Annotated in this window: 74 protein-coding genes, 2 tRNA genes and 1 pseudogene (2 of these 77 running past the window's edge); 36 read left to right on the top strand and 41 right to left on the bottom strand. The window is 58.8% G+C overall.

Annotation, left to right across the window (positions count from 1 at the left end; translation table 11 throughout):
• The 13 genes from NRB16_RS08125 to NRB16_RS08065 all read right to left on the bottom strand — a co-directional run.
• Positions 1–65, bottom strand: the beginning of a protein-coding gene (locus NRB16_RS08125; RefSeq protein ID WP_257105941.1) for a carbohydrate-binding protein. Its footprint begins 856 nt before the window's first position; the window shows 65 of its 921 coding nt (coding positions 1–65); the start codon lies at positions 63–65; the stop codon falls past the left edge of the window.
• Positions 62–5,812 carry a tape measure protein gene (locus NRB16_RS08120; protein ID WP_257105940.1) on the bottom strand — a complete coding sequence of 1,917 codons (5,751 nt, stop codon included), beginning with the start codon at positions 5,810–5,812 and terminating at the stop codon, positions 62–64. The genes NRB16_RS08125 and NRB16_RS08120 overlap by 4 nt, the downstream gene beginning before the upstream one ends.
• Positions 5,813–5,874: 62 nt before the next feature.
• The gene (locus tag NRB16_RS08115; protein WP_257105939.1) at positions 5,875–6,360 is read right to left on the bottom strand and encodes a hypothetical protein; all 486 of its coding nucleotides are present in this window, start codon (positions 6,358–6,360) and stop codon (positions 5,875–5,877) included.
• A 70-nt stretch (positions 6,361–6,430) separates the two neighbouring features.
• The gene (locus tag NRB16_RS08110) at positions 6,431–6,652 is read right to left on the bottom strand and encodes a hypothetical protein (protein ID WP_257105938.1); all 222 of its coding nucleotides are present in this window, start codon (positions 6,650–6,652) and stop codon (positions 6,431–6,433) included.
• Between the two features lie 86 nt (positions 6,653–6,738).
• A complete protein-coding gene (locus NRB16_RS08105; protein ID WP_257105937.1) occupies positions 6,739–7,164 on the bottom strand; it encodes a phage tail assembly chaperone in 426 nt (141 codons plus the stop codon).
• Between the two features lie 64 nt (positions 7,165–7,228).
• Positions 7,229–8,131, bottom strand: coding sequence for a phage tail tube protein (locus NRB16_RS08100; RefSeq protein WP_257105936.1), 903 nt, complete (start codon positions 8,129–8,131; stop codon positions 7,229–7,231).
• 64 nt (positions 8,132–8,195) lie between these two features.
• Entirely contained in the window at positions 8,196–8,615 is a 420-nt protein-coding gene (locus tag NRB16_RS08095; protein ID WP_257105935.1) for a DUF4128 domain-containing protein, read from the bottom strand.
• Complete coding sequence (locus NRB16_RS08090; RefSeq protein WP_257105934.1) at positions 8,612–9,043, bottom strand: hypothetical protein; 432 nt, start codon at positions 9,041–9,043, stop codon at positions 8,612–8,614. The genes NRB16_RS08095 and NRB16_RS08090 overlap by 4 nt, the downstream gene beginning before the upstream one ends.
• The gene (locus tag NRB16_RS08085; protein ID WP_257105933.1) at positions 9,043–9,414 is read right to left on the bottom strand and encodes a hypothetical protein; all 372 of its coding nucleotides are present in this window, start codon (positions 9,412–9,414) and stop codon (positions 9,043–9,045) included. The genes NRB16_RS08090 and NRB16_RS08085 overlap by 1 nt, the downstream gene beginning before the upstream one ends.
• Positions 9,415–9,429: 15 nt before the next feature.
• On the bottom strand, positions 9,430–9,930 hold the full coding sequence (locus tag NRB16_RS08080) for a DnaT-like ssDNA-binding protein (RefSeq protein WP_257105932.1): 501 nt from the start codon (positions 9,928–9,930) through the stop codon (positions 9,430–9,432).
• A gap of 3 nt (positions 9,931–9,933) precedes the next feature.
• Entirely contained in the window at positions 9,934–10,287 is a 354-nt protein-coding gene (locus NRB16_RS08075) for a hypothetical protein (RefSeq protein WP_257105931.1), read from the bottom strand.
• Positions 10,288–10,333: 46 nt separating this feature from the next.
• Positions 10,334–11,275 (bottom strand): major capsid protein, encoded by a 942-nt coding sequence (locus tag NRB16_RS08070; RefSeq protein ID WP_257105930.1) that lies wholly within the window; start codon positions 11,273–11,275, stop codon positions 10,334–10,336.
• Positions 11,276–11,285: 10 nt separating this feature from the next.
• Positions 11,286–11,999, bottom strand: a complete 714-nt coding sequence (locus tag NRB16_RS08065; RefSeq protein ID WP_257105929.1) for a hypothetical protein — start codon at positions 11,997–11,999, stop codon at positions 11,286–11,288.
• 92 nt (positions 12,000–12,091) lie between these two features.
• On the opposite strand from NRB16_RS08065, the gene NRB16_RS08060 reads away from it, so the two are divergent.
• Entirely contained in the window at positions 12,092–12,583 is a 492-nt protein-coding gene (locus tag NRB16_RS08060; protein ID WP_257105928.1) for a hypothetical protein, read from the top strand.
• On the opposite strand, the gene NRB16_RS08055 is transcribed toward NRB16_RS08060, so the two are convergent.
• Genes NRB16_RS08055 through NRB16_RS08035 form a run of 5 tightly spaced genes read right to left on the bottom strand, consistent with a single transcriptional unit; the run spans position 12,570 to position 17,491 of the window.
• Positions 12,570–13,646, bottom strand: a complete 1,077-nt coding sequence (locus NRB16_RS08055; RefSeq protein WP_257105927.1) for a minor capsid protein — start codon at positions 13,644–13,646, stop codon at positions 12,570–12,572. The two genes, NRB16_RS08060 and NRB16_RS08055, sit on opposite strands and share 14 nt — an antisense overlap.
• Positions 13,621–15,075, bottom strand: coding sequence for a DUF4055 domain-containing protein (locus NRB16_RS08050; RefSeq protein ID WP_257105926.1), 1,455 nt, complete (start codon positions 15,073–15,075; stop codon positions 13,621–13,623). Before NRB16_RS08050 ends, NRB16_RS08055 begins: the two co-directional genes overlap by 26 nt.
• Complete coding sequence (locus NRB16_RS08045) at positions 15,075–16,397, bottom strand: terminase large subunit (protein ID WP_257105925.1); 1,323 nt, start codon at positions 16,395–16,397, stop codon at positions 15,075–15,077. Before NRB16_RS08045 ends, NRB16_RS08050 begins: the two co-directional genes overlap by 1 nt.
• Positions 16,372–16,848 carry a DUF2280 domain-containing protein gene (locus NRB16_RS08040; protein WP_257105924.1) on the bottom strand — a complete coding sequence of 159 codons (477 nt, stop codon included), beginning with the start codon at positions 16,846–16,848 and terminating at the stop codon, positions 16,372–16,374. Before NRB16_RS08040 ends, NRB16_RS08045 begins: the two co-directional genes overlap by 26 nt.
• A gap of 31 nt (positions 16,849–16,879) precedes the next feature.
• Positions 16,880–17,491: a putative metallopeptidase gene (locus tag NRB16_RS08035; protein ID WP_257105923.1), complete on the bottom strand. Its 612-nt coding sequence runs from the start codon at positions 17,489–17,491 to the stop codon at positions 16,880–16,882.
• A gap of 59 nt (positions 17,492–17,550) precedes the next feature.
• Here NRB16_RS08035 and NRB16_RS08030 point away from each other — a divergent pair, with 59 nt between their 5' ends.
• Complete coding sequence (locus tag NRB16_RS08030) at positions 17,551–17,757, top strand: hypothetical protein (protein WP_257105922.1); 207 nt, start codon at positions 17,551–17,553, stop codon at positions 17,755–17,757.
• Here NRB16_RS08030 and NRB16_RS08025 read toward each other — a convergent pair.
• Positions 17,754–17,996: a hypothetical protein gene (locus NRB16_RS08025; RefSeq protein WP_257105921.1), complete on the bottom strand. Its 243-nt coding sequence runs from the start codon at positions 17,994–17,996 to the stop codon at positions 17,754–17,756. The genes NRB16_RS08030 and NRB16_RS08025 overlap by 4 nt on opposite strands.
• 546 nt (positions 17,997–18,542) lie before the next feature.
• Positions 18,543–18,845 carry a DUF2829 domain-containing protein gene (locus NRB16_RS08020; protein WP_257105920.1) on the bottom strand — a complete coding sequence of 101 codons (303 nt, stop codon included), beginning with the start codon at positions 18,843–18,845 and terminating at the stop codon, positions 18,543–18,545.
• A 368-nt stretch (positions 18,846–19,213) separates the two neighbouring features.
• Here NRB16_RS08020 and NRB16_RS08015 point away from each other — a divergent pair, with 368 nt between their 5' ends.
• Positions 19,214–19,594, top strand: coding sequence for a hypothetical protein (locus tag NRB16_RS08015; protein WP_253111278.1), 381 nt, complete (start codon positions 19,214–19,216; stop codon positions 19,592–19,594).
• A 20-nt stretch (positions 19,595–19,614) separates the two neighbouring features.
• Here the strand turns inward: NRB16_RS08015 and NRB16_RS08010 are convergent, their stop codons facing one another.
• On the bottom strand, positions 19,615–19,971 hold the full coding sequence (locus tag NRB16_RS08010; protein WP_257105919.1) for a hypothetical protein: 357 nt from the start codon (positions 19,969–19,971) through the stop codon (positions 19,615–19,617).
• Positions 19,968–20,291 carry an MFS transporter gene (locus NRB16_RS08005; protein ID WP_257105918.1) on the bottom strand — a complete coding sequence of 108 codons (324 nt, stop codon included), beginning with the start codon at positions 20,289–20,291 and terminating at the stop codon, positions 19,968–19,970. Before NRB16_RS08005 ends, NRB16_RS08010 begins: the two co-directional genes overlap by 4 nt.
• Before the next feature lie 63 nt (positions 20,292–20,354).
• Between NRB16_RS08005 and NRB16_RS08000 the strand changes: the two genes are divergently transcribed.
• The gene (locus tag NRB16_RS08000; protein WP_257105917.1) at positions 20,355–20,735 is read left to right on the top strand and encodes a hypothetical protein; all 381 of its coding nucleotides are present in this window, start codon (positions 20,355–20,357) and stop codon (positions 20,733–20,735) included.
• Between the two features lie 233 nt (positions 20,736–20,968).
• On the opposite strand, the gene NRB16_RS07995 is transcribed toward NRB16_RS08000, so the two are convergent.
• From NRB16_RS07995 to NRB16_RS07965, 7 genes are all read right to left on the bottom strand, one after another.
• Positions 20,969–21,151 carry a hypothetical protein gene (locus tag NRB16_RS07995; protein ID WP_257105916.1) on the bottom strand — a complete coding sequence of 61 codons (183 nt, stop codon included), beginning with the start codon at positions 21,149–21,151 and terminating at the stop codon, positions 20,969–20,971.
• A 139-nt stretch (positions 21,152–21,290) separates the two neighbouring features.
• A complete protein-coding gene (locus tag NRB16_RS07990) occupies positions 21,291–21,893 on the bottom strand; it encodes a hypothetical protein (RefSeq protein ID WP_257105915.1) in 603 nt (200 codons plus the stop codon).
• Between the two features lie 31 nt (positions 21,894–21,924).
• Positions 21,925–22,368, bottom strand: a complete 444-nt coding sequence (locus NRB16_RS07985; protein ID WP_257105914.1) for a RusA family crossover junction endodeoxyribonuclease — start codon at positions 22,366–22,368, stop codon at positions 21,925–21,927.
• Complete coding sequence (locus NRB16_RS07980; RefSeq protein WP_257105913.1) at positions 22,361–22,936, bottom strand: hypothetical protein; 576 nt, start codon at positions 22,934–22,936, stop codon at positions 22,361–22,363. The genes NRB16_RS07985 and NRB16_RS07980 overlap by 8 nt, the downstream gene beginning before the upstream one ends.
• The gene (locus NRB16_RS29605) at positions 22,878–23,771 is read right to left on the bottom strand and encodes a DnaT-like ssDNA-binding domain-containing protein (RefSeq protein WP_257105912.1); all 894 of its coding nucleotides are present in this window, start codon (positions 23,769–23,771) and stop codon (positions 22,878–22,880) included. Before NRB16_RS29605 ends, NRB16_RS07980 begins: the two co-directional genes overlap by 59 nt.
• Before the next feature lies 1 nt (position 23,772).
• The gene (locus NRB16_RS07970; protein ID WP_257105911.1) at positions 23,773–24,198 is read right to left on the bottom strand and encodes a phage regulatory CII family protein; all 426 of its coding nucleotides are present in this window, start codon (positions 24,196–24,198) and stop codon (positions 23,773–23,775) included.
• 74 nt (positions 24,199–24,272) lie between these two features.
• Positions 24,273–24,512, bottom strand: a complete 240-nt coding sequence (locus NRB16_RS07965) for a helix-turn-helix domain-containing protein (protein ID WP_257105910.1) — start codon at positions 24,510–24,512, stop codon at positions 24,273–24,275.
• 84 nt (positions 24,513–24,596) lie between these two features.
• Between NRB16_RS07965 and NRB16_RS07960 the strand changes: the two genes are divergently transcribed.
• Positions 24,597–25,349, top strand: a complete 753-nt coding sequence (locus NRB16_RS07960; protein ID WP_257105909.1) for a S24 family peptidase — start codon at positions 24,597–24,599, stop codon at positions 25,347–25,349.
• 140 nt (positions 25,350–25,489) lie between these two features.
• Here NRB16_RS07960 and NRB16_RS07955 read toward each other — a convergent pair whose 3' ends face one another.
• Positions 25,490–25,825, bottom strand: a complete 336-nt coding sequence (locus tag NRB16_RS07955) for a hypothetical protein (RefSeq protein ID WP_257105908.1) — start codon at positions 25,823–25,825, stop codon at positions 25,490–25,492.
• Positions 25,826–26,097: 272 nt separating this feature from the next.
• Between NRB16_RS07955 and NRB16_RS07950 the strand changes: the two genes are divergently transcribed.
• Positions 26,098–26,397: a hypothetical protein gene (locus NRB16_RS07950; protein ID WP_257105907.1), complete on the top strand. Its 300-nt coding sequence runs from the start codon at positions 26,098–26,100 to the stop codon at positions 26,395–26,397.
• An 82-nt stretch (positions 26,398–26,479) separates the two neighbouring features.
• Positions 26,480–26,692, top strand: coding sequence for a hypothetical protein (locus tag NRB16_RS07945; RefSeq protein ID WP_257105906.1), 213 nt, complete (start codon positions 26,480–26,482; stop codon positions 26,690–26,692).
• 121 nt (positions 26,693–26,813) lie between these two features.
• Here the strand turns inward: NRB16_RS07945 and NRB16_RS07940 are convergent, their stop codons facing one another.
• Positions 26,814–27,026, bottom strand: coding sequence for a hypothetical protein (locus NRB16_RS07940; protein WP_257105905.1), 213 nt, complete (start codon positions 27,024–27,026; stop codon positions 26,814–26,816).
• A 280-nt stretch (positions 27,027–27,306) separates the two neighbouring features.
• Between NRB16_RS07940 and NRB16_RS07935 the strand changes: the two genes are divergently transcribed.
• Positions 27,307–27,558 (top strand): DUF1654 domain-containing protein, encoded by a 252-nt coding sequence (locus tag NRB16_RS07935; protein WP_257105904.1) that lies wholly within the window; start codon positions 27,307–27,309, stop codon positions 27,556–27,558.
• 101 nt (positions 27,559–27,659) lie between these two features.
• The gene (locus tag NRB16_RS07930) at positions 27,660–28,097 is read left to right on the top strand and encodes a hypothetical protein (RefSeq protein WP_257105903.1); all 438 of its coding nucleotides are present in this window, start codon (positions 27,660–27,662) and stop codon (positions 28,095–28,097) included.
• A gap of 371 nt (positions 28,098–28,468) precedes the next feature.
• On the opposite strand, the gene NRB16_RS07925 is transcribed toward NRB16_RS07930, so the two are convergent.
• Complete coding sequence (locus NRB16_RS07925) at positions 28,469–28,675, bottom strand: hypothetical protein (protein ID WP_257105902.1); 207 nt, start codon at positions 28,673–28,675, stop codon at positions 28,469–28,471.
• Positions 28,676–28,687: 12 nt separating this feature from the next.
• Between NRB16_RS07925 and NRB16_RS07920 the strand changes: the two genes are divergently transcribed.
• From NRB16_RS07920 to NRB16_RS07850, 15 genes and pseudogenes are all read left to right on the top strand, one after another.
• On the top strand, positions 28,688–28,840 hold the full coding sequence (locus tag NRB16_RS07920) for a hypothetical protein (protein WP_257105901.1): 153 nt from the start codon (positions 28,688–28,690) through the stop codon (positions 28,838–28,840).
• 76 nt (positions 28,841–28,916) lie between these two features.
• Positions 28,917–29,489 (top strand): hypothetical protein, encoded by a 573-nt coding sequence (locus tag NRB16_RS07915; protein ID WP_257105900.1) that lies wholly within the window; start codon positions 28,917–28,919, stop codon positions 29,487–29,489.
• A gap of 294 nt (positions 29,490–29,783) precedes the next feature.
• Positions 29,784–30,068 (top strand): hypothetical protein, encoded by a 285-nt coding sequence (locus NRB16_RS07910; protein WP_257105899.1) that lies wholly within the window; start codon positions 29,784–29,786, stop codon positions 30,066–30,068.
• A complete protein-coding gene (locus NRB16_RS07905; RefSeq protein ID WP_257105898.1) occupies positions 30,065–30,322 on the top strand; it encodes a hypothetical protein in 258 nt (85 codons plus the stop codon). Before NRB16_RS07910 ends, NRB16_RS07905 begins: the two co-directional genes overlap by 4 nt.
• Positions 30,319–30,540, top strand: coding sequence for a hypothetical protein (locus tag NRB16_RS07900; RefSeq protein WP_257105897.1), 222 nt, complete (start codon positions 30,319–30,321; stop codon positions 30,538–30,540). The genes NRB16_RS07905 and NRB16_RS07900 overlap by 4 nt, the downstream gene beginning before the upstream one ends.
• Entirely contained in the window at positions 30,537–30,842 is a 306-nt protein-coding gene (locus NRB16_RS07895) for a hypothetical protein (RefSeq protein ID WP_257105896.1), read from the top strand. Before NRB16_RS07900 ends, NRB16_RS07895 begins: the two co-directional genes overlap by 4 nt.
• Before the next feature lie 126 nt (positions 30,843–30,968).
• A complete protein-coding gene (locus NRB16_RS07890) occupies positions 30,969–31,487 on the top strand; it encodes a DUF3268 family zinc-finger domain-containing protein (RefSeq protein ID WP_257105895.1) in 519 nt (172 codons plus the stop codon).
• Positions 31,484–31,750 (top strand): hypothetical protein, encoded by a 267-nt coding sequence (locus tag NRB16_RS07885; RefSeq protein WP_257105894.1) that lies wholly within the window; start codon positions 31,484–31,486, stop codon positions 31,748–31,750. The genes NRB16_RS07890 and NRB16_RS07885 overlap by 4 nt, the downstream gene beginning before the upstream one ends.
• The gene (locus NRB16_RS07880) at positions 31,747–32,550 is read left to right on the top strand and encodes a PD-(D/E)XK nuclease family protein (protein WP_257105893.1); all 804 of its coding nucleotides are present in this window, start codon (positions 31,747–31,749) and stop codon (positions 32,548–32,550) included. Before NRB16_RS07885 ends, NRB16_RS07880 begins: the two co-directional genes overlap by 4 nt.
• A 21-nt stretch (positions 32,551–32,571) precedes the next feature.
• Positions 32,572–32,781 (top strand): hypothetical protein, encoded by a 210-nt coding sequence (locus NRB16_RS07875; protein WP_257105892.1) that lies wholly within the window; start codon positions 32,572–32,574, stop codon positions 32,779–32,781.
• A complete protein-coding gene (locus NRB16_RS07870) occupies positions 32,778–33,266 on the top strand; it encodes a hypothetical protein (RefSeq protein WP_257105891.1) in 489 nt (162 codons plus the stop codon). The genes NRB16_RS07875 and NRB16_RS07870 overlap by 4 nt, the downstream gene beginning before the upstream one ends.
• The gene (locus NRB16_RS07865) at positions 33,206–34,138 is read left to right on the top strand and encodes a recombinase RecT (protein ID WP_257105890.1); all 933 of its coding nucleotides are present in this window, start codon (positions 33,206–33,208) and stop codon (positions 34,136–34,138) included. Before NRB16_RS07870 ends, NRB16_RS07865 begins: the two co-directional genes overlap by 61 nt.
• A 6-nt stretch (positions 34,139–34,144) precedes the next feature.
• Positions 34,145–34,345, top strand: coding sequence for a hypothetical protein (locus tag NRB16_RS07860; protein ID WP_257105889.1), 201 nt, complete (start codon positions 34,145–34,147; stop codon positions 34,343–34,345).
• A gap of 560 nt (positions 34,346–34,905) precedes the next feature.
• Positions 34,906–35,091: pseudogene (locus tag NRB16_RS07855) on the top strand (DNA translocase FtsK); the annotation flags it as partial.
• 357 nt (positions 35,092–35,448) lie between these two features.
• On the top strand, positions 35,449–37,194 hold the full coding sequence (locus NRB16_RS07850; RefSeq protein WP_257105888.1) for an AAA family ATPase: 1,746 nt from the start codon (positions 35,449–35,451) through the stop codon (positions 37,192–37,194).
• Between the two features lie 71 nt (positions 37,195–37,265).
• On the opposite strand, the gene NRB16_RS07845 is transcribed toward NRB16_RS07850, so the two are convergent.
• Both NRB16_RS07845 and NRB16_RS07840 read right to left on the bottom strand, forming a co-directional pair.
• Complete coding sequence (locus NRB16_RS07845) at positions 37,266–37,937, bottom strand: hypothetical protein (protein WP_257105887.1); 672 nt, start codon at positions 37,935–37,937, stop codon at positions 37,266–37,268.
• Between the two features lie 188 nt (positions 37,938–38,125).
• Positions 38,126–38,410, bottom strand: coding sequence for a hypothetical protein (locus NRB16_RS07840; RefSeq protein WP_257105886.1), 285 nt, complete (start codon positions 38,408–38,410; stop codon positions 38,126–38,128).
• Positions 38,411–38,505: 95 nt separating this feature from the next.
• Here NRB16_RS07840 and NRB16_RS07835 point away from each other — a divergent pair, with 95 nt between their 5' ends.
• Positions 38,506–39,363, top strand: coding sequence for a phosphoadenosine phosphosulfate reductase family protein (locus NRB16_RS07835; protein WP_257105885.1), 858 nt, complete (start codon positions 38,506–38,508; stop codon positions 39,361–39,363).
• 31 nt (positions 39,364–39,394) lie between these two features.
• On the opposite strand, the gene NRB16_RS07830 is transcribed toward NRB16_RS07835, so the two are convergent.
• Positions 39,395–40,060: a hypothetical protein gene (locus tag NRB16_RS07830; RefSeq protein ID WP_257105884.1), complete on the bottom strand. Its 666-nt coding sequence runs from the start codon at positions 40,058–40,060 to the stop codon at positions 39,395–39,397.
• Between the two features lie 115 nt (positions 40,061–40,175).
• Here NRB16_RS07830 and NRB16_RS07825 point away from each other — a divergent pair, with 115 nt between their 5' ends.
• The 11 genes from NRB16_RS07825 (at position 40,176) to NRB16_RS07775 (ending at position 47,731) form a co-directional block, all read left to right on the top strand.
• Positions 40,176–42,059, top strand: a complete 1,884-nt coding sequence (locus tag NRB16_RS07825) for a DNA cytosine methyltransferase (RefSeq protein WP_257105883.1) — start codon at positions 40,176–40,178, stop codon at positions 42,057–42,059.
• Between the two features lie 40 nt (positions 42,060–42,099).
• A complete protein-coding gene (locus NRB16_RS07820; RefSeq protein ID WP_257105882.1) occupies positions 42,100–42,507 on the top strand; it encodes a hypothetical protein in 408 nt (135 codons plus the stop codon).
• Between the two features lie 135 nt (positions 42,508–42,642).
• Complete coding sequence (locus tag NRB16_RS07815; RefSeq protein WP_257105881.1) at positions 42,643–43,602, top strand: hypothetical protein; 960 nt, start codon at positions 42,643–42,645, stop codon at positions 43,600–43,602.
• Complete coding sequence (locus tag NRB16_RS07810; RefSeq protein WP_373568441.1) at positions 43,599–43,973, top strand: LytTR family DNA-binding domain-containing protein; 375 nt, start codon at positions 43,599–43,601, stop codon at positions 43,971–43,973. Before NRB16_RS07815 ends, NRB16_RS07810 begins: the two co-directional genes overlap by 4 nt.
• Positions 43,974–43,997: 24 nt before the next feature.
• Positions 43,998–44,807, top strand: coding sequence for a hypothetical protein (locus NRB16_RS07805; protein WP_257105880.1), 810 nt, complete (start codon positions 43,998–44,000; stop codon positions 44,805–44,807).
• Between the two features lie 139 nt (positions 44,808–44,946).
• A complete protein-coding gene (locus tag NRB16_RS07800; protein WP_257105879.1) occupies positions 44,947–45,540 on the top strand; it encodes a hypothetical protein in 594 nt (197 codons plus the stop codon).
• Positions 45,537–45,737, top strand: coding sequence for a hypothetical protein (locus tag NRB16_RS07795; RefSeq protein ID WP_257105878.1), 201 nt, complete (start codon positions 45,537–45,539; stop codon positions 45,735–45,737). Before NRB16_RS07800 ends, NRB16_RS07795 begins: the two co-directional genes overlap by 4 nt.
• A complete protein-coding gene (locus NRB16_RS07790; RefSeq protein WP_257105877.1) occupies positions 45,734–46,042 on the top strand; it encodes a hypothetical protein in 309 nt (102 codons plus the stop codon). Before NRB16_RS07795 ends, NRB16_RS07790 begins: the two co-directional genes overlap by 4 nt.
• A 70-nt stretch (positions 46,043–46,112) precedes the next feature.
• Positions 46,113–46,364 carry an AlpA family transcriptional regulator gene (locus NRB16_RS07785; RefSeq protein WP_257105876.1) on the top strand — a complete coding sequence of 84 codons (252 nt, stop codon included), beginning with the start codon at positions 46,113–46,115 and terminating at the stop codon, positions 46,362–46,364.
• A 50-nt stretch (positions 46,365–46,414) separates the two neighbouring features.
• Entirely contained in the window at positions 46,415–46,651 is a 237-nt protein-coding gene (locus tag NRB16_RS07780) for a DUF4224 domain-containing protein (protein ID WP_257105875.1), read from the top strand.
• A 3-nt stretch (positions 46,652–46,654) separates the two neighbouring features.
• Positions 46,655–47,731 (top strand): integrase, encoded by a 1,077-nt coding sequence (locus tag NRB16_RS07775; protein ID WP_257105874.1) that lies wholly within the window; start codon positions 46,655–46,657, stop codon positions 47,729–47,731.
• A 94-nt stretch (positions 47,732–47,825) separates the two neighbouring features.
• On the opposite strand, the gene NRB16_RS07770 is transcribed toward NRB16_RS07775, so the two are convergent.
• The 6 genes from NRB16_RS07770 to NRB16_RS07745 form a co-directional block, all read right to left on the bottom strand.
• Positions 47,826–47,899, bottom strand: a tRNA-Cys gene (locus NRB16_RS07770).
• Positions 47,900–47,945: 46 nt separating this feature from the next.
• Positions 47,946–48,021: transfer RNA gene (locus tag NRB16_RS07765), tRNA-Gly, on the bottom strand.
• A 64-nt stretch (positions 48,022–48,085) separates the two neighbouring features.
• Positions 48,086–48,646, bottom strand: a complete 561-nt coding sequence (pgsA, locus tag NRB16_RS07760) for a CDP-diacylglycerol--glycerol-3-phosphate 3-phosphatidyltransferase (protein ID WP_045490524.1) — start codon at positions 48,644–48,646, stop codon at positions 48,086–48,088.
• A 32-nt stretch (positions 48,647–48,678) separates the two neighbouring features.
• Positions 48,679–50,502 carry an excinuclease ABC subunit UvrC gene (uvrC, locus tag NRB16_RS07755; RefSeq protein ID WP_257105873.1) on the bottom strand — a complete coding sequence of 608 codons (1,824 nt, stop codon included), beginning with the start codon at positions 50,500–50,502 and terminating at the stop codon, positions 48,679–48,681.
• 2 nt (positions 50,503–50,504) lie between these two features.
• Positions 50,505–51,149, bottom strand: coding sequence for a UvrY/SirA/GacA family response regulator transcription factor (uvrY, locus tag NRB16_RS07750; RefSeq protein WP_045490520.1), 645 nt, complete (start codon positions 51,147–51,149; stop codon positions 50,505–50,507).
• A gap of 334 nt (positions 51,150–51,483) precedes the next feature.
• On the bottom strand, positions 51,484–51,833 hold the 3' portion of the coding sequence (locus tag NRB16_RS07745) for a helix-turn-helix domain-containing protein (RefSeq protein ID WP_045494646.1). 46 nt of this gene lie beyond the right edge of the window; only the last 350 of its 396 coding nucleotides appear in the window; its start codon lies off the right edge, out of view; it ends in the stop codon at positions 51,484–51,486.

Raw genomic sequence — 51,833 nt, 5'->3', positions numbered from 1 at the left:
AAGGTGCTGGAAATCAACCGGGCCGGAGTAACCTCCAACCCGGGTACAACGGTCATCTGATTCATGCGATTACCTTGACTTGAGTGGTGCCAATCGCCTGGACGCCGACCTCTGCAAGCTGGCCGGTGTTATCACTGGTTTTCTTGGCATGGGCGTTCAGTACAGCCAGGCCGGAGCGGATCTCGTCCCGTAGTGCACGCAGCTCTGCCACAGCAGCCGCATCGCCTGCGCCCTGCCCGCCCTGCCCCTGGCCCTGCTGGCCGGCATAGATCTGCGCCGGCCTGGTGATCTGGAGCACCGGACCGGTTTCGCCCACGCCCCCGCCAGTCGAAAACCCTGGCAGCCGGCCAGCGTTCATCTGATCCAGCAGTCCCGTGCCGAACATGCGCACGGCATCAGCGCTCATCACGTACTCGCCGTTTGAAAGGCGAGCCAGGATGCTGTCGCTGGTACCGGTGCCAGGGCCTGCGATCAACCCGCCGGTGGCGTACTTCGGCAACTGTCCGTTTGCCAGCGCTGCGTTGCGCACAGCCTCTTGAAGCTGCGCCGGAGTCAGCGCCCCGGTCGTGAGCTGGGTAGCCCAGTACGCTGCGCCGTCGTTCATCGCGATCCCGGCAGCTTTGTACGCAGCCTCAATCGCAGCAGCGTTCGTGATTGCGCCTGTGATGTTGCCTGCGTTGAGGTTTCCGGACGCAAGCTGGTCCTGCCAGTACGCCTTCCCGCCATCGTCAGCAGGCCGCCCCAATTTGTCCTTGTAGATCGAGTCGATGAGAACCCCGGCGTTCTGCGGCGAGATCTTGCCCGTAATCGAAGCAATCGCGGCGACCACAGATGCGTTCATATCTTTTATCGCATCGGCGACCGACTTGACGCTGTTGTCGACGCCGTTCAGGGCATCGAGCTGCGACTGTGCGAACAGAAGCTGCTCATCCAGCCCCTTGAGCTGATCCTCCAGTGCTTTGATGGTCTTGTCTGAGGCTGTGAGCTGCTTGCCGGTCAGGCCGTTCAGCTCTGCGACCAGATTTGCATTGCGCCCCTGCTCCCGGCTGAAGTCCTCCAGGCTTCCATAGAGCGAGGTGTCGTTGTCGCTGATGACCGAAAGGGCATCCTCAAGCCCCTCAAAGCCACTGAGTGACCCGCCAGCCTTGGCAATTGCAAGAGCAGATACGACGGTCGCCTGTGCCTGGGCGCGAAGCATTTTCACCGCTTCATCGCTGTCGCCGCGCAGGGCCTTCATCGCATTGCCGAGGGCATTGCTGATCGACGTCAGACCCGAAGCGCTTTCACGCGCTGTCGTGATCATGTCGTTGACCGACGTTTTCTGAGCGTTGATCGAGCGCTGAAGTGTTGCGAAAGCGGCGTTCGCGTTATTGACCAATTGACCCTGGAGCGTCTGGTAAGCCGCATCCGCGCTCGTGGCCAGAGCCATCAACGCATCAGCAGTAGCCTTGCCTGTAACCTGCCCCTTCTTCGCAGCTTCAACCATTGCGATAAATGCATCGCGCGTGGCCGGCAGCTCGACGCCGAGCGCTGTGAATGCCGCGCGGGTCGCAGCGATCTGGTCCAGCGACTTCTGGCTATCAGTGGTGAACAGGTCGTAGTAGTTCGACGCACCCTCTTCAAGCGTTGAGAAATAGGCATCCGCAGATGTCGCAAGGCCCATCATCGTTGCGAACATGGATTGCCCGGCTATCGTAGTGACGTCAATGTCCTCAACGATCTTCCGGTACGCTTCCCGGGTGTCTGGAAACTCCATATTGAAGCCGAGGAACGTGCCGCGCAGGGTCTTTTCAAGATCCTGAAACCGCTCGCCCTCGCTGAAAAACACTTGGTAGTAGCCGTTCACCAGCTCGTTCAGCGCATTGACCTTTTCCTTCGCTGACGCAGTGTCAACGTCGAGATCGGAAAACTTCGCGACCATGTCCAGAATCGCATCCGACGCCTGTAGGCCAACGTCGCCGATCTCAAGCACGCCGACGCGGATCTGTTTCAGCGCTGAGTTCACGCCGTTAAACCGTGTGAAAACCCCTTCGATGGCTGCAATCACGTCATCAGCGGTGGACTCCCAGTCGCGAGCGAAGCCCATGAACTGGTTCTTGAAGTAGGCAGGGATACCATCAGAATTGACGATCGCCTGGGCCAGGAATGAGCCCATCACGTACTCATAGTTCTGCTTGATCCCTGCGACAACATCGCCACCGGCGTGCTGCTGAATGCCGGTGATTGTCGTGCCGTTGTTCAGGGTTGCCAGAAACGCGCTGGAGTAATCGCCGGAGGTCTTGCGCTGCCGCATTGTGTTGTCGAGCGAGATACTGGCAGCAGAGTCGCCGAACACGGAATACAGCATGCCCATGGTCGATGTGAATTTCTGAACTGTCGCACCAAGCTCAGCGTTTACCGCATCGCCGAACTTCGGCTGTTTCTCTTTCCAGCCCTCAACCCAGCCGTTATCTGTGAACTTGCCGCCCTGCCAGGTACCGGACGCCGAGCCCGACAACTCCGGAAATTTTTCACCCGAGCCGAACGCAAACGAGCTCGCGATAGAGCCAACAACGGCGCCAATCGCAGCACCAATGGCGGTACCGATCACAGGCACAATCGATCCAATGTACGCGCCGGCCGCAGTGAAGCCAGCAGTCAGAGCAGCCCCCTCAACCCCGTAGTTCTCATACGCGGTAAAGATGCTATACGCGATACCAATCACACTCAGCGCAGTACTCAGTCCTTGAAGAGTATTGGTCAGCGCAGCGTTCGATGCGTTTAGCGCTGTATCGACTGCACCGGCGCTGATCTCCATTTGTACACCGAACTGAGTAGCATACTCGGCAGCGGCTGCGTTGAGCCCGGCGGTTGTGCTTTCAACCGTGAACTGCGCAGCGGATTGTGCCGCGACGGCGGCCGTCTCTGAGCCGACGGTGAAAGCACTGGTCACAGCTTCAGAGACGTAATCGGCGCCAGACTTGAACGCCCCGGTGAGACCGTCCTGAGCGAAGCCGGTGCGCAGCTCAGTCACAAAGCCACTCTTGGCGATATCGACCGCCGTCTTCGCAGTGCTCAGGAAACCCATTACTCCGCTGCCGCTTCCTGACGTGCTGTTAGGGCTACCGAGGATCTTTTCCCAGGTACTGCCCAGCCCTTGGCCGTTGTCGGTGCCCGTCAGCCAGTTTGCGAACGAGTTCAGCAGCGGCTTTGTTGTTAGCATATGGACGATCTCGCCCAAGGTCTGCTTGAAGCCCTTCTTCAGGTTGTCCCACAGCGATTCCGCGCCGTCGCCAATGTTCGCCCAGGCGTCAGCGAAAACTCCATCGATGCGGTCTACGGCAGCCTCAGTCATCTGACCCCAGATCGTGGCTTTGGAGCGGTTGACCTCGTACTCGTTGCCCAGCTTCACCAGCGTCTGCTGGTACAGGTCAATGTTGTCCCGGTCGTTCTCCATCGCCCAGGTCAGCGCCTCCTGGGCCTCCCGGTACTCTTTCAGCGCAGCGACTTCGGGATTCAGCCGGTCGACAAGGTCACGGGCTTTGTTGGCTTGGTCCAGCGCCTTGTTGTTGGCCAGCTGCGCCTTGGTCACCTCCAGCAGTTGCTTGTGCTCTTGCGAGCCGACAGCGATGTTCTTGCCGATCAGCGCCGTCTGCACCTGCTTAGCAACGTTGTAGGCATCAATCGCCGCCTCACCCTGAAGCGTGGCCTTGGCCAGATCCAGGGTCTGGGCGTTCTCGGTGCGCATCTGGGCGACCAATTCGCCGATGGCCAGCCGGTCGCGGGCATCTACTTCGTCGTTGATCGCCTTTGCAACCTTAGTGCGCGCGCCTTCGCCCGTCTTGAGCAGCTCCTCCTCGATCTTCTGCTGGATGGTCAGGGCGCGGACGTTGTCGGCGCCGCCCAAGTACGCGTCGGCCATTGCGTTGGTGGACTTGACGCTGATGGCCGACTGCGCAACCAGATCCTCCAGGGCCTTCTTCTGGCGCTCAGCCAGTGCTTCGGCATCCTTGGCGGCTTTTTTCTGCTCGTCCGTGAGCTCTTTTTCGGCCTCTGACACCTTCTTGAAGCCTGCCAGGCGGTCTTCTGTAGAGCGAGCGGCCAGGGCCTGGCCAGATTCGTACATTTCCCGCTGCATCTTCGCCATGCTGCGCTGTGCAGCGAAAGATTCAACGGCGGCATTTCGCTCATTCATGATGCTGACGATAGAGTCCTCGCGGGCCTGATTGACCACAGCCAGGTCGGCCTCGAGCTGCTGGCCGGCAGCCTCATACGCCGCATCATTGTTGCCAAAGCTCAGTGCAGCCTTGGCTTTTCGAGCAAACCCAACAGCGTAGACATACGCCTTATCCAGGCCAGCAGCGATCTCAACTGTCATAAGCTGGATCAGCGCGCGCACGTTCTCGGGGAAGTCCCGAAATGTCGCAACCATGTTGTCGACGTTGTTGCTTAACAGATCGCTCCAGAACCCCGACTCAAGGGTCAGTGCCTCCGAGACGATGCCGAACGACGCCTTGACGTCAGCAGCCCAACCCTTAAATTTCCCAGCCGAGGCTTCAAGATTGGTTTCTAGCTGACCAGACGCGAGCTGAGCGTTCAATTCCTCAAGCGCATCGTTTACCGCCTGCACCGAGTCTTTCATGATGGCGCCGGTGGCGGCGTTGTTGATCAGCCGGAATGTGGTGTCCCACGTGTCGCCGAGCGCGGCAATTTTCCCGTCGAGAGTGTCGACGCGACGTGCCATTGCGCCAGCGAACTGGTTTTCACCCAAAGCGATCAGGTACTTCTCAATTTCTTTCGCGCTGTTACCAATGGTCGTCTTAACGCCCTGGAAGACCATGGTTACCTTGTCGCCGTCTTGCTTGGCTTTGATGCCAAACTCTTTCAGGCGCTCGAACTCCCCCGTGGTGGCGTCTGCAACGGCCTCGATCATCTGATTGAGGTCTTTCCCCATGGCTGATGCGGTGTTGCCATAAGAAACCATGGCTTTTTCAGACGGGGTAAGGCCCAAGTTAACCAGTTTCGTGAAGCCATCTACCGCCTGGCTCAAGTCGTAGGGTGTCTTGGCTGCGAACTGCTGTAGCGCTCCGAAGGCGCCCGCGGCCTTTTCTGCGGAGCTGGTAGCCGTTACAAGTCCCGCATTCAGCACGTCGAACTGACGCTGAACATCGGATAGCTTCTTTACACCCTCCACGACACTGATAAATGCTGCCACCTGCAGCACCAGGCGCTTAAGGGCCTCGCTCAGATTGTCGACGGCCGAACCGGTTGGCGGAGTGACGTCTTGAACATCATTTGCGCTGTCGCGAAACTTGCCGAAGGCGTCGGCGGCCTCATCAGCGTTGTCTTTGGAGTCCTTTACACTGTCGTTGAATTTAGAGATGTGGTCGTCAACGTCTTGAATGACATCAAGCCCATCAATGGCGCGAGCGACTGTGGATATGCTGGAGCCAGCTTTAGCCATATCGCCACTCAGCGACTGAGACGACGAAGATAGCCGCTCTACAGCAGATCGCGCCTCACTGGCGCTGCGATCAATCCTTTCAAATCCTCCCCCAGCATTGCCTGCCTTTCCTGCGGCGGCGGCCATGCTGCTCAGGCCAAGCGCAGCACTCACTGCCGCCGACTCAACCCTTTCTGCGCCGGCAGCAGCACTTGCCGCCGAAGCCCCAATACTCTTTGCGGCATTGGCTACCGATACGGCGGAGCTGGTAAGCTTATGACTTGCCTGCTCGGCGCCTTGGGCGGACCGCTCCAAGGCTGACAGATCGTTGGCGGCCTTGGCAACCTGAGTGCTATCTACCGTGACTATCAGCCGAGCCGACTCTGTCATGACTTTTCTCCAGGCGAAAAAAAGCCCCGTTCAATGGCGGGGCTGCGTGCGTGCTCTCAAGCCTACTTACATAAGGCTTTTCCAAGCTCTCGAAATTTTCCATCTCTGGCGACATCGACAATATCCACAACCTTGACCAGTTGCGGTTTGACGCCATGGGAAGCGGCGTCGCTGCAGATGTACTCCGCATATCCGTTGCGATTCGTTTTGTCGTCTAACACCCCTACATAAAGCGAGGCGCCAGTCATCCATAGGGCGTCTTTGGCAATTGGCTCGGCTCCACTCTTGAGGTGGTTGGCATATCGATCCTGAGCCTCGGTGATGGTCTTCGTTTCTGCTTGCGGCTCTGGTGCCGCCGAGTTTGAGGGGCTGACAGTCGCCTTGCCCGACAAGACGGAATAGCAGGTTGCCAGCAGCACGCATGCGAAAACCACGGCCAATGCCTTGACCAGGCTGCTGGTTTTCGACATGGCTGCACCGCACATATGGCACTTCTTGGCCTTGGCATCGACTAGCGACCAGCATTTTTTGCACCGATCTGTAGACATTCCTACCCCTCCCTGACAGATGGCGGAAATCTAACACCCTCTGCCGGTATCGCAAACCGCAGACCCTGGCTCAGCCCTCATGAGCAACCTTGCACTGGATGGAATCCATCCGCATCAGCGCCCTGTATTCCTCCGGCTCCAGGTAGCGATCCATCAGTCGAGACCAGGCTTCAAGCTCGCTCCAAAGTAGCGGGTCGCTGGTTCGCTTGCACTCCCAGAACAGCCCCACGAGGTACTCCATGCCCTCAGGCATCGGCGGCACATCCAGTTCGCGAGGTTTATGCCCGGTCATGCGCCAGACCTGCGTCAAGTGATCCCGAAGCGTGGACTTCGAATCCTTGATCGGCTTGGTCAGGCGCAGTTCGGCTTCCCAGAAGGTCAGGAGGTCGTCGAGTCTGCCGCGAAAAAACGAGAACGGTTACCCGCCAGCGATTCGACTTCCTGAGCGAGGCCAGGGTTTTGGGCTAGCAACTCGCTGACGGCCTCGACAGAGAACGGCACATCGAAAGACCAGCCGATCACCAGGGCGCTGCGGTACTTGATGGTGCCGGCCTGGGTGATCTCGAATACTTCATCGGTCGAGAGTTTGGATTCGTCACGGTCGCGGCCTTCGCGACTCAGCTCCAGCAGAGTACGCCGGGCGATTGCCGCGTCGGAGCTGGTTACGACCAGATAATGCGGGGTTTCGGTGCCGTCAGGCAGGGTCAGCGGCAGCTTCTTGCCCTTCTGGATGGCCGGCATGGTGAAAAAGTCGGACAGTTCGAAGTTCTTGACCTGGGCTTCGGCTTTGGCTTTGGTGGTCATGCGGCGTTTCTCCTGGCAAAAGAAAGCCCGCGCAGTGGCGGGCATAAAGAATCAGGGGTGCAGGTCAGGCAGAGCGCTCGATCTGCATGGTGGTGCCCAGCGCGGCGTCGTAGCCCGCGCTGACGGTGTACTGCGGGATGATGGCGCCCGGCCCCGAGGTCTGTTTCTGGCCTTGGGTGTAGCGAACCTTTGGCAGGGTCAAGGTGTAGCTGTCATCGCCCTCCTTGAACTCAATGACGTGCGCGGTGCCGGTTTCATTCAGCACCTTGTCCCACAGCACAGCGTCGACAAGGTAGGCCGACATCGAGCCAGTGACGGTGGCCACGCCGTTGCTGATGTCGAACGCCTCGCGACTGCCCAGCGCGAACAGCGCTTCCATACCGTTATCCAGCGTTACCGACCACTCGGTCGCATACGCCACCGGCACGCCGCCTTCTTGGAGGGCCAGGTTGGTGGTGATCATGATGTCGGTGTCAGTCGGCGGCACGAACGTCGACCCGGCCGGCAAGGTGAATTTCTCGGCCTTGGTGCCCATCATGCTGAACGTCACGCCCACAGGCGCATTCAGCGGGGAACTGATCGCCATCGAGCTTACCGCGCAGCCGAGGTACACGTAATCGATGCCGATGTCGGTGTGGCGCTCCAGAATGGCGAAGGTGCGCTCGACCTTGCCGATTTTCAGCACGTTGGCGGTCCAGCTGCCTTGCATAGCGGCCTGGATCAGGTCGTCGAAGCTGGCGAAAGACAGCTCAACAGCGATATCGCCGGCCACGCTGTAGGTACCACCGCGGCTGGCCGGGCGCTGGCGGGACTGGTTCATCTCGGCAGTGTCGATCTGCTGGATGTTTGGGGTCAGGCCGGCACTGACGAAGCGGATCGGCTTCCAGGCCGGGGTTGCGGGAATGGCGCCGGCCACTTCCTCGATGTAATACGTCTCTACGGCTGAGCCGCTGGCTGCATTGCCCATTTCGGGATCTCCATAACGAAAAAACCCGCAGTGAGCGGGGTGTGGGGTTGTTGATTCGGATGGGTCAGGCGCTTGGGAAGACCCAGGCCGTGTAGTAAACGCGGATGCTGACCGTCATCCAGGGTGAGCCAGTGCGGATCTGCGAGCGGTCGGCCTTGCGGATGTGCACTCTCTGCCCCTGATACTCCAGGCGCTTGCCCGGCACATAGAAGGCCAGGGCTTTGTCCGCATCATTCAGGATCGGCCCTGTGCCGGTATTGGCTGGGTGATTGATGTCGATCTGCAGGTAGCCGGTGCACTCGACCGGATTGGCGCCGCCGAAGGCAGCCGGCTCTCGGTTGGTTGGCAGGTCAGTCAGTGCGGCCCATGCCTGGCCCTGCACTGGCGTGAAGGCTTTGCCCTCCCAGGCCGTCCTGGCTGCCGGGTAGAGGTTCGCCGCGAGATAGGCCGACACAAGCGCGCCATTGATCTTGGTTTCGCTCATGTCGTCTTCCTGGCCTGCTCGTCGATCAGTTTCTGGAACCGGTCAACGTTCTTCTTGACCATGCCCTGCGGTGCTTTCTCGCTATAGCCGTCAGCAGTAACCTTGTCGGTCGGCCCGTTGTAGTCGCCATTCTCGACGACTTCGCAGTAAGGCATGTTGTTCGTGAGGTGGGTTTCGATGCCAACCGCTGAGGGGGTGTTTTTGGTAACTTCAGCCATGGCGGCGGCACCGGCCTTGTCCTCTATGCCGGTATTGCCAGTGGCGGGCTGACCAACTGTTGTTTGCCAGTCGCCCCGTAACCGCCCCTCATCCACCGGCGTGTCCATGATTACGGCATTGAACAGGGCGATGGTGGTTCCACGAACGATCTTTTCATGCTTGGCGTTCGTCTTCAGCTTGAACGCCTTCATATCATCAGCCAGGCCCATCACTTCCTCACTTGCAGCTCATAGAGCAGCGGCGTACCGGCGGGATTGATCTCTTTCAGCGGCGGGATCAGCGACCACGTTTCGCCCTGGATGATCACTGTGTTGAGCAAGTTAGGCATCCACTCCAGCCCCTTCGCGGCGATCTTGAGCTTCTTATCGCCAGACTTGAGCAGGGTGTTGGTTGCGAACTCCTGACCGGTGAAGTCCAACAAGATGCCTTGGGCGACCCGTTCTCGCTCGACTCCTGGCGTTTCGAAACCCGTAACCGGGTCGTAATCGCCCGGCTGCACATCGCGAATCATGACGGGCTGGCCAAACTCGGTAATCAGTTCGAGAGCCGTTGCGGCCATCTCGTCGTAGAAGGTGGCCATGGCGGACTCCTGAAGTTATGAGCGAACTGCGAACAGCCCGCGCCGGGCCAAGTAGTCAGCGAACTGGGTAGCGCTCGGTCGATCTGGCGCAGCGGGCAGGAGATAGCCGCTGTCGTTGGGGATTTCGGCGTATTGAACATCCACAGCGCCCTCCACCCGCTTGCGAGTGACGGCGCCGGTCCGCTTACTGGGTGGGTCGATGTCGTCCGCATGGATCTCCACGGCCAGGGCCATCTGTCCGTATTCAATCCGGGCCGGGATCAGGGTCACCGGCAGGATTTCCCCGTCCAGTTCCACGCCCCGGCGCGGCCAGGGCAATGCTTGGGCGGTCGTCGCCTTGCTGCCTTTCCAGGTCAACGCCATCATCTGGACGGCGGCCCGGCGCAGTAGCGCTTCCTGCGCTGCCTCGTCAGCCGGGATTGTGCGGCCGAACTTGACCGCATAAGCGGCCAGGCTTTCCGCACTAGCGAAACTCTCGGCATCAGGCTTGCCGGTCCCGTCCTCAATGATGAGCATGTTTTACTCCGCTTCGTTCTGGCGCTTGGCTTCCGCCTCGGCCAGTTCCTTGGTGTCGTAGGGCTCGCCAACCTGCGCACCATCAGCGCCGGTTACAAGCCATTTGCCCGCCTCGCCCTCGGCGACAGCGAATACCGGCTTGGCTGCAGGCTTCTGGGTGGACGGCTTTTTGGCTTTGGCCGCCTTGACGACTGACGTCTCGACATTTGCTGCCTTGTACGCATCCACCACGGCGGGCCACTCCCCCACGACAGTCACCTTTGTGACGCCTGGCTCCGGCTTATCGAAATAGATCGGATTGCGGTAGCGCTTCTCGGGATCGAAGTCCGAGGCCTGCGCAGAGTAAGTCAGTTCCATGAAGTCCTCCAGAGCGGCCCGCGCGGACCGCTCGTGATGCCGATAATTAGGAGAGGTCGATCAGCACGCCGGCAGTTGCCTTGTCGCTGGTCGCGTACTTCGCCCAGTTGGCGCCGGTGCCGATGGCGGCCAGGTTCGGGTTGATACCGCCAACCGATTCTTTCCAGCTGTAGCCAAGGATATCCAGGTTGAAGGTACCTTCGGCGCGGTAGCCCATCGCCAAGTTTTCCTGGTTGTCGATGCTGTAAGAGCGGAAGCCCGGCGCTTGGGATTCAGTGACGCGGATCGCGCCAGCCTGCAGGCCGAAGATCAGATCGGCAGGATGGGTATCAGTGACGAGCACCGGCTTGCCCATGGTGCCTGGCAGGCCGCCGTAGATAACGACGCCGGCCTCTTCGTAGACCTTCTCGGTGATAGCCTGATCGACCATATCGAAGTAGGTGTTCGAATCCATCGTCCACAGGGCAATGCGGCTGGCCCGGTCGCCGAACTTGCGCATGCCCTTGGTCAGCACCTTTTTGCCGTCGGTGGCAAAGCTGCCAGCGGCAACCATGTTCGCGTTGGCGCCGATAGACGCCTTGAGCGCCGCCATTGCGTACTGAATGTAGCCCTCCATGACGGCGTCCGCCGAGTCCTGCCCCACCAGCTCGGAGAACTCTTCCGGCGAGCGCGCGCGGCGTTTGAAGGCCTCTTCGGTGGTTTCGTACGGGCCGTACTTGAACGGCACCTTGACGCCAACCATCTCGCCGGCGCCGATCTTGGAGCCAGCGACAGTCGCGCTAGAGTTCACATCACGGTGAGCGATGGAGCCGCCGATCTTGTAGAAGGCGCGCTTGCGCAGATCGCCCTCGATCAGTTCGTTGGTCAGCACGATTGCGCCGTTCGAAGAGGCATTGAATACCTCAATCACATCCTGGACGCGCTCCAGGTAGGCGGTTTGGGCCAGATCGTTGTAGACGATCATGTCCGAGTTGACGGTAGTCGGCATGGGTTACTTCCTATTTTGGCAATTTGAGATAGGCGTCCTGGCCATGCGACTGAATGAATTCGCGCTTCTGGACAGGAGTCATTTCGGATCGTTTTTGCGCGGCCCCGCCGCCTTTGCTTCCTTGGGCCCCGCCCCCGGATGCTTTGCTGCCAGCGATCAACGGCGCAAAGGCCGCATCGTTGGCAATTTCTGCTTTCAGCTCATCCAGCGTGGTCGCCGAGAGCTTGCCCGCCTTATCCAACACCACGACGGTCGGTTTGCCGTCGCGCTGCTCGACGCTCAGGCGGCGTTCGATGTGAGGGAGCAGCACTGCGGCGCTGCCCTGGACCGCCAAGGCGGTGGCCACTTCGGTGGCAGTGCGGCCCACAGTCAGATCCCGGATCTGGCCCAGCAGGCTGCTGTTGGTGGTTTCGAGTTCAGCAGTCAGTTCGGCCTCGCGGCGTGCGTACTTTTCTGACCAGGACTTCTCCAGGCCTTCCACGTCGCCGGCTTTGCGGGCAGCTTCTTCTGCGTCGAGCCGAGCCTTGTCCTCCGCTTCGCGACGAGCCTTGTCTGCGGCCTTCTTCTCCGCCAGCAGCTCTTCGTTCTTGGCCTTCAGGCCGGATACATCTTCCTGCTGCGGCAGACCTGCAATGGCCAGAACAAACTTGCCATCCTTTTCGGCGTACAGGGCTTTAACGGAATTGTCGACGCCTTCAAGGCTGTCCAGTTGGTATTCAAGCATTGCTGTCTCCCAGAGACGTGGTGCAGGCCCGGCCTGCAGTGGTAATGATCCCTGAATGGCGAGATGATTAGATTTCGCTTTCAGGGAGAGAAATGAGAATGTCGAATGGAGGTTCAGATGCGCGCATAGCGATCTTCAGTGCATCAATAGCCCTTTCAGGGGTCGTGATTAGCGCAGTAATTGGCTGGATTTCATCCGCGCAAAGTTCATCTCTGGCTTACAAGCAGGCCTGCGTGGCTCGAATTGACAGTCGAGAAATAGCTATCCGGGACAAGGTGGGGAGCTTCTATGCAGCACAGGGCGCGCTTATGTCTGCTGCTGACCAAAAGAACATCTCGGATGAGGATTTTGACCTCAGAATCGGGGATCTTTACAAAACCGCTTGGACGCTCAGCGCTCATGTCAGTGAGGGGCTGGCGATATCAACGCGGCTTCTTACAGTGGCTACAATTGAAAAGGCCAACCACGATCCTTCCCCGATAGCTCTAGCGACCAGTTCGTATACTGAATTGATGCGCAAATGGGATGAGCGATATGAACAAACCTTGAAGTCACTGGACCATGAGCGAGCTAATTGCCTTTAAGCCCTGCCTTTTCAAAGGCCAGCGGCTCAAGCTTCTTCATCTGCTCCAGATTCAGTGGCTTGAACTTTCGATCAAGCTGCAGTTCGGCGAATCGCTCGATGCTCAGGCCGCCATCGCGAAACAGCTTACCCCTCGCCGGTCCCAGCGCCTGGTCCTGAAACGCAGCCGGTTGCTTGGCCAGCCATTCGTAATAGGTTTCGTCGGCATCGACATAGCCGTCGACACTTGAGCGCGTGGCGCCCTTCTTGAGGAAGTCCAGTTCCGGGTCGAGCTCGGCAACAGTGGTTGACCGGCACCGAACATGCGCCGGTGGCTGCGGCCCCTTGCCCAGCTCGAACACCCGGCCATCCAGAGACCGGCAAAGTTGTGTCGTGCGGCTGTCAAGCGTGGATACCCACTTGTAGCCCTCGACAATGTCATCGTTTGCCTCCCAGGTTTCGAACCGGGCAACATTGGCGACGTGCTGGACTGCGGTTCGCACCACGGCATCAGCGTTTCGCTGGGTGATACCCAGAACCCCGTCCGTGTAGTTCGCAGCCTTCGTGCCACGGATCGCCTGAATGATCTGCTGGTTGGTCTGGCCCTGCGTGTAGCCCAGGCGGACGGCATTAACGATCCGGCCCCGCTCGGTCGCCGTCCAGTCCTTGATGAAAGACTTGAGCAGCTTGCCGCCATCGGCTCCGGCCACCTGCAGCGGCTGGGCGTTTATCGCGGCCCGGAGTGCGGGCAATGTCGGCGTTGCCGCCTGATAGCCGACCAGCACCTGATCCAGGCTGCGCGCCTCAAACCCGGCCTCGTACTCCGCCACCTCTTCCAGGTCGGCAGCCAACTGGCCGGCGTACTGGTCATAGATGGCCAGCAACTGACCGTCCACCTCAGACAGCATCTTCTCCAGACGGACCGAAGCCCATTCTGTGAGGTTGCCGCCGCTCAGCCGGTCGCGAATGACCTTGTCGACCTGGCGCAGGTACTTGGCGACCTTCTCGACCTCTCCTGATTTCAGCTGCTCAAGCAGAACTTGGTGCCGAACAGCAGCATCAACCAGTAGCGGAGCCGTCGCCATCGTCGTCGCCTCCATCCAGGTCAAGGCCGGTAGAGCTGACTTCCAGCTCGTCGCGGATCATGTCGTCGGTTTTCTCGGGGTTGATCACCCCGCGATCGCGCAGGTACTGCCAGAAATCGGACTCAGGCAGCTTGCCGCCCTGCACGGCTGCGAACAGGCCGGCCAGGATCGTCGCGTCGAGGGTGATTTGCGTGAAGTCCTGATTCAGCTTGTAGACCAGCTCGCCAGCGGCACCGACGAACTCGGCAGCCCAGGCCAGGCACTGCATGTAGCCCTCGCTGACGTTGCTCACCACCAGCGACAGGACGCTGTGTTCGGCGGCGCTGTCTGATGCGGCCTGCGTGGCAGTCTTGGTCGCACTGCCGCGCTCGATGAGCCTGGCACCAAGGGCGACCATCTGGGTCTCCTTGCCGTCCATTGCCTCTTTGATCATTGTGTTGGCCTGAGCCTGAAGTATGCCGGCTGTTCCATTCGCAGGAAGCGGCAGGATCGCGCGGGAGCCGAAGTAGATGCCCTTGTCCTCCAGCATCTTGACCCACTGCTCGTTCAGGCCAGCCATGTACACCTGAGGCTGCCCCATCAAATAGGCCGCGTCCTCATAATCGGCGCTGTTCCGATAATGCCCGACGTTGACCACTGCCATGTCGTACAGCGGAGCGTCGTCGATGCTGGTGTCGTTGTTCTCGCTGCCCAGGAACTGGAACGGGATCACTCGCCATGGCTGGCCAAGGCTGTTGAGTGGCGTGAAGGCTGGGGCGTCCAGCGTGGACACGGTCTTGCCTTGCACCCAGACCTCTTGGGTGTAGATGCCCGCCTCACTGAGGCGCAGGACGCGGTACTGGACCACCTTGTCAATCCCAAAGCCGTCCTCGGTATCTGAATCGACCTCTTCCTTGAGCACGACCAGACTGAGCAGCTGCTGCCCGCCGACCTTGCGGGTCTTCCAGTTGATGATCGACTCAGCGGTGTAGCTGCTGATCGTCGCCCGGACGCGGCCTGATTGCTGATCGGCAACACTGACGGCCTGGCCATCGACCTGCGGGTAATCGACCAGCAGCCCGTGTCGGCCGACCTCCAGCAGATTGCCGATCACCGACTGGCTCTGCTGGTAGATGCTGACGCCCTGCCCGTCTACGTCCTGCGCGACGTACTCCAGTGCCCCGGGCACAGTCAGTGTCGGCCAAGTGCGGAACACCGCGCCGGTCAGGCTGTGCTTGGTGCGGCCCGTGGCGTTGTAGAACACGGCGCGCTGCAGGTAGGCGTTGTACCTGGCCTTGTTCTGCTCGCTTTCGTCCTGGGCGTTCGGGCGCGGCAGGTAGGTTTCTTTCGCTGCCTTGATCGTCTCGGAGCCCGAGCAGACATCACGGACCAGTTTCCAGCGGTTCAAGGCTCCGCTGTACTCGGGCCGAGTGAAAGTGACGTCGCTCATCAGTGGGCGAATCCTATGTTGATCGTGGTGGCGATGGCGTTGATCGGGTAGCGCTTGGCAATGAAGTAGCCGGCGGCGTCGTTCATGTGGTCGTGACCCTTTTTCGGGTCTTTGTCCGGTTCGCCCTTGTCGGTGTAGGTCTGGCGTTCCAGGCACTGGGTGAGCTGCGGGCACTGGTCGATGTTGACCTTCAGCCGGCGCTCGCCATAGGTGTTCAGGAACATGGCGTTGACCGCGTTGACCCGGTCCTTGACGCCTGGGTTGGTAGAGTCAACCACCACAGTGAATCCTGCCTTCTGGAGCAATGACAGGTCGGACTCGCTGGCATTCTTGCTGCTGGTGTTCTGGCCGCTGGCGTCCGGGTAGACAGCGATGTTGTGGCCGGGGAACCGCGCCTGGATCTTCTCGATCATCTCCGGCGTATCCCTGACCTTGTGCAGCTCATCCAGAGCCAGCGGCAGCCCGTCGCGGACCACGAACACCACAGCGCTCATCTTCATGACGTTGAAGTCCATGCCGATATGCAGAGCCTCGCCGGGCTTTATTCGCTCGGTAGTGCGGCATTCGGTTCGGCTGAAGGTGTAGTAGACGACGCCCGAGTAGTTCTCGAACCCGGCTTCGTACTCCTGCCGGAACGTCCGGGGGTCCATCTTGCGCCTAGCCGCTTCCAGTTCCTCGGCCGGAACGTTGCCGCCCTGCAGCGATGTGTACTGCCAGCTCTTGTGATCCGGTTCTCCGCCTTCCTGCCCGTCACGGTATGTGTCGTAGCAGTGGTTGAAGCCCTTCGGCGTGCCGATCCGCAGAGCGTGGCCACCCTTGAGCGTGCCGACATCGGGGATCGTGTACTGGCAGGTGGAGAGCATCGGCCGCAGGACCTCTTCCCAAGCGGCGTACTTGCAGTCGGCCCATTCGTCCACCAGGACAAAGAACAGGCCAGAGCCGCGCAGGTCGTCGTAGTTCTCCAAGCCCACGCAACGGATCAGGTGCCCGCTCTTGAGCGTGATCAGCATGTCCGTTTCGTTGGGCTTGCACTCGCGCCACTGCACCGGGATCGCCTGCTTGAGCCTGCGCCAGAACACCCGGCGCGCCTGCTTCTGGGTCGGAGCCGCGTACCAGATCTCGTCCTCGGCGCTAACACCCCACTCTGCCGCCAGCCTGGCCGCCCGGCGCATCTCTGCTTTGCCCAGGAACGTCTTGCCGAACCGGCGACCACACACCGCATCCCTGAACCTGGCATTAGGCTGGAAGCCCCACACGTAGATGTTGGCTTGCTTCGGCGTCAGCTGGACCGGCGCGTCATAGGTGCGGGGTAGCCGGGGCATCTTCGTCAGGCCTCAAGGTGTACTCAGCAACAGCGTGCTGCTGGTCCGCCTGGGCGCCCAGGGGTTTCTCGGATTCAAGTCGGCGATTCACATACACATCCCCGCATTCCTTGGCCGCCTGCTCGATGATCTGCACGGCCAGGGCCATGTTGCGCATCGTTTCGGCCTTCTCAGCCATGCGGCCCAGCGCACGGAGCCGGTAAGCGCGGTTGGCGATGGGGATCTCGGCGGTTTCTTCGCGGAAGCGTTTTCGGGTGTCGTGGAACAGGGTCACCCACTTGGCGGCCAGGTCGCGCCCGGCACGCTTAGTTGGGTCATGCGCCTCACACTTCTGGCGGGTCAGCTCAAGGCCGAATTCCTCTTTGACGGACGCTGCAACCTGGCTGGGCGTATCGAAGCAGGCCAGAGCCTGAACGATGAACGCTCGCACCTCGTTATTCAGGGTCGCCATAGGCATTCTTCCGTCTTGGGTCTGTCAGGGTTCAGGCAGACTTGAGCAGACAGGTCCCGCACGCCCTCGAAATGTTGATTCTTGCCACCTCAGGCGCCTGTTTTGCAGCGTCGATCAGTGCTTGAACGTCTTGACTAGCACCGTAGCGGCGAACCACTCCGAAAAATTCCTCGACGTCATGGCTCCGCATCTCAAGCTTCGGCATGCCCGTATCTTTGTTGAAGGCCGGGGCGCCGTACTTGTCGGGCTTGTGAGCGATATGGAACAGTTCATGCTCGATGAGCGCGCAGAATTCAGCGTCGGAGCACTGCGAGCAGTAATCAGCAGCCAACGTGATGATGAATTCAGGCTCCTCCCCGAACCACTCACGCATCTGCTGCTCCATCCGGGCCTTCTGCCAGCCACCGGCGCGGTGCATGACCTGTTCAGCTTGGCCCAGGACTACCCTTACCTGTTTGGAGAACGACTCGGAAGCCCAGAGGATGCCGATGTTCGCGCCTACCAGATGGGCGTGGTCTTCGTTGTGGATGCTGCCGGTGTCGGCAAGGATCTCGGTCGATATCCATTCCCAGACTTCGGGGGCGGGCTCAAGAGTCAGGAATACCGACTCAAGCAGGCTTGCTGGCGGATGCGGCCTCTCCATTGAGAGTTCCCCGTCTATGCTGATCTCGCAATGAGCCAGGAACCCAAGGAGGTATAGGCATGCGCTTCAGAGTGGTTGACACAAACGTTATCAACGAGCGCGGCGAGGTTACACACAAGCGCTACAGAATAATTGACACAGAGGATCCGGGCGACCCTAGCAAACATGGCGTGTATGAAGACAAGGGCGAAGCCGAGAGCGAGTGCAACAGGCTGAATCTTGAGCATCCAGACAACCTCGTGGAGGAAGCCAGGTTTGTCGACTAGTCAGACCCCATCAGCACATCCACCAGCTTCTGCTTTCCCAGCCTGAACAAGGCGAGCGCTTGGAGGTCATCAGCGGCAGGGCCGAACGCGAAAGCCTCGACTCTGCCGTTTGGTGATCGCAGAGCCAAGACGCCTATCGCGCATGGCTCCAGCTCTCCGGAGTCCAGTTGATCGGCAACCTTGCGCAGCGTCGCGACAGCATCCCGCCACCCTTCCCGCTTGAATTCGACGACATTCATGCCGTTACTCCACTGTGCAGCTCGGCCAGATCGACCAGCAACAGACCATTGCTTCATTGCTTTCTTCGAGCGCGCCAGCAAGAGTGAATAAATCGTCACCGATGCCTTTCTCATCACGCTATTGATTGACGTGGATCAATGCATGCCCAGCCATCAGGAACAAGCTGAAGTCAAGACGACTCCCAAGTGGGTGATGAAGATGCAGCACACTTATGAAATTCATTATCTACTTGGAAAAAACAAGCGGAGCGTAACAGTTCCCGCCCCTAGCATGGATTCCTCTCTGGCCCTGAAGATAGCGATCACTCATGCAGGTGCATGCGCTGGCATTTCTCTTCCGCTATCAGGGCTAAGTGAGATTCTTTGGCTGATCAAGCAGTGGAAAGTCGCTAACGTAAGGTGGAACAAGGCAGTTTCCTTCACTCGCCGCGACGTAACGCTTCAGCACCAGCAGCTTGTATGCCCTCGCTCGCTAGAAGACACGGCCCGCCAAGCATGCACACGGATAGCCTGCCTAAGCAGCCCAGAGGTATGCGCTTCCATCCATCAAAGTGAATCAGCCATAACAACCCAGTCGTCGGCCAGCATGTCGGTCTGCAAGGCGAGCCAGCCAGGCTGCATCTCGCCGGTCGCAGTCTTCATGTCGATGTGCGGGTTGATGGTGAACGATCCAGTAATGCCTGCCTTGTGATAGGCGCTGCCAGGGCGGACCTCGCTCACCGTCGAGCCTGGGTCGAGGACAAGCCACATACCCTTGCCATTCCAGCCGGACCGAGCAACGCGCTTGCCTTGCTTGAGCGCCTTGATTGCATCGCCAAACGAAACGCCTTCGGTTTGTAACTTGGTCATAGCCATTCTCCAGAATGCAAAAGCCCCAGCGGATGCCAGGGCTTGGGTTGTTCGCGCCACGAAATGGCAGCTATTGAATTTGTGGCGCGGTCAGATATTCGGTGGGCTGGTCGGAAGCGGAATCGTACGTTACATATTGCTCAGTGTTGCGGGACGCAAATACCAAGCGGGCGGGGGAATATAGGTGTAATGTGACCGTTCATCGGAGATTGCTCCAGCAAGCTGACCCGCCACGCTCCTTCCTTTTCATGTTTCGGACCGCTAGGTCAAACCGAAACATCCCCAGATCTCTCACTGATCGTTCAGCACTTGCTGATTAGGCCTGAGCTACTGCCGGCCATCTCGCGTAAGTATCGGAATCAACTCGAATGGAAACGCCAGCCAACCTTGATAGGGCTCCTCATCGATTAGAAATCGTCATCGTCGAAAACGATTTGAAGCTTCTGAAACGCACCACCGAAATGATCGCCAAACTTGGTTGGAGGCCGCAGCCTTTTTCAAAGCCTGACAGAGCGCTTACTTACATCTTTGAGCGCAGTCAGAAAATTCACACGCTCATCGTCGATCTGACTGTGCCTGGAAGGGTATCGGGCTGCGAACTGGCCCTGATAGTCAACGCAAAGGCCCCAGAGATAAGAGTGATCGCCACTTCCGAAATACTGGATGCAACCTTTCAATTGAGCCCTGAAACGCGACTCCTGACCAAGCCGTGGACTCTGGACAGTCTTCAAGAACTGCTTAAAAGGTAATGCGTTTTTAGGTATGTCGATCAGTACCGCCGCCGCTCATGCTTGCCAGGCTCGGGGCCGAACTTCGGATCGGTCAAGCAGTGCTCGCAGTGCAACCAGCGGCACAGCCAGGTCTTAACTTGGAGCCAATAGGTGCGGACGAACCAATGGCGGATGCCAGCGCAGGCCAACGCAACGTGGAAGGTGACCCCGGCAACCGTGGGCGTGACATAGGGCCACTCGCCGCGTGTGGCCATCGCATAGCCGGCGACCGCAATCGTGAAGTAGATGACCTTCCCCACAATCCCGTCGTTGACCCGGAAGCTCAGCATCGACCACAAAGCCCAGATCGAAATGATCGTGATACTGATGGTGCTCGTCAGTTGAAGGCTGCTCATGGGTTACCCCCGAAGCGTTGCCGGATCAGAGCCCACAGATCAGCGGCTTTGATCGCTCTGTGAATGGCGGCCATCAGCGAGCCACCGAATGCGCCAAGGAGGAACCCCACCCCGGCCACGTTGTTCGGCTCAGTGATAGCCAGGTAGTTACTGACCATGCCAGTGAGGTACACGGCGCAGGCTGCGCCGGTGACCAAGAAGACGACCCAGGCTCGAACATTCGTCAGGTCGTCCCGGTGCCACCAACTGGCGACCACTGCGCCGATAAGGCCGGCGATCAACCATTCGATGTTGAAGAGCCAGCGTTGAAGTGAATCCATGCTCGACTCCATCAGCAGGCATGCGATCATGGGCAGCCAATTGCCACTACCCAAGGAACGGTTATGAAATTGTTTGGTATTGCTGGACTACTGCTCTTGCCCGCGGCGGCCTGCGCTGCCGAGTTCACTCCGGCCGAAATCTGCAAGGCTACGATCTCTGTCGAGTTCGGCAGGGACGTCAAGATCATGAAGGCCAAGATGGCCGGGGATAATCCCGAGGTCTCCTACAGTAGAGACGACGGCGATAGCTTCAAATACCAGTGCCAAGTCAGCAGCGACACTGTTGTCTGGCGTGGCTTCCTGAATGACACCCGATCCTGGGGCCGCTGGCGCACCCGCTACTCTGAGGGTGATTCGCTTCTGACATACCGGATCGAATCCTCATCGCTGACCATCGACAGCAACCAGGCGGAATCGAAAACCTTCTCCAAGCGGTCATTCTGAAAAAATCCTCAGATCGAAATTTGATGTCTTTCCATCAGTCCGCCAGCACCACACCCGGGAGTCACGAAACGATTGGTGCGCACTGGCTGCCGGGGTTCTTTCAGTGCGCGTGACGATCCGGCAATACCGCGTCCAGGCCTACCCCGCAGGGCCACCCTGGCTGTGGTCTCAGGTCAAACTCTGGGCACAAAAAACCCGCTCAAATGGCGGGTTTTCAGTTCTTTAAAATCTGCTTACGGCTCCATGCCATCCTCGCGATCTTTTTCGCGCTGCAGCTCGTCTTGCTCAAGGCGCCGGATTTCAGAGTTGGCCTCTTCCTCAGTCTTGCATGGCAGGCCGTGGTAATGACCGCCAATCTTCACCTGGTAGACAATTTTGCCGTTAACACTTTTCTTTTCCCAACTGAACTTGCTCATGGCTGCTCCTGCTAAAGAATCGAATTGATACCAGCCAAGCAAACTGAGGGCAACAAAAAACCCGGTTTTGGCCGGGTTTTGGGATTCGGGTGCAACTTCGCAATATGGGAAATATCTTGCCCCAGCCGCACGGGAAGCGTCAAGCCTCAGTTTTCGCCTGATTTTTCATCCGGTAGATCGCCGCTGCAACAGGACCCAAAGCCATGCGGTCGACGTCCTCGCAGCACTCGAAAGCGATCTTCACGAACGCCTGCCAATCGCGCTCCCAGTTCTCAGACGCCAGCCTCACCCCATGGTGGTCGAACAGCCAAGCCCGAAACACTTCCGGCTTGGACAGCGGATCAGGGTTCGCCGACTGGCCGCCCTGGTGCATATGCTGGTACCGGTGCATCACGCCCTTGACCACGTACTCGGCCCGGACCTTCTTGGTCCCGGTCATACGCGGCGCCTGGTTCATCACCATGCCGTAGACCACTTCCTCCGCGGCCTCGCGAATATCCTCGTCGCGGCCAGGTGAGTACATGAAATCCCCGAACACCCGGAGCTGCGGGTGCAGCTTGGCGATAACGGACTGCACGTGGCCGGCCAGAGTCGCATGCATGGCGTGTGTTACCGTCACCCCCCAGTCAGTGGTCTGCACTGCCGTGCCCAGCGTGCACCGCTCCTCCAAGTACACCAGGGTGCTGCGGCACGGGTTATACGAGCAGTCGTGCCATGCCTGCCGAGCCGAGTTGAGATTCACGATTTGCCCTCCAGGCGTAGTTCTGCGTATTTCACTGCTGCATGCCCCTGAGGGGCACAATCCGGACGTGGACGCCCGGTGTTTCGCTCCAGCGCCGCCGGAAGATCCCGTCCGTGGCCTGCACGTCGTCTCTCCACACCACCCCGTTGCAGGCGTCACAGACGGCCTTGAGCACGTTGTCGGCATCCGGTTTCTTGGTACAGGCCAGCTCACCCGCCAAGGCCAGGGCCTTCCGCTTTTTCGACATGGACTGAGGCATGGCATGCAGGATGCGCAGCTCGATCAGCACAGGGCCGGTGATCAGCTCACGACCCTGCATCGCGGTTTGCGCTGCCAGCGCCACAAGCCCCTCGTAGGCCACGGTCTTCTGCGGGGTGAACATCCGGGCATGAGGTCCGACTCGGCCGATTCGTGGCCTGCCCTTCCCCTGCGGTTCGCCGGGCACGATGAACTCGATGGGTGCGAAGTCAGACATGCGCCTCACCTCGGCGAATCCCCAGCCGTGCCAGCAGCAGCTCCCGCGCCGACTTGCCATCGGTGGGGATGTTCTGAGCCGTTACCAGCTCCCGCGCTTCACGATGCGACTGTGCGAGCTGCACCTGCATCGGGGTTTTGGTTTCGTGTCCAATGCCCTTGGCCGAGCGCCCATCCAGTGGCTGCCCCGTCTGGGCCCGGCGCATGACGATGGCATACTCACGCTCGAAGCGTTGGCGCAGCAGGCGGTCCGTGGCCTTCCCTGCCCGCAGATCGAACGTGCCGGTGTTCTCGGCGGCAATGCGAACCGCGTCGTGCGAGTACTTGCCCTGCAGCGCTTCACCCCAAGCCTGATCGGTGGGCGGCAGACCAGGGACTTCCAGACACATCGAGCGGAAGACGTTCGCCGGCGGCGGCCAATCGAACTCATCACCGCGATCGAGCAGTGCAACCAACCCGTTGGCCAGTTGGAATTTGGTCAGCCCGCCCAGCATGGTCGCCCAGGCGTGGTCAGGATTCGGTACTGGGCCAAAATTCGCCGTCCAGCGGTGGCCGTAGATCTCGGTCATCTTCACCCAGAGGTTGTCCAGCAGCACCTGCGGCAGCTTCTCGGGCTTCTCGCTCGGCGATGGCAGCGTGAACTTGCTCGACGGCAGAAAGCTTACGTTGGCCGCCAGTTCGCTGGCCGCTCTGGGCTTGCCCTGATCCGTTGTGTCCATGGGTATTCCTCCCGGCTTGCTGGGTGAGATTGCGCTTCAGGTGACTGGCCAATGCGTGTTCCCACTTGGCCTGAGTGCGGTGATCGTCAGGTGATGCGCACCAGAACGAGCGAAATTCCAGGAACTGGTCGCGGTCGACCTCGATACCCGGTATTCCGAGCTGCATCAGGGCTGCCGGGAACGTCTTTGGGTTGGGTTCCCACGTCGGCAACATGGCGAACTTGTGCCGCGAGTCTTCGGGAAACTCGGGCGGAAATTCAGGCTCGCGCGGTAATGGTGGTGGTATATCTGTATCTGTTCTGTTCTGTATCTGTTCTGGGGCGTTACTGGAACGTTTCACGCCTGTTTCATCGCCCTTCGACTCCTTTTTCTTCTTCTCCCGGTGCGCTCTAACCCGCGCCGTGCTTGAGTCGGAGACATATTGCCGTTTGCTCCAGTTGCGGAGCGTCCAGTCTGGGTTGATGAAGCCCTTAGCCAAAAACACGGCCTTGGTGGCTGCCATTTCCTCGTCTGAAACGCGCAAAGCAAAAGCAATGGAAGTTTCACGTTCTGTTACATGAAACGTTTCCAAGCCGTTACTGCATTCCAGGCAAAACAGCATCACCAAGCGCCTTTGAAGGGCCTCGGGCATCATCTGTACCTTGGGATCCGTGGCGAACTCGCCATACATGCGGAACCAGTCCACGTCAGGCGCTCCGCACCGACTGCTTGAGCACGTTGAGCGCGTCACGGACGTGCTCAATCTCCAGCTCAATGCGCTTGCGATCCAGTCGGCAGACATGGCCGTCATCGGCAGCGGTATGGACTTCAACGGTCAGCTCCGCGAACTCACGCGCCAGCTGTGCCAAGCCGGCAAGCAGCGCAACAGGGGCTGGCCGCTCGCGGGGCACCAGGTCGTGGCCGTACTTGTCGGCCCAGGCGTGCAGTGGCCCCAGATCCTGGGTAAACGACATGATCCGATCCAACTCCTGGACGTTCATCTTGTGGCTGTCGTAGTCGGGGTTGGCCTTTTGCAGCAGCAGTGTGCGGGACGAGAAGCTGGCCCCTTCGCAGACCGCTGCTGACCCGTGCCGCTCAACCACGTCGTAGATGGCTTGCATCAGCTTTTGCATGTAATGCCTCGGTAATAATTACGTCGATCTGCGGCGATTCCCTCTGAAAAAATCACCGAAAATTTACGAATGGGTCAGGCGGCGGATTTGCTCGGTCGAGCCTCAGCTAGGAGTAGCTGCACATCGAACGGCTGCCCCTTGTCCTCCGCGAGCTTGGCAATTCGGGCGGCGTAATCTGTTTCACCGGTGTATTCCGTCCGGGGCAAGCAGTCAGCCGTGATCCACTTGTAAATGGCCCGAGGGGTTTTGCCGCAGGCGGTTGCCACGGCAGGCACCCCACCGGCAGCATCAATTGCTTTTTTGAGCGGACGCATATGTGCTCCAGAGTCAAATGTGAACTTCCGGTACATATTAATTCGGAACTGAAAGTACATGCAAGGTCGTGCGATATTGAACCTATGGTTCAGATAGAAGAGTTGCGGCAAGCTTTCAGCGGCCGACTACGCACAGCCTTGGTCAATAAGGGACTCCCTCAATGGGGGGTAGGCGCTCGTCTCGCGAAAATTGCTCAGGTCACCCCGAAGGCAGCCAGCAAATGGTTGAATGGTGAGGCGATTCCGGGGGCGGCGAAAATGCTCGTTATCGCTCATGCGCTAGACGTGCGAGTGGAGTGGTTGCAGCACGGATCAGGAACACCATCTACCACCGGCCCAGTCCCAGGCACCGACACACCGGCGGCCAATACCCCGCTACCGGCCGGCGGCGAACCCGCCATTGACCTGGACGATCACTACGCCTTCATCCCCTACCTGACGGCGAAAGCAGCTGCAGGCCTGGGCTATGAAAATACCTTCGTCGAAAGCCGTTCGACTCTGGCCTTCAAGCGCGAGTGGCTGCGGTTCCGCGGCGCCGCCGAGAAACACCTGGTAGCGATCAATGCCGACGGTGACAGCATGTGGCCAACGATCAACTCTGGCGACGTGTTGCTGGTCGATAAATCGAAAGTCGACCCGCTGCACCAGCAGGTGTTCGTCCTGGGCAATTCAGAAGGGATCATCGTTAAGCGCCTGGTTCAGGGCCCGATCGGGAACTGGATCATCCGCAGCGACAACGAAGACAAGGACGAGCATCCGGACCGCGCGCTGCTGCGCCGGGATGAGGATGAGCATCGAATTATTGGCCAAGTGATCTGGCGGGGTGGGGATTTGTGAGTACCGGACAAGAGGGAGCAGTGGTGGCGGCGCTGGCATTGACCGGTGGGATTGGAAACATAGCCTTCAGTTTGGCAAGAGCCCTCAAGTAAGGCACAAAGCCCGGCCCCAGCGCCGGGCTTTTCATGACTACGCCCTATTCATCGTCTTGGATTAGGAGCGCCGCCAATCCAATGAGTGCTGCCCCGGCCAGTAGCGCCATCATCACCAGACTGTGCGCTTCGGTCATATTGTTCATCTTGGGCCCCTGAGAGTAAATCAGACCTGCTTCGGCTTATCAATTTTGCGACAAGTAGTGATTCATTGATCGCTTGGTCGGCGCGAGCAGCATAGTCTTCCAGAGGAGAGTCCATGTGTCGCGCCACATCAAGTTTTGCTTGGAGCGCGAGAGCATACGGATCAAACCCAAGCTTGAATGCGGCCTCAAACATAGCGACAAGAATATTCGAGTAGACACTTTCAGTGATAGTTGACATAGCTTCTTCCATGTAGTTTTTACGACCCAAACCTTCCCTTTGATTTTTGCCAAGATGGCAGCCACTTGAGTCAAGTACAGCCCCCCAGGCAGTTCAAGAACTAATTCCAAAAACCCCTCAAAAAACAGACCTACGGCACACGGTGTTTCACTCACCTAACACTTCTATCTAATTTCTTGGTCAATACGACCCTTTGTCGAAGAACGGTTGACTCAAATAAACTTAAAGCGCGCAATTTCACCGTCACACCGCTATCAGTCAGGATTTTTTGAATGGCCATACTCCAGATTTTGGCAGGTGACTTTCATAAAGGAGAAGGCTGCTACAGGCAAGGATTAATCCATATCGAGACGTCCCTTTACCCTTGGCCGGGTCTGGACCTCTCGGCGAGCGACATTGAAAAATTAGAAACCGCTGGCGATGACCATGATCTAGCTCTTGCAGGTCTATCGCCCCTGGAGCGGAAGACCACATTCACGGCACGCTTCAGAGACGGACGGGTTTTGACCTGTATTGCCGATGAAACTGTTTATCGACGTATCGGAAATCATGTAGAAGCGCCTCAAAAATAATTGCCAAGAGTGCTGTCTGGCAATATTTGCAGAGGGCCTTTAATCCCTGAGGGTCCTCTGTTTTTTTGCCATGGTGATCACAATGAAAAACGGCGACTTAGAGCTATCGATACTAAAAGCACTACACAGGAATCAGATAGCCATTGCAGCTGCTATAGACGAATTGGCGTTGTGGGCAGAGACGATCGGTTCTCGAAAAACGGCGGAAACTGTAAAGGGAATACTGGACACGATGGATCATGACGACAATCTTATTGATGTTTCCATATCACTTTTAGGCAGTGAAAAACCCTAAAAACACCAAGGAATCAGTACGCATGCTGAGATAGAAAAATAGCAAGCCCCAGCAAAGCAACAAGCACTGCAATCATGTATACGCCCTGCATGAAACCTCTCCAGATAAAGAGGATTGCATTCTAATGATAGGGATGCAGAACCCTCGCAATACGCAAAGACTCATCAATCACACTTTCAATCTTTCGAAGTTGAATCGAATGAATCTTAGAAAAGACCTCAAGCTCTTTCTTAGCGTTGTCAGCCAAGGCATCAGGACTTAGTCCAAGCTTAAGCGCGGCAGAAAATACTGCAACCAGAGTGCAGCTATAGCATTCTTGATCCATACGTTCCATGACGCCTCACCAACTTGTTCAGAAGCCCGAAAAACTCAGCACCTGACTGGAACCGCTTCACCATTGAAAACCCCAAGAAGTCAATAAACAAGCAAATACGGACCAGTGACAGACGCATAGATGCCCGCCCGTCCAGTCTTGACGCAGTCCTGTCTTAGCCTCCTGTCGCTTCGTACGCTACTCCTTGCGCGTCGCATCCATGAATGAAACACCCCCTCCCCTTGCCATTAGTCGAACTTGGAAATACTGTATATTTATACAGCAACCAAGGATGTGCATTATGCCGAAGTCGAAACCCCAACCGGCTCCAATCCCAACCTCCTACGAGCTGCTCGGCCTGCGAATCCAGGCGGCGATAAATACGCCCAAGGCTCAGTCCTCAAAGTCAGTCCTGCTGGAGCCTTCCGCGAACGACGACCCGGCGGACTGGGACCGAATCCTCGACGAGATCAGCGAAAACGAGAACGTGACCATTGCGCATCGGGACGATGGTGCGGTGCAACTGTTCTGGACCGTACCAAAAGATGACTGAAACGATTTCTCTTTGCCCGCCGTTGTGCGGGCTTTTTTGGTCCGCAAGTCGGTGAAAGGGTCGAATGGTAAGATGGCGGCTCACCTACATGGAGAGTTGTCATGCGTGGATTTCACGTTGGCCTGGCCGCGTGCCTGGCCATTTTTTCCCATCTCGCGATGGCCGAGCCAACTTTTGCTGAGAAGCTAGACGGCGCGGCTGCTGGCTGCGCCATCGTCGGAGGGAGCGGCCATACAGAAGCAATTCTGGCGATGAGAAAATTTGGAGAGCAGAGTAAGAAATACCAAGCCCTGGTTGAAAAATCTTTCCGAGACGCGAAAGCGTGCGTCGAAGAGGCGAAGCCTAAAATGAAGCCGACTTTCCGGGAAGAAATCAGTCGATACCCTCAAATTAAGCCCGCGCTTACTGACGCATATGCCGCATGGCTTGGCTACATGGATTGGCTCAGCACACCGCATGAGTTCAGTGCTACCGGGCCGGAAAGCCAGGCATATGAGGCCGCCATAAATCGCCTTAGAGCAGAGGTCGAAGCCCTTTAGCTCCTCTCCCAGATCTACAACGCAGCCCGCATCTAGCGGGCTTTTTTGTGCGCGCCGGAAAAATGTGAACTTTTGGTACTTGACCCAACATGTACCAATAGTTCATATTTCGCCCATCGCAGCGCACAACGCAGCGAAACCCGGCGAAAGCCACCGCTCTTTAAAAACTCGAAGGATGATGCGCCACCGGGGGCCTGAGGCGATTGACGCCCGGTGGACAGCACGCAATGCAGCAGGCTCCCGCGCTCGACTTGTCGGCGTGCTGGTTTGCTGAGGAAAAGAGAATGCCGGCCTGTAGAACACAGGCCGGATGCTCTCCAGGTGGCCCTATTCCAGGACTACGCGGAGAGCAGGAGGGGAAAACTTGATCACTACCCTTGAGCTTGCTCGTGCTCCATCTGTTCAGACTTTTCGATAGCAGCCTGCAGCAGACGGATCATTTGTCGCGCCTCATCACGGCTCAGGATCACAGCTCCATTCGGGCCGCTATCCACATGCTGAGTGATGCAGATGTGGAACTCCTGACCGATATGCACCGTTGCGCCATAGCGCGGCTCGATTATCCCAACCACCGACATGGAGGCACTCCTGTGCGATTTACCTACGAAATGAAAGGCGAAATGTACATCTACCAAGGCCCAAACGGCCATGGCGGCATCGCCTACTCGCTTGAAAAAATCCACCAGGACCTGGCTGCCAGGTACGGCGCCGGCAACTACACGCTGGAACAGACCGGCGCCTGATTTCACTGGCTGGCCTTCGCATGAGGGCCAGACGGGAAATCAACCGCCCAGTTGGGCACAACATCAGGTGATAGGCATGGATATCAAAACCCTTGAAGCGCTGGGCGTGAGTGCAAAAGATCTTTTCGATCGCATCGTAGAACAGGCAGTGCACGCACTCCTCTACTCCACCAGTTACGGAGAGGACGATGAGGAAAGCACTCAAGCGTCCCGCTTCAAGCAGCAGATTGAAAAGCGCGTGAAAGACGCGGTCGACCAGAAGATCGACGCAATGTTTGCCGAGCACGTCCTGCCGCGCGTTGGCGAAATCATCGAATCGGCCGACATGCGCAAAACCAGCCATTACGGCGAACCGAAGGGTGAACCTATGACGTTCAAGGAGTACATCGCCAGTCGTGCTGAGGTGTACATGAGCGAGAAGGTCGACTTCAACGGCAAGTCGAAAGACGAATCGGGCGATTACAACTGGCGCGAAACCGGCCCGCGACTCACCGTCCTGATGAAGCTCTACATCAAAGACACTCTCGAGAAGAGCGCAAAGTCGGCGATCAGCGACGTAAACAAGGTCATCGCCAAAAACATCGAGCAGGCTGCCAAGGATGCGATTACGTCCTGCGCCGCCTCACTCAAGGTTTCAGCAACTATCTGACAACCAGCGCCAGCGTCAGCCTGACGAAAACTGCCCGACCCACCTGGTTCCCCCATCGCCAGGCTGGATCGGATAGTGATCGGTTGAGCCGCAAGCAAACAGCGGGGTGGCCACCTCGACGCCCATTAAGGGGTCGATTGCCCGGCCCTCACGATCACTATCCGATGCAGCCCGCATCAATCCCCTACCCCCATCACAAACCGCATTGGCGGCCGTCCAGTCGGTGCTTCACGGCACAGGCTTGGTCACCTGCCCGGCCGGACGGCCGACCAATGCGGTTCCAGGAGGTCACCCATGATTCACGATATTGTCGTCGACGGTTTTGCCCTCGGCGTTGAGGTGCTGCACTGCGTCAACATCCCGCCCTGCCCTGGAACTTGGAACAGCGACTGGGACGCCCAGGGTGAGCGCGAAATCGACTTTCGCGTCGTGTCGGTCATCGAGTACGACGACGCCGGTCGCAAAGTGCGCTTCCCGCCCGCTGCGGGGGAGATTCAGGCGCAGTACACGGCGCAGATCGAAACCGCCCTGTGGTTCGAGATTGACAGCCGCGCCAAGCGGCAACGGTGGGCGGCATGAATCTGCAAGAGCAACGCGCCATCACCATGATCGAGGGCGAGCTGGCGCGCATTGAGCAATCAGCGCTGCCAAGCGATGAGGTTCTGACCGGCTTCGTCGAGGCCAATTACGCGCACGGATTCATTGATGAGGCCCAGCAGCGTGAATATCAGCAACGCGGTTCGGATGCGGTTTTCCGGCGGCGCAAGCTGCTGCGTGCTGCCCAGCAGGATCGCCAGCGTCGTTCACTTGCCCAGTTGCAGGAGGCGCCATGACCACGCCGCTCGTTAAGTCGCTCATTGATGAGCAGGTAGCCGAGGTCGCTGCCAGCCACGAACTGCCCGGCGACCGCATTCTGGTGCTGTTCAAAGGCAACACCTTCGAGGCAGCCAAGTATCAGGCTGCATTGGCGAGCATCGAGAACCCCGAAGCCTGGAGCTGCCGCGCCTGCATCTGCGGCGAATGGACAGTCGGGTATGAGGTGCGGGCATGAAGCGCCATTACAACTACGCGCATGCGCCACAGTGTCAGGTCGGAAAGATGCGCTGCTCCTCCTGCGGCAAGAAGATCACTGTCGGCCAGTATCGATATCATGAAACAGCAGATGCGTACGTGCCGTGCCATCGGTCTTGCTGCCCAAATGACCCTCATTGGGCTGAACTGGACCGACTGGACGAGGAAACTCGACTCCGCCGCAAACAGTATGAGTCAGACGTGCTGGCCTTCTTCGACAAGTGGGGCGCTCTTGATGATGAGGATTTCATGAGCATCGTCAATCAGCGGGCTTGCTCATGACTCGTTGCCAAGCCCGTCGCCGCCGCCGAATCCGCATCGTCTCCGCCGCCACAGGCTTCCTCTTCCTCACCATCACCCTGTTCGGGCCAGCCATCGGCAGCTTGATCACTCAGTAGGAATTTCCCCATGTCTATCGATCCTCGGGCCAAAAGCCCCGAGCGCCTTGTTGCGCCTGCGCCGCTGCCTCATGTCAGCCGCCGGGCCTTGGCGCGAGTGAAGAACCCGCTGCCAGTACCGACCGAATGCCGCTACTGCGCTGGTCAGGTCGAGCTGATCAACAACAGCAAGATCTACGGCCGCGAGTACGGCGAATGGCCTTTCGCCTACCGCTGCGAGGACTGCAAGTCGTACGTCGGCCTGCACCCTTCCACCGATATCCCGCTGGGAACTCTGGCCACAGCGCAGCTGCGCAAGGACCGAAACGCCAGCAAGGCCATGTTCCACAAGGTCAAGGAGCGCAAAGGCCTGAGCCGCACCCTGGCCTACCAATGGCTGGCCGGGAAGATGTGCATACCTGTTGGGAACTGCCATTTCGGTTGGTTCGAACAGGAAGATTGCGAGAAGGCCTCCAGCATCTGCATTGAGGAGCTGACCGGAAATACGGCAATGGGTCGAGCGTTCCAGGCAGCGAGGAAGGCATCATGAGCAAAGACCATGGCGGCCCAGCCTTCCCCACTCACACCAACCCGCGTCCTGGCCACCTTGCCGACGCGCCGCAGGGAATGAGCCTGCGCGACTACTTTGCGGCAAAGTTCGCTGCAGCCCAGGTCACGGCCACCAGCGCCGACAGCGGCTTTATCAACCCGGATTACATCGATCCACGCGGCGAGGAAACAGTCGCTGAAAAGGTTGCGCGCACCTCCTACGCCATGGCTGACGCAATGCTGGCAGCTCGGGGTGGATCATGAGCGTAACCACGATCCGCGCCTCGTCCTGGGGCTCGCTCTTCAACTGCGCCTACCAATGGGAATACGTGCACATCCTCGGGCACCGCTCCCCCGGTAGCCCGCGCTCGCAGCTCGGTACCGCAATCCACGCCAGCACCGCTGCGTTCGACGCCTCGCGCATCAACGGCAGCGACCTGAGCGCCTTCGACACTGCCGAGCTGTTCGTGCACACCCTGCGTAATCCTGACTGGGATGTCGATTGGCGCGGTTCCGATATCACCCTTGCGCAGGCCGAGGCCACCGGCCTCAAACTGCACACGATGTACTGCAACAACATCAGCCCGCGCTATGACTACGTGGCGATTGAGCTGACTACCAAGCCGCTTGAGATTGACTGCGGCAACGGGGTGATCGTGCGGCTCACTGGCCAGCTCGACCGGGCCAGGATCTGCAAGAGCGGTGACGGCATCGGTATCGCTGACGTGAAGACCGGCGGCGCCGCTGTATCCAAAGGCGTGGCCAAGACCGCGCAGCACGCCGCCCAGATCGGCACCTACGAAATCCTTTACGAGCACACCACAGGCGAGCCGATCACGGCCGAGGCCCACATCATCGGGCTGAAAACCCGTGGCACGCCGGAGGCTGGAGTCGGCGAGATCCGCGGTGCCAAAGCAATGATGGTCGGCACCGAAGAGTTTCCCGGGTTGATCCAGATCGGCGCCGAAATGCTGCGCAACGGCCTGTTCCCGCCAAACCCCCAGTCATTCACATGCAGCGAACGGTACTGCCCGCGCTGGTCCACCTGCCCCTACCACGTCTGACCCTCTGATAAGGAGAGCCCCATGGCCGCTTCCGATATGTACATCAAACTCGTTGATCCGACCGGCAAGCACGCGGATGTGATCAACCATCACCGCGTCTGGAACCGCGATCGCTTCTACGCCGCTCAGTGCAAGATCCACGAAAATCCCGCCAAACCCATCGAAGACCGCCGCTTGGTCTCCGTGGTCACCGAAGCAGACTACCTGGCGCAGCAGCGCAAGAAGCCGTGAAGCGGATCGCGCTCGAAGGCAAGCGCTTCGGGCGCCTGCTGGTCGTAGAGCAGACCGAGCCCATCGGGCTGGCCACCGCCTATATCTGTCGCTGCGACTGCGGCGAGGAAAAGGCGGTTCGCGGTACATCACTGCGCAAAGGCGATACCACTTCCTGCGGTTGTGCTCGGGCTGAACGAATGGCCGCAGAGAAAACAACGCACGGAAAGTACGGCACCCCGACGTACCGGAGCTGGCGAGCGATGATCGCCCGTTGCAGCGATGCCACCCACAAACAGTTCAAGGACTACGGCGGGCGTGGAATTCAGATCTGTCGGGAGTGGTTGAAATTCGAAGCCTTCCTGGCGGACATGGGTGAGCGCCCTGCCGGCAGGACACTCGATCGCATCGACGGTAATGGCCACTACCAGCCAGGCAACTGCCGATGGGCCACCCGCCAAGAACAAAACCTAAACCGCCGAAAACCTCAAAGGAACCAACCATGAGCACTACCACCTTGGCGGAAATGCAAACTTCCGCCGTTGCCCAGCAAAAACAGAACTTCGCCGTATCCATGACCAACCTGCAGGGCTTTGAGCTGGCTCAGCGCTGCGCCAAGCTGCTGGCCACCTCGACCCTGGTGCCCAAGGAGTACCAGGGCAACATCTCCAACTGTGTGATCGCCCTGAACATGGCGCAGCGCATCGGCGCTGACCCGCTGCAGGTCATGCAGAACCTCGTAATTGTCCACGGGCGCCCAACTTGGTCCAGCCAGTTCCTGATCGCCACGGTGAACACCAGCGGCCGCTTTTCTGCGCTCCGCTTCGAGTTCTTCGGTGAGCAGGGCCAAGACACATGGGGCTGTCGGGCCTGGGCAGTCGAGAAAAGCACCAACGAAAAGCTGGTGGGTGCGGACATCACCATTGCCATCGCAAAGGCCGAAGGCTGGTACGGCAAGAACGGCAGCAAGTGGAAGACGATGCCTCAGCAGATGCTGATGTATCGCGCCGGTTCTTGGTGGACGCGGGCCTTTGCGCCGGAACTGTCCATGGGCCTGCAGACCGCTGACGAAGCCGGCGATGTATTCGACGCCCAGCAGGGTGCCAATGGCAGTTACGCGGTTGATCTGGGCGACCTCAAACCGACCAAAGCTGAGGTGGTAGACACCCAAACCGGCGAGATCCTCGACGCCGAAGTGGTAACCCAAACCAGCGGAAACGGTAAGGAATCGGCCAAAACTGGTAACGCAGCGACAAAAAATGCGCAGAAAACGGCAGATTCTGTAAAGGAAAAGGCCGAAAACGTCCAAGCCGACCAACAGGTTGACCAGCAGCAGGACGAGCCAGAGCCCGACACCAGCAGCCTCAATTTCGAGTAACCGCCCATGGCTGCCCAGACAGTGGAAGAGCTCTACGACCGAGTCGAAGAGTTTGCAGCCATCCTTTCAGCCGCTGAGCTTTACGCCAGCGGCGAATGGGAAATCCAATTCGTGGACGACATGCGCGTCTCATTCAAGCGCTACGGACCTCGCACCCATCTTTCCAATGCTCAGCAGCAAAAGCTCGAGCGCATCGCAAAAATCTGAGGAAGCCCCCAATGAAAGCTGAGCACAAACAAGCTGTTGAGCGCGCACGCCTGCACGGCGTCCACCCGATGATGTTCGCCCACCAGTTGATGGTCCATGACCTGGCCGACGCGGCGCTGTTCGAGCTGCGTAACATCAAGGTCCCTTTTGGGCGTCTGGGTGAGGACGAACAACAGGAAGTGATCGACCGCATCACCAAGAAGGCCGAAGAGGTGGTCCATACCGCAATCGGGATCATCAGTACCCGTAGCGTTGAATCCATCCCGGTGACCGTCAACGACGCGAAATTCAAGCCCAAGGTGATCACCATCACCGGCGCCGTGGACGCACAAGACCCGAACCGACACGGCCTGATCGACGTGGCCGGCAAGCTCTGTCTGCTGGTGGTAGCACCGAATGACTACGCAGAGGGCACCGATGGAATCCGGGCTGAGCGTGACCAGCACGAGCTGCCACTGAGCGCTGCGGATCTGGTATCGGGCATGGGGCTTGCTCGGGAGCGCGAGAGCTCTTCAGGTGACGATGACCTGTCCGGCTTCGATGACACCCTCAGCGACGGCGAAGACCCGCTGTACAGCGAAGCGGTGACATTCGTTGCCGAAACCCGCCGCCCCTCAATCAGCGCCATCCAGCGCAAGCTCAAGATCGGCTACAACCGGGCCGCGCGGATCCTTGAAGCCATGGAACTGGCCGGCCTGGTCACAGCGCCGAACTCCAACGGTGCCCGCGAGGTGCTGGACGCTGCCAGCACGCAGGCCTCTCTCAATCGCCTGGAGCAGGCCGATCTGGAGCAGGCACCTGATCAACTCCAGCACGCCCAGGCCGAACATGAAGCGCTGCACGCCCAGCACGCGGCCAGCACCGGCAAAGAGTTCGGCGACCTTTCGTACAGCGAAGCCCAGCAAATCGTGGTGCTGCACGGCACCAGCGTCACAAATGCCTGGCTGCAACGCCGCATCGGCATTGACGCCGACCAGGCCACCACCCTGCTGCTGCGTCTCAGCGATGACGATGTGATCGAGCTGGAAACCGAGGCCGACGCCTCTATCGACAACACCTACACAGTCAAGGCCGGTCTGGCCGACCTGACCATGGAGTAAGCCATGCGCATCGATTCCATCTACATCGAGAACTTCCAAGGCCTGCGCCACGCCAACCTGCAGTTGGGTACGCCCATTACCCTGGTCTGCGGTCTCAACGGCGTCGGCAAGTCGAGTCTGCGTGATGCCATCGCCCTCGCGTTCGGCGAAGGCGCCCGGGTCCAGCACAAGAAGGACTGGGCCCAGCTCGTCACCGAGGGCCAGAAGAAAGGCCAGATCATCATTGGCCACGATGGTGCGGCCAGCTCGATCACTCTGCCGAAGGGCCAGGCTGAACGTGCACCAATCGATGGCCAGGAGTACCTGCCCTTCGTGCTGGCGCCTGAGGCCTTCGCGCGGCTCGACGACAAGGCCAAACGCAGCCTGCTGATGTCGCTGACCAAGGCGTCGGCAAAGCCGCAGATCATCGTTGAGAAGCTGCTGGCCCGCGGAGCCGACGCTGCCAAGGTGGAGAAGATCAAGCCGCTGTTGTTGAGCGGTTTTGCCGCTGCCCAGGAACAGGCCAAGACCTACACCAGCGAGTCGCGCGGTGCTTGGAAGGCCATCAGCGGCGAGGCGTACGGCAGCGAGAAGGCCGAAGGCTGGGTCTATCAGGTGGCTGAAAGCGAACTGGACGTGTCGCCAGCGGCAATTGATGCTGTGATTGCCGAACATACCCTGATCGAAACCAAGATCACCGAGGGTGTTGCATGGATCGGTGGACAGGACGAGAAGCGCAAGCAGGTCAGCGGATTCGCACAGCGCAAAGCCGAACTCGAAGCCGCTGCCGCGCTGCTGCCCCGGGCGATCAGCAAGCGTGACGCCACTCAGAAGGATCTGGACGCCTGGCAGCCGAAGCTGGAAGACCTGCAGGTCAAACTGCGCGAAGCCCAGGCCGGCGCCGGTGGCTGCAACTGCCCGGAATGCGGCGTCTCGCTCAAGATCGTTGGCAGCAAGCTGGAGAAGTACGACGGGATCGTGAGCGATACCGCCGCCACCCAGAACTTGGCCGCTGAGGTGCAGAAAGCCCGCGAGGCTGTAGATCTGTACCGCCGCACGCTCAGCAACGATATCGCAGCGGTGGCCGCCGCTGAGCACGCCCAGGCTGAACTGGCGAAACTGGGCGAGCAGCAGTCCGATCAGTTTGACCAGGCCAAGTACGACTCAGCAGTTCAGAAGGTTCAGGAACTGCGCCTGTCGAACGACCAGCGCCGCGCCAAGATCAACGCCATGAAAGATCGTCAGGGCGAGCTGAACAATGCCGGGAGTTTCACGGCCAAGGCTGCTGGCCACCACCAGGACGTCAAGGACTGGACGCTGATCGAGAAGGCCTTAGCCCCTGACGGCATCCCCGGCGAGATCCTGGCCGGCGCGCTGGCACCTGTGAACGATCAGCTCAAGCGTCTGTGTAAGCTGTCAGGCTGGGCCCAGATGGAAATCGCGGCCGACATGGCGATCACCGCTGGCGGGCGTCTGTACCCGCTACTTTCGGAGTCGGAGAAGTGGCGCTGTGACGCGCACATCGCGCTGACCATCGCCTTGCTGTCCGGCTTGAAGCTGGTGGTGCTGGACCGGGCGGATGTGCTGTTGCCAGCGGTTCGTGCCAAGCACCTGGGCATGCTGCAGGTGCTGGCCAAGTCCGGCGAGATCGAAACCGCGATTGTCTGCGGGTCGCTCAAAGAGAAGCCCGTCACCCTGCCGCCAGAGTTCACGGCGGTGTGGGTAGAGAACGGGCTGGCGGGTGAGCCGGAGTTGCAGCAAGCCAGTTGACTCCATAACCAACCGACAAGGTGCCTTCGGGCACCTTTCATTCACAGCATCGGTCATAGCATAACTAAGCTCTATCGCCGCCCGGACTTCATTACCTCTACGTACTCCTCCAAGGCTGCCTCAACTAATCCAGAGAAGGGATAGTCGGGCTTCCTCCATGGATCAACTAGCCCGACCGCTGTCAACAATGCATTAACTATTCCTCCTTGGTTCTTTAGATAATACTCAACATTTGAGAAGCACCCAGGCAGGGCTTCATCCGTAGCATAAAGCAACCTATTTCGTTCATTCGCTCGAACTTTGATAGCTGCCTTAATCTCAGCAGCCAATCCTTTATTGACCTCCGACCTCAAATAGCTACCTATCACATCTTTAAGAGAGGTTCCACCCTGCGACCTGATATCTAGCGGAGGGCGCGGCCTGAGTACTATCTCGGCACCTTTAACAGGTAGGACAATCTCAATTGCTGGCCGACCAGGATCATCGGTCGAGCGCAACAGTGGTTCTCCTAAGCCAGCTTCATCTTCCAGATAGATGCTTTTTGACCAATTTATAATAGCCCTGATAAAAACTATGACTCCCGCTTTATTCTCATGCGACCAGATATGGTACTGATCGCTTAGCGGATATCCTTGATCTTTCATCGAGATCAGAAGGCTGGTGGCGGCTTCCTCCTCTGCACAGATGGCACGAAAGCATGCCATCTGCGGGTCTATTTCTGCTAGCAAGCGCGCCTTGTTCATGTGATTCAGTGAGTTAAGCCCTGCGGCCCTAACCCGGCCGTCGCAAGCTTCCAGCATGTCCCTAAATCGCTCAAGCTGATCCCAACACTCCAAAGTAGCCTCCAATTCAAACAATATAAACCTTGTAACCCCCGGCAGATCGACGCCTACAAGACCAGATAAAGTACACCACGTTAAAAATTAAAAATTCAGGCCAATAGAATCCGCCGAACTATCTCCCGCATAGGGACGTTAACGCACCATTGATTATTCGTTGCAGCCTTAATGATTGGGTTGGCATACTTCTTGGTCGGTTCACATTTTAGAATTTCAGGATACATTCTACCCAGCTTAACTGCGCATAGATTCTTTTTACTTTTACAACGAATGTAGGTCGCATCTACTGATTTAATGTGGTATGCCCACTCTGGCTCATCGGCCATACGCGCCGCAATGGCAAACGCCCGATCTACAAATTCCTTCTCGCTAAGCATGACCAGCCCTCTCCTTGATTAAGGCGCAGAGCATGCTTGAGCCATACCCAATTGTCACGCCAGCCCGGCAATGCCGAAGGCTGCTTGGAGTATTTATGAATCCCTACCGCCTGCGCGGGAAAACCGTCCTGAGCTTTTCGGGCGGGCGCACCAGCGCGTACATGCTCCGCCAGGTGCTGGATGCCAACGAGGATCGTAGCGACCTGCTGGTGCTATTCGCCAACACCGGCAAAGAGCACCCAGCCACGCTGGAATTCGTCCGCGCATGCGCGGAAAACTGGGATGTTCCGATCGACTGGGTTGAGTACCGCGATGCCGAGCTAGGATTCGCGGTTGTCGACTTCGACACCTGCAGCCGGAATGGCGAGCCGTTTGAGGCAGTAATCCGCAAGCGCAAGTATCTGCCCAACCCTGTCACTCGATTCTGCACGGTAGAACTGAAAATCAGAACCATGCATCGCTATCTCAAGCACATCGGCTGGACAAACGAAGATGGCGAATGGGATCAGATGGTCGGCCTGCGGGCCGATGAGCAGCGCCGGGTCAGCAAGATACGCGCTCGTGGCACCAGCACCGAGACACGGAAAGAGCAGATGTTGATGCCGCTGGCTGATGCCGGCGTATCAGTACATGACGTGGGTGCGTTTTGGCTGGCTCAGCCGTTTAATCTGGAGCTGCCCACGGTCAATGGCCGAACACTTGAAGGTAACTGCGATCTCTGCTTCCTCAAGCCGATGAACCAGGTCTATTCGATCATCGCCACCGACCGCGCCAAAGGCGAGTGGTGGGCAGCGATGGAGGCTGGCACCGAATCCACCGGCATGTTCGCGGGCGACGGCGCCCGCTTCCGCAAAGACCGCCCCAGCTACCAGCAGATGATCGACTACGCCGAGTTGCAGTACGACCTGTTTGCCGAGGTCGACGAAGGCATTGAGTGCTTCTGCGGCGATTGAGCAGTTTCAGCCCACTGAAAATCGGCTGTAGCTATTCTGGCTGGGCGTATTTACCGAATAAAACGTTTGCCATGTCACATAACTGTGACCTTGCGTTGTCGATCAACTTTAGGCGTTCACTTCCCTTTACATAGTAGTCTGCATATTCGCCTTTAGGCTCTTCTATCAACATGGCGCAATGGATTGTATAAGACATTACCTCTGACTCTCCATAGCTAACTTGATTCATGAACTCCCAATACTTCTTAGAAAGAAGCTCAAGTTCATTAGGGGCAAGGTGGTGCGCGATAACCGAGAAAGCCCTTTCTAGTGAGCTCCTATTCTCGCCCCAAGCCTTCCGATAACTCTCGATTTCGTTGTGAAACCAGTAATCAGTTTCTCTGTTCGCCCAAGCATATTCTATCAAATTATAGCCATAGGATACGTACCAGTAGCCGTTCCAACTTCCTTGGCACGCGCCATGAAAATCTCGGATTGCTCTGTATTTTTCTGCGTGAGCAAACTGGCCTTTCCAGCCGCTAAGCGCTGAAACAGCCACCGAAGCTGCGATTACTGTCGCGGTCGCTCCAAGGATTTCGAACAAATCATGGATATTGGCGACCTTAAAAAAATCTGGACCTCCGCTGATTTTCCCCCAGATGACGCCGGCTCCGAAAAGCGCCACACACCCACCCCAAATCACCCAATCCCTTTTCATTACAAGCTCCAATAGTTTTCCGCGGATTGTACTTGGGTCGGCTGCAGCTTTCCCATTCCTTAATTACACCTACAACCACACGCCGGCCCGGCTATGCCCGGCTGATGGAGCACCTATGTCCGCATTTCAGTCAGCGCCCTCACTGGGCCTCCCCTTCGAGCAAGAGCTCGTCGTCGACCTGTTCGCAGGTGGCGGCGGTGCCAGTACCGGCATTGCCCGCGCCTACCGCGAGCCGGACGTGGCCGTAAACCACAACCCAATTGCTCTGGCAGTGCACCGCGCCAATCACCCGGGGACGGATCACTACGTGGCTGACGTGTTCGAGGTTGATCCGATCCTGGCAACCAAGGGTCAGCCGGTCGGCGTTCTGTGGGCATCGCCAGATTGCCGGCATCACAGCAAGGCCAAAGGCGGCGCGCCGCGAGATCGGAAAGTGCGCGGCCTGGCCTGGATCGTCGTGCGCTGGGCATATGCAACAAAGCCCCGGATGATGTTCCTGGAAAACGTCGAAGAGTTCTGCAAGTGGGGGCCGGTTGACGATGACGGGCAGCCGATCAAGGCTGAAGAAGGCCGGACTTTCCGGGCATTCATCTCGGCACTCAGTACCGGTCTGCTGGCCGATCACCCTGATATGCCTGAGATTCTGGCTTCTATCGGTGGGTTCGTGCCAGTTGCAGCACTGGTGCGCGGCCTGGGATACAAGGTCGAGTGGCGGGAGCGGATCGCGGCAAATGCCGGCGCTCCAACCATCCGCAAGCGTTTGTATCTGGTAGCTCGCAACGACGGAAAGCCAATCGTCTGGCCGGCACCCACTCGCCACAAGAGCCCTGCTGCCGGCCAGAAGCCTTGGCGCACTGCCGCAGAGTGCATCGACTGGAGCAACGTCGGCAAGACGATTTTCCGTGACAAGCCCATGGCTGCAAACACCCTGCGCCGGGTAGCCAAAGGCCTCTGGCGCCACGTACTGACCAGCGCGAAGCCCTTCATCGTGCCGATGCGCGGCACCTCGGCTTCGCATACCAGTACCCATGGCGTCGATGAATCCCTATCGACGATCAGCGCCAACGGCACCCATCACGCACTCGTACAGCCGGCGGCCGCGCCATTCTTGACCGAGTGCGCCAATGCTTCTATCCAGCGTAATTTCAGCGTCGAAGAGCCGCTGCGCACCCAGGTCGCCCAAGTCAAAGGCGGGCACTTCGCGCTTGTGGCCGGCCACCTGACTGCGTTCGGCCAGAATGCCATCGGCGGCAGCCTGGGAGATCCACTGCAAACCGTGATGGCCGGGGCTACACGCCATGGGCTGGTCGCGGCAAATATGGTCACGCTGCGCAAGGGGTCGATTGGCTCCGGAGTCGATCAGCCTCTGAGCACGCTCACCGCAAGCTCCGGCCATCACGCCGTGTCGGCCGCCTTCTTCGAGCAGGCCAACGGCGGCTTTTATGACGGTGATGGGCGACCAGCCGATGCACCTCTTTCGACCATCTGCCAGTCAGGTTCGAACCAGCGCTTGGTGTCGGCCTACCTGGTGAAGTACTACGGCAGCGAGCGGGACGGCATATCACTGGCGGAGCCCATGCACACCCTCCCGACCAAGGATCGAATCGCGGTAGTCGAAACAGTTCAGGTGCCGGATACGCTGACTCCTGAACAGATGGCCGGCGCCCGCCGCTGCGCCGCTTTCATGCACGAGCATCTGCCAGAGCACTTCAAAGAGCCCGCCGAAATCGTGCTCGTCAACGGTTACGCGCTGGTCGACATCACCCTGCGCATGCTCCAGCCGCCAGAGCTCAAGCGCGCCCAAGGCTTTGATGAGGATTACATCATTGACCGCGGCCTGTTCGTTGACCCGGAGACCGGCGCCGAAGAATGGCGGCCGGTGAACAAGACCGACAGCGTGCGGCTGATCGGCAACAGCGTCTGTCCCGATGAAGCCGAAGCACTTGTGGCTGCCAATGCCGCTGACCTGATCAACCTCTACCGTCGCCTGGCCGCGTAGCGGCTCCCCTCACCGGCCGAATCGGCCCGGAGAATCCTTTATGAACCCTATCGCCCAGCAGGCCTTGGCCAATGCTCGCATGGTGATGACCTCGGTGCCGTGCGCCGGGGCTTGCCGTCCTATCGCAACAAAACCCGCAACACCCGCAACAAAACAGCCGGTTTATGCAACACCGGCCCCTGTTTATGCATCAACCCCGCCTGTTTATGCACCACCAGCCGGCCAACTCGACCGTTTCCATGTGATGCGCGGTCGCCAGGCTGCCATCGAGTTCATCGAATCGTGCCCGGCCCAGTTGCTGGCCACCTGGGGCGTAGCGGATCTGATACGGCGCATGGAGGCCTCACTGGCCAACAAGCCCGCCAGCTTCGCCTACGGCTTCAACCAGGTGCTGGACCTGCTGCGGGTCGAGCAGCTCAAGGTCGCCGCAAAACCTCAGGCCCTATGAGGCCGCCACGTAAACCCCAGATGCGCCTGGCCCTGTCGCCGATCTGTGATCAGTGCGGCAAGGCGCGGGCGCACGGTGACCACACAAAATGCAGCCGGCAGCGCCAGGCTGAGCACCAGTTTCGGGAGAAAGAGCATGAACAAGCCAACCGGTAAATTGGCAATGGCGTACGCGACCATTGCAAAGATGGAGGCTCGGATCAATGAGTTGGAGGCCCCACCCGCTGCCGCTCTTGCTGCGCCTGTGCAGCATAGTCCCGTGCTGACTGGCGAGTTCCTGACCGAGATCCATGACGCTGTTGCTGATGAAGACCCGGTGAGTGATTCCAGCGTCTGCAATGGCGATGTTCTCAAGCTCGTTCAGGCCGTCCGCACGTTGCAGATCCAGCAGTTGACTGGTCCAGATTCGGCGCCAGCATCAGTTGGTGAGCTAGATCCGTTCGGTTTCGTTCACCGCGTTGATGGCGAGCCGTTAATCAAGCTCAACGGCGACCCTCGCATCAAGGACGGGATGCCCGTCTATGGCGCGGATGAAGTCGCCAGACTCCAGGCTGAGGTCGAGCGGCTGCGCACAGACAGTCAACGTCTCGACTTCATTCTACTCAAGTGCCGAAAAGTCGTCGTCGAGCGCGTTCCAGGCGGCTCACAGGTCTACGTCGAAGAAGGCTTTATGTCTGACAAGACATACCCTTCTATCGATGTTGCTGGCGAATGGAAAAATGATTCCGCCGAGGCCTTGCAGGTTCGCCGTCGCGCTATCGACGCAGCGCTGCCCAAGGGCAAATGCTGCGTAGCCACTCCAGAGGAACAGGCTCTGCTGGCCAGCGGCGAATACACACCGGAAGAGCTGTGGGGCGGCAGCAGCCCATCATGCCCGGAGTGCCACGGCCAGAAGGCTGTACCGGGTACCAGCCAAGAACCGGGCAAGCCCTGCGCCGCCGAGTGGCAAGGGCATCAGTGCAGCGCCCCGCGAGCCCAAGGCAGCCTGTTCTGCCCTCAACACCGCAGCGTAGATGGTCGCCAGAGCATGGGCGGCGATCCCCTCACCAACGAACAGCTTGCCCACATGATGCAGCGCGATGGAGAAATCCAATGACCGTAGCCAATTCTGACGAGGTGCTCGACCCTGGCTTTGTCCAAGCCCGCCACGGCCGCGCGGTGATCAAGATCCCGATCGAGCAAATCACCCACTTCAAAGCCGCCGAGAAGTACGTGACGGCCCACCACGCCGGTGGCGAACTTCTGCTGGCAACCCCGCTGATCGAGATCGAAGCCTTGTACGGCCAGCGCCTGGTGCGGATTCACCGCAACGCCTTGGTTGCGCGGGATCGGCTGGAACTGTTCCGCAGCCCCTGCAACCTCCGCATGACCCCGGCGCAGGTCACCCTGACAGACGTTCTCGTCCCGCTGGACGTGTCGCGGCGGCACATGCCCGCAGTACGCAAGGCGGTCAACTCGAAGTCGTAAGAACCCTGCTGCAAGGACACCCCAATGCGCGAAGAACTGAAACCTATCGCCAAGGAGGCTGAGCTGTGCGCGGTCTTCATGGATTCAATGAATAAGGTGCCGGGCTGGCAGTGCTACCCAGAAGCGGCTGGGTTTGACGTGCTGGCCGTGCATGAAAGCGGCCGGCAGATCGGCGTCGAAGCCAAGCTGGCGCTGAACGCCAAGGTGGCCGACCAGATCCTGCCCAAAGACCACGAGTTCTTCTACGGCAGCCCCGGCCCTGATCACCGGCTGGTCATCGTGCCTAAGCTCACCGACGCCAGCTACGGCATATCCCGGCTGCTCCACATGGTGGGCATTCCAGTGTTGGTGCCGAGCCACCGGTACCGGAATGCCAATACCTGGGGCTGGGAGTTCGACCTGAAGTTCGACTGCAACCTGGGTACCGGCTGGCATCACTACACCAGCAGCGAGCGCCTGCACCTGTTCGACTGGAACCCGCCGATACGGTGCCGCGTGCCGATGGCGGTGGGCACACACCAGGCCGGCGTGCCCTCGCCCGTCAGCCTCACACCCTGGAAAGAGGCGGCCTTGAAGGTGATCGCTCTCCTGCGCAAGCAGGGTTTCGTCACCGCCAAGCACATTCAAGAGCACGGCATCAGCCCTACAGCCTGGACCCGACCCAACGGCAGCAAGCCGAGTTGGCTGGCCAGGGGCGCCATACGCGGCACCTGGGTAGAGAGCGAACACCTGCCGCCCTTCGACAAACAACACCCCGAGGCCTATGCAATGGTCGTCGCAGCGCTGCAGACGTCGGCGGTACCGGTCAACCACCAACTGGAGATCTTGGCATGAGCAAGGTTCATATGTGGAGCAGGCTATCAATGCTCGGTCGCATCAAGACCAAGTGCGGACGCAAAGTCAAAGCAACCGAATTCTCGAATGACCCAGCCAAAGTCACCTGCGCGGCCTGCTTGAAGAAGATGGTGAAGCCATGAAAGAACATCCGATTTTGTTCAGTGGCCCGATGGTTCAGGCCATTCTGGCTGGCCAGAAAACGGTGACGCGGCGCGCCGTGAAGCCCTCACTGGCGAGCCAGTTTGACGAGCCTCGCGGGCCTGACGATATTGCCGCCGGTTACCCTTTTGTCGAAACCAAAGCAGGTATGTCGGTGCCGGCAGCCTTGCTTTGCCCGCACGGACAGCCGGGTGATCGGCTTTGGGTACGTGAGGCCTGGGCCGAAATTAACGTTGCCCAGGCACCGGGTGAGAAGTGGATCGTCTACCGCGAGTGTGACAACCGCACTGATTACGGCGGCCCATGGAAACCGAGCATTCACATGAGGCGTCGTGACAGCCGCATCCTGCTGGAGGTCACGGCGGTGCGCGTCGAGCGCCTGCAGGACATCAACGAGCAGCAGGCGCTAGCCGAGGGTGTGATGCTCGCCGAGCGCGATATCGACCCGGGCGGCAACGACCTTTCGGCTTTGGAGCTGTTTGGCGGCTTGTGGGTGATGCTCAACGGCATGGAAAGCTGGAATTCCAACCCGTGGGTCTGGGTCGTCGAGTTCAAGCGAGTGACACCATGACCCGCCTCAATATCCTGTTGGCCCTGTTGGTCGCCCTGATACTGGGCGTTGCCGTTGGCCAGGCGGTGCGACCAGTACCGCCGCCGTCCTGGCAGCCGACCAGCATGCGCCACCTATCTCCCCATGAACTGCCGAGCCGGCCAATGCCTGCACTGGTGCCGGCCGTGGCTCAAGCCATCGAGAGGTACGTGCTGTGAACCGGGCCGACGCCAACCGCATCGCCGAAACCGTGACCCGTGAGCAGCTGGCCGCCATGTTCGCCCGGGCCCGCGCCGAAATCACCGACTGGACAAAGGCCAGCCCAAACAACCCGGCAGTAACCCTTGGCTGGACCTGGAACCTGATGTGGCCGGTGTTCAAGAACAGTGAGCGCCTGAGGCTCCCGATCATCCGGAGCATGGTCCGGGCTTTCGGCGATTACCTAGACGACGATCTCAAACCACCGAAAAAGCCGCGACGCCAGTTGCCGGTACCGGCTCATCAAGATCCGGTCTTCGACTGATCCAGTTCGACCCGGAATCTGTCCACCTTCCTTTATATACCTGCTGCCTTGCGCGGCCTGGAGCACCCCCATGAATACCGAAAACATCGATACCCGCGATATGCCCGACGAGATCGAGTTCATCAAGCTGCCTGAGGTACTGCGCCTGACCGGCGTGGGCACCACCAAGCTCTACGACATGGTCAAGACCGGCGTCTTCCCCGCCCAGGTGAAGCTGGGCGAGCGCTCCGTGGCCTGGATCAAGGCTGAAGTTCTGGAGTGGAACCGCGACCGTGTGGCCCTGGCGCGCAAGCAAGCCCTGTCCCACGCGCTCGCCTCCTGAACAACTGAATGTCCACACCCGCCGCCTCTACGGGCGGCCTGGAGATGATCATGGAAATCCAAACCGAAACTCTGGACGAAGAAGAAATAGCAGCAATCACCGGCTACCAGATGCCCAGTAAGCAGATCGCTTGGCTGGCACGCAACGGTTGGCAATACGCGCTTACCGGAGCACGCCGGCCAGTAGTGGGCCGGGTGTACGCCCGCCTGAAACTCGCAGGGGTCAAGCCGAGTGCTACGAACGCAGTCGCGGAGACCTGGACACTAGACCTATCGCGCGTGGGGTAATTGATGCGCAGCAAGAAGGGAGCGAACCGAGACCTGCCGCCGCGAATGCTGCGGCGGGTTCGGACATTGAAAAGCGGCAAGGTTTGGGTGGGCTATTACTACGACGGGAGGGATGAAGGCGGCAAACGCAAGGAGATACCGCTGGGCACGGACCTCAACGAAGCCCGGGTTGAGTGGGCGCGACTTGAGCGCACCAGCCTACCGAAGGCAGCCTGCCTGATGGGCGAGGTGTTTGACCGATACCGCGACGCGATCATCCCCACCAAAGCGCCGCGGACCCAGCGGGACAACCTCAAGGAACTGGAGATATTGAGAAAGGCCTTCGGGGAGGCGCCAATAGATTCCATCACAACCCCCATCGTTGCCCAGTACCGCGACGCCCGGACGGCCAAGGTGCGGGCCAATAGGGAGATTGCCCTGCTCTCTCATGTTTTCACAATCGCTCGGGAATGGGGCCTGACAGAGAAGGCCAACCCGTGCTTTGGACTGCGTCGGAACAAGGAAAAGCCTCGGGACTTTTATGCCACAGAGGGCGTCTGGAATGCAGTTTACAAACACGCTGTCCCGGAACTACGTGATGCAATGGACCTGGCATATCTGTGCGGCCAGCGGCCCGCTGACACACTTAAGGCCAGCGCTACAGACATTGTCGGCGGCTTCCTTGAGTTCAGGCAGGGGAAAACCGACAAGAAGTTGCGTATTCGGCTCTACATCGGCGAGGAACCCACCAGTCTTGGCAAGTTCGTTGAAGGGCTCCTTGAGCGCAGGCGCATTGCAGGTATTCGCGGCACGCGCTTGATCACAAACGCCTCCGGAATGCGGATGAGCTTACCCATGCTCACGAACAGATGGAATGAAGCGCGGGAGCAGGCAATTACCGAGGCAGTACTCCAAGGTGATCAGGACCTGGCCGCAAAGATTCGAGAGTTCAGGTTTATGGACATAAGGCCGCGAGCTGCGTCAGATATAGAGGATGTTGGCCAGGCTGCGAAGTTGCTCGGGCACTCATCTGAAAAGATCACCAAACAGGTATATCGACGCCGTGGCGAGGTGGTCAATCCGACCGAAACAACCGACTAGTTGCGGAAACGATACCCATAGATGCGGAAATGATCCACCTTTCTCAGCACAACAAAAAAGCCCCGTAGACGTTAATCTACGGGGCTTTCGAATGTGGAGGCCGAGGTCGGAATCGAACCGGCGTTAACGGATTTGCAATCCGCTGCATAACCATTTTGCTACTCGGCCTCAAAACGCTTGACGCTGCACTTAACAACATCTTGCGCAATCAAATTGGAGCGGGAAACGAGACTCGAACTCGCGACCCCGACCTTGGCAAGGTCGTGCTCTACCAACTGAGCTATTCCCGCGTCATTTGATGTGCGCCATTCTATACATTCAAATCTATCCGTCAACCCCTTGATTCTAAAAAACTTATTTTTTATCTACAGTGGTTTTCAAATGAGGCCATGCGGCCTTGAGGTATTGGATCATCGACCACAGGGTCAAGCCAGCGGCAACCAGCAGCAGCGCGTAGCCCGTGACCACCCAGAAGCTGAGTTGCACCGGATTGGCCAGCAGGATCACCAGGGCGAGCATCTGCGCGGCGGTTTTCCATTTGCCCATGTTCGATACCGCCACCTGAGCGCGGGCACCGATCTCGGCCATCCATTCGCGCAGTGCGGAAATGACGATCTCTCGGCCGATGATGACCATCGCTGGCAGGGTAAGCCAGAAGTTGGCATGAGTCTGCACCAGCATAACCAGCGCCACCGCGACCATGAGTTTGTCTGCCACCGGATCGAGAAAGGCCCCAAACGGAGTGCTTTGCTGCAGTTTGCGCGCCAGATAACCGTCCAGCCAGTCAGTAGCGGCCGCGAACGCAAACACCACGCTAGCCGCTGCGTAGCTCCAGTGATAAGGCACATAGAACAACAGAATGAAGATCGGAATCAGGAGAACGCGTAAAACGGTGATCAGATTAGGGATATTCATCGGCACAACTGGCTACGAGGTGAGCGGGCATTCTACTCGCTATGCAGGTTCGCATAAATCGACTCTGCAAGCTTTTTACTGATACCGGGTGCTTTGGCGATTTCTTCGATGCTGGCGCGCGACAACTCCTGCAAGCCGCCAAAGTGCTTGAGCAAGTCGCGGCGCCGGGTAGGCCCCACGCCCGCCACGCCTTCCAGGGTCGAGGTACGCCGGGTCTTGCCGCGACGTGCCCGGTGGCCGGTGATCGCGAACCGGTGCGCTTCGTCGCGGATCTGCTGAATCAGGTGCAAGGCCGGCGAGTCGCCAGGCAAGGTAAACTCATGGTTAACATCGTTGAGGTACAAGGTCTCGAAACCGGCCTTGCGGGTCACGCCCTTGGCCACCCCCAGCAAGATGAGGTCAGGCACCGCCAACTCATTGAGAACGTCGCGGGCCATATTCAACTGCCCCTTGCCACCATCCACCAGCAGGATGTCCGGCAACTTGCCCTCGCCGTCCTTGATCTTGCTGAAGCGCCGCGTCAGTGCCTGGTGCATGGCCGCATAGTCATCGCCTGCAGTGACGCCTTCGATGTTGTAGCGCCGATAATCGGATTTGATCGGCCCTTCCGGGCCGAACACCACACATGAGGCCACCGTGGCTTCGCCGCTGGAGTGGCTGATGTCGTAGCATTCAAGGCGCTGCGGTGGCTCATCAAGTTTGAGTTCACGAGCCAGCGCTTCAAAACGCGACGCCACATGTTGCCGGCTGGCCAACCTGGCGCCGAGGGCCTGCTCGGCATTGGTGACCGCCAACTGCTGCCAGCGCGCCCGGGTGCCTCGCACCCGATGACTAATGGTCAGCTCACGACCGCGCAATTCATGAATCGCATCGATCAGGCTCGCAAAGTCGTCGTTGATCACGTTGACGATAACCTCGCCGGGCAGCTCACGATCAACACCCCCCAGGAAATACTGGGCGAGGAACGCCGACATCACTTCGCCGACCTCTTCTTCTATACCCACCTGAGGGAAGAAATTCTTGCTGCCCAGCACTCGTCCGCCGCGCACGCTGATCAAATGAACGCATGCACCGCCCGGATTGACGAAGGCAGCGACCACATCCACATCGCCGGTGCCGCCTTCCATGCTCTGTTGGTCCTGGACACGCCGTAACAGGGAAACCTGATCGCGAAGCTCGGCCGCGCGCTCAAACTCCAGCGCCATGGCTGCGTGCTCCATCGCCGCATTGAGTTCATCACTCAGAGCGTTGCTGCGCCCTTCAAGGAACATCACCGAATGGCGCACGTCCTCAGCGTAAACTTCAGGCTCGACCAGGCCGACACAGGGCGCTTTGCAGCGTTTTATCTGGTACTGCAGGCAAGGCCGGGTGCGGTTGCGGTAGTAGCTGTCCTCGCACTGACGCACAAGGAAGGTCTTCTGCAACAGGCTGAGGCTTTCGCGAATGGCCCCGGCGCTGGGATAAGGCCCGAAATAACGCCCTTTGGCCCTCTTCGCTCCACGATGAATGCTCAGCCGCGGGAAGGCACCGTCCGAAAGAAACACATACGGGTAGGATTTGTCGTCGCGCAGCAGGATGTTATAGGGCGGCCGACTCTCTTTGATGAGGGTCTGTTCCAACAGCAGCGCTTCGGTTTCATTGGCAGTGATGGTAGTTTCGATCTGCGCGATTCGCGCCACCAGCGCACCGGTCTTGGGCGCATGGCCAGTCTTGCGAAAGTAGCTGGCCAGACGCTTCTTGAGGTTCTTGGCCTTGCCGACATAGAGCAGCAGCCCCTGTTCATCGAACATCCGGTAGACACCGGGTCGGCCACTGCAAGTGGCCAGAAAAGCACTGTGATCAAAGGTTTCAGTCATGTTCAGGCGCTGGCATCGACCATGCCGTGACGAACCGCCAGCAGTGCCAGTTCGACATCACTGCTGATCGAAAGCTTCTCGAAAATACGATAACGGTAGGTGTTGACGGTTTTCGGCGACAAGCACAGTTTGTCCGAAATAGTCTGGACCTTCTGACAGCCAACGATCATCAAGGCGATCTGGATTTCTCGTTCGGACAACAGATCGAACGGCGAGTTACTCTGCTCGGGCTGAAACGACTTGAGCGCCAGTTGCTGAGCGATCTGCGGGCTGATGTATCGCTGACCGGCAAACACCATGCGAATGGCCTGGACCATTTCGGTCAGGCCGGCGCCCTTGGTCATATAACCTGCCGCCCCGGCTTGCAGCAGTCGGGTCGGAAACGGATCTTCCTCACAGGCGGTCACCGCCACGACTTTCATGTCGGGGTGGCTGCGCAACAACTTGCGGGTGGCTTCAAGGCCACCAATACCCGGCATTTTGACGTCCATAAGCACGACATCAGGTTTGAGTTCACGGGCTTTCTTCAGGGATTCTTCGCCACAATCGGCCTGACCGATGACCTGCAGGCCATCGATGTCGGCGAGCATGCGGGTTATGCCTGTGCGCACGAGATCGTGGTCGTCGACAACTAGCACCTTAATCAAGGAGACACCTCGCGAAACAGTCATAGCAATGCGTGTCACGATAACAAAAACAGGGAGCCAGACCTAGGGTCTTTGAACTCGTCACACAGTGTCGAGCGCCGCCCTGAAGCTCAGAGAACCGCGACCTAGCAGCCCTCAATGACTGCTATAGCATGATTCGCAAGGCAATGCCCAAGATCCCATGGCCAATACGGGTAATTCAATCAGGCACGCCCCCGGTTTCTGACTCAATGCTGTTGGGTGGACAGCGTTAACCACACGCTATCACTCATAGAATTCAGTGCCAGAAAAAAATGTGCGCCGACTCACAAATATACCCAAAGGACGACCGCCATCAGCTCTCTTCAACTGATGACTCATCGCTGATGGACGGGCTGGAAAAGAGCTTGCTGCCTATCAATGACGACGCGGACAGTTCCGCCATGCTGGTAGTCAACCGCCGGATCGCGTCCTGATCCTCCTTGTGCAGGGTCCTGTAGCTGCCCAGCACTTTTTCTTCGGCCAGGCTGAGATTATCGAGCGGGATTGGCGTAGCTTTTCCTGTGAGCACGTACAATACGTCAACCCCTTTGGCAGAGACCGCAGCCAGGTAATCGGCCTTGGGAGCACGATCACCGCTTTCATACTTGCCTTGGGCATTGGCTTCCACGCCACCGATTTCCCCGAAAGCTCGCTGAGACAAGC

Origin of the sequence: Pseudomonas sp. LJDD11, assembly GCF_024584215.1 — a bacterium.
GTDB lineage: Bacteria > Pseudomonadota > Gammaproteobacteria > Pseudomonadales > Pseudomonadaceae > Aquipseudomonas.
The sequence above is the reverse complement of the archived record's forward strand: the minus strand, read 5'-3'. Positions and strand labels throughout refer to the sequence as shown.

Coding starts and splice junctions, on each gene's coding strand:
- NRB16_RS08120 (WP_257105940.1), bottom strand. CDS start 5,812: ATGACAGAGTCGGCTCGGCTGATAGTCACGGTAGATAGCACTCAGGTT.
- NRB16_RS08115 (WP_257105939.1), bottom strand. CDS start 6,360: ATGTCTACAGATCGGTGCAAAAAATGCTGGTCGCTAGTCGATGCCAAG.
- NRB16_RS08110 (WP_257105938.1), bottom strand. CDS start 6,652: ATGACCGGGCATAAACCTCGCGAACTGGATGTGCCGCCGATGCCTGAG.
- NRB16_RS08105 (WP_257105937.1), bottom strand. CDS start 7,164: ATGACCACCAAAGCCAAAGCCGAAGCCCAGGTCAAGAACTTCGAACTG.
- NRB16_RS08100 (WP_257105936.1), bottom strand. CDS start 8,131: ATGGGCAATGCAGCCAGCGGCTCAGCCGTAGAGACGTATTACATCGAG.
- NRB16_RS08095 (WP_257105935.1), bottom strand. CDS start 8,615: ATGAGCGAAACCAAGATCAATGGCGCGCTTGTGTCGGCCTATCTCGCG.
- NRB16_RS08090 (WP_257105934.1), bottom strand. CDS start 9,043: ATGGGCCTGGCTGATGATATGAAGGCGTTCAAGCTGAAGACGAACGCC.
- NRB16_RS08085 (WP_257105933.1), bottom strand. CDS start 9,414: ATGGCCACCTTCTACGACGAGATGGCCGCAACGGCTCTCGAACTGATT.
- NRB16_RS08080 (WP_257105932.1), bottom strand. CDS start 9,930: ATGCTCATCATTGAGGACGGGACCGGCAAGCCTGATGCCGAGAGTTTC.
- NRB16_RS08075 (WP_257105931.1), bottom strand. CDS start 10,287: ATGGAACTGACTTACTCTGCGCAGGCCTCGGACTTCGATCCCGAGAAG.
- NRB16_RS08070 (WP_257105930.1), bottom strand. CDS start 11,275: ATGCCGACTACCGTCAACTCGGACATGATCGTCTACAACGATCTGGCC.
- NRB16_RS08065 (WP_257105929.1), bottom strand. CDS start 11,999: ATGCTTGAATACCAACTGGACAGCCTTGAAGGCGTCGACAATTCCGTT.
- NRB16_RS08060 (WP_257105928.1), top strand. CDS start 12,092: ATGAGAATGTCGAATGGAGGTTCAGATGCGCGCATAGCGATCTTCAGT.
- NRB16_RS08055 (WP_257105927.1), bottom strand. CDS start 13,646: ATGGCGACGGCTCCGCTACTGGTTGATGCTGCTGTTCGGCACCAAGTT.
- NRB16_RS08050 (WP_257105926.1), bottom strand. CDS start 15,075: ATGAGCGACGTCACTTTCACTCGGCCCGAGTACAGCGGAGCCTTGAAC.
- NRB16_RS08045 (WP_257105925.1), bottom strand. CDS start 16,397: ATGCCCCGGCTACCCCGCACCTATGACGCGCCGGTCCAGCTGACGCCG.
- NRB16_RS08040 (WP_257105924.1), bottom strand. CDS start 16,848: ATGGCGACCCTGAATAACGAGGTGCGAGCGTTCATCGTTCAGGCTCTG.
- NRB16_RS08035 (WP_257105923.1), bottom strand. CDS start 17,491: ATGGAGAGGCCGCATCCGCCAGCAAGCCTGCTTGAGTCGGTATTCCTG.
- NRB16_RS08030 (WP_257105922.1), top strand. CDS start 17,551: ATGCGCTTCAGAGTGGTTGACACAAACGTTATCAACGAGCGCGGCGAG.
- NRB16_RS08025 (WP_257105921.1), bottom strand. CDS start 17,996: ATGAATGTCGTCGAATTCAAGCGGGAAGGGTGGCGGGATGCTGTCGCG.
- NRB16_RS08020 (WP_257105920.1), bottom strand. CDS start 18,845: ATGACCAAGTTACAAACCGAAGGCGTTTCGTTTGGCGATGCAATCAAG.
- NRB16_RS08015 (WP_253111278.1), top strand. CDS start 19,214: ATGGAAACGCCAGCCAACCTTGATAGGGCTCCTCATCGATTAGAAATC.
- NRB16_RS08010 (WP_257105919.1), bottom strand. CDS start 19,971: ATGAGCAGCCTTCAACTGACGAGCACCATCAGTATCACGATCATTTCG.
- NRB16_RS08005 (WP_257105918.1), bottom strand. CDS start 20,291: ATGGATTCACTTCAACGCTGGCTCTTCAACATCGAATGGTTGATCGCC.
- NRB16_RS08000 (WP_257105917.1), top strand. CDS start 20,355: ATGAAATTGTTTGGTATTGCTGGACTACTGCTCTTGCCCGCGGCGGCC.
- NRB16_RS07995 (WP_257105916.1), bottom strand. CDS start 21,151: ATGAGCAAGTTCAGTTGGGAAAAGAAAAGTGTTAACGGCAAAATTGTC.
- NRB16_RS07985 (WP_257105914.1), bottom strand. CDS start 22,368: ATGTCTGACTTCGCACCCATCGAGTTCATCGTGCCCGGCGAACCGCAG.
- NRB16_RS07980 (WP_257105913.1), bottom strand. CDS start 22,936: ATGACCGAGATCTACGGCCACCGCTGGACGGCGAATTTTGGCCCAGTA.
- NRB16_RS07970 (WP_257105911.1), bottom strand. CDS start 24,198: ATGCAAAAGCTGATGCAAGCCATCTACGACGTGGTTGAGCGGCACGGG.
- NRB16_RS07965 (WP_257105910.1), bottom strand. CDS start 24,512: ATGCGTCCGCTCAAAAAAGCAATTGATGCTGCCGGTGGGGTGCCTGCC.
- NRB16_RS07960 (WP_257105909.1), top strand. CDS start 24,597: ATGGTTCAGATAGAAGAGTTGCGGCAAGCTTTCAGCGGCCGACTACGC.
- NRB16_RS07955 (WP_257105908.1), bottom strand. CDS start 25,825: ATGTCAACTATCACTGAAAGTGTCTACTCGAATATTCTTGTCGCTATG.
- NRB16_RS07950 (WP_257105907.1), top strand. CDS start 26,098: ATGGCCATACTCCAGATTTTGGCAGGTGACTTTCATAAAGGAGAAGGC.
- NRB16_RS07945 (WP_257105906.1), top strand. CDS start 26,480: ATGAAAAACGGCGACTTAGAGCTATCGATACTAAAAGCACTACACAGG.
- NRB16_RS07940 (WP_257105905.1), bottom strand. CDS start 27,026: ATGGAACGTATGGATCAAGAATGCTATAGCTGCACTCTGGTTGCAGTA.
- NRB16_RS07935 (WP_257105904.1), top strand. CDS start 27,307: ATGCCGAAGTCGAAACCCCAACCGGCTCCAATCCCAACCTCCTACGAG.
- NRB16_RS07930 (WP_257105903.1), top strand. CDS start 27,660: ATGCGTGGATTTCACGTTGGCCTGGCCGCGTGCCTGGCCATTTTTTCC.
- NRB16_RS07925 (WP_257105902.1), bottom strand. CDS start 28,675: ATGTCGGTGGTTGGGATAATCGAGCCGCGCTATGGCGCAACGGTGCAT.
- NRB16_RS07915 (WP_257105900.1), top strand. CDS start 28,917: ATGGATATCAAAACCCTTGAAGCGCTGGGCGTGAGTGCAAAAGATCTT.
- NRB16_RS07910 (WP_257105899.1), top strand. CDS start 29,784: ATGATTCACGATATTGTCGTCGACGGTTTTGCCCTCGGCGTTGAGGTG.
- NRB16_RS07905 (WP_257105898.1), top strand. CDS start 30,065: ATGAATCTGCAAGAGCAACGCGCCATCACCATGATCGAGGGCGAGCTG.
- NRB16_RS07900 (WP_257105897.1), top strand. CDS start 30,319: ATGACCACGCCGCTCGTTAAGTCGCTCATTGATGAGCAGGTAGCCGAG.
- NRB16_RS07895 (WP_257105896.1), top strand. CDS start 30,537: ATGAAGCGCCATTACAACTACGCGCATGCGCCACAGTGTCAGGTCGGA.
- NRB16_RS07890 (WP_257105895.1), top strand. CDS start 30,969: ATGTCTATCGATCCTCGGGCCAAAAGCCCCGAGCGCCTTGTTGCGCCT.
- NRB16_RS07885 (WP_257105894.1), top strand. CDS start 31,484: ATGAGCAAAGACCATGGCGGCCCAGCCTTCCCCACTCACACCAACCCG.
- NRB16_RS07880 (WP_257105893.1), top strand. CDS start 31,747: ATGAGCGTAACCACGATCCGCGCCTCGTCCTGGGGCTCGCTCTTCAAC.
- NRB16_RS07875 (WP_257105892.1), top strand. CDS start 32,572: ATGGCCGCTTCCGATATGTACATCAAACTCGTTGATCCGACCGGCAAG.
- NRB16_RS07865 (WP_257105890.1), top strand. CDS start 33,206: ATGGGCCACCCGCCAAGAACAAAACCTAAACCGCCGAAAACCTCAAAG.
- NRB16_RS07860 (WP_257105889.1), top strand. CDS start 34,145: ATGGCTGCCCAGACAGTGGAAGAGCTCTACGACCGAGTCGAAGAGTTT.
- NRB16_RS07850 (WP_257105888.1), top strand. CDS start 35,449: ATGCGCATCGATTCCATCTACATCGAGAACTTCCAAGGCCTGCGCCAC.
- NRB16_RS07845 (WP_257105887.1), bottom strand. CDS start 37,937: ATGAACAAGGCGCGCTTGCTAGCAGAAATAGACCCGCAGATGGCATGC.
- NRB16_RS07840 (WP_257105886.1), bottom strand. CDS start 38,410: ATGCTTAGCGAGAAGGAATTTGTAGATCGGGCGTTTGCCATTGCGGCG.
- NRB16_RS07835 (WP_257105885.1), top strand. CDS start 38,506: ATGAATCCCTACCGCCTGCGCGGGAAAACCGTCCTGAGCTTTTCGGGC.
- NRB16_RS07830 (WP_257105884.1), bottom strand. CDS start 40,060: ATGAAAAGGGATTGGGTGATTTGGGGTGGGTGTGTGGCGCTTTTCGGA.
- NRB16_RS07825 (WP_257105883.1), top strand. CDS start 40,176: ATGTCCGCATTTCAGTCAGCGCCCTCACTGGGCCTCCCCTTCGAGCAA.
- NRB16_RS07820 (WP_257105882.1), top strand. CDS start 42,100: ATGAACCCTATCGCCCAGCAGGCCTTGGCCAATGCTCGCATGGTGATG.
- NRB16_RS07815 (WP_257105881.1), top strand. CDS start 42,643: ATGAACAAGCCAACCGGTAAATTGGCAATGGCGTACGCGACCATTGCA.
- NRB16_RS07810 (WP_373568441.1), top strand. CDS start 43,599: ATGACCGTAGCCAATTCTGACGAGGTGCTCGACCCTGGCTTTGTCCAA.
- NRB16_RS07805 (WP_257105880.1), top strand. CDS start 43,998: ATGCGCGAAGAACTGAAACCTATCGCCAAGGAGGCTGAGCTGTGCGCG.
- NRB16_RS07800 (WP_257105879.1), top strand. CDS start 44,947: ATGAAAGAACATCCGATTTTGTTCAGTGGCCCGATGGTTCAGGCCATT.
- NRB16_RS07795 (WP_257105878.1), top strand. CDS start 45,537: ATGACCCGCCTCAATATCCTGTTGGCCCTGTTGGTCGCCCTGATACTG.
- NRB16_RS07785 (WP_257105876.1), top strand. CDS start 46,113: ATGAATACCGAAAACATCGATACCCGCGATATGCCCGACGAGATCGAG.
- NRB16_RS07780 (WP_257105875.1), top strand. CDS start 46,415: ATGGAAATCCAAACCGAAACTCTGGACGAAGAAGAAATAGCAGCAATC.
- NRB16_RS07775 (WP_257105874.1), top strand. CDS start 46,655: ATGCGCAGCAAGAAGGGAGCGAACCGAGACCTGCCGCCGCGAATGCTG.
- pgsA (WP_045490524.1), bottom strand. CDS start 48,646: ATGAATATCCCTAATCTGATCACCGTTTTACGCGTTCTCCTGATTCCG.
- uvrC (WP_257105873.1), bottom strand. CDS start 50,502: ATGACTGAAACCTTTGATCACAGTGCTTTTCTGGCCACTTGCAGTGGC.